At 58.5% G+C, this 50,248-nt stretch carries 44 protein-coding genes and 1 tRNA gene (1 of these 45 cut by a window edge); 30 read left to right on the top strand and 15 right to left on the bottom strand.

All coding sequences use genetic code 11. The features are described 5' to 3' along the window. Positions 1 to 334 (bottom strand): 1-deoxy-D-xylulose-5-phosphate synthase N-terminal domain-containing protein (locus KUA11_RS06220; protein ID WP_302480870.1); only part of this gene is annotated, 334 nt, incomplete at its 3' end. A gap of 487 nt (positions 335 to 821) precedes the next feature. Here KUA11_RS06220 and hpnH point away from each other — a divergent pair. Next, positions 822 to 2,024: an adenosyl-hopene transferase HpnH gene (gene hpnH, locus KUA11_RS06215; RefSeq protein ID WP_217409478.1), complete on the top strand. Its 1,203-nt coding sequence runs from the start codon at positions 822 to 824 to the stop codon at positions 2,022 to 2,024. A gap of 91 nt (positions 2,025 to 2,115) precedes the next feature. After that, positions 2,116 to 3,405, top strand: coding sequence for a hemolysin family protein (locus KUA11_RS06210; RefSeq protein WP_217409477.1), 1,290 nt, complete (start codon positions 2,116 to 2,118; stop codon positions 3,403 to 3,405). A gap of 8 nt (positions 3,406 to 3,413) precedes the next feature. Here the strand turns inward: KUA11_RS06210 and ccmB are convergent, their stop codons facing one another. Together ccmB and ccmA are read right to left on the bottom strand one after the other, a co-directional pair. Next, positions 3,414 to 4,088, bottom strand: coding sequence for a heme exporter protein CcmB (ccmB, locus tag KUA11_RS06205; RefSeq protein WP_217409476.1), 675 nt, complete (start codon positions 4,086 to 4,088; stop codon positions 3,414 to 3,416). Then, entirely contained in the window at positions 4,085 to 4,810 is a 726-nt protein-coding gene (ccmA, locus tag KUA11_RS06200; protein ID WP_475638915.1) for a heme ABC exporter ATP-binding protein CcmA, read from the bottom strand. The genes ccmB and ccmA overlap by 4 nt, the downstream gene beginning before the upstream one ends. Positions 4,811 to 4,968: 158 nt before the next feature. On the opposite strand from ccmA, the gene acnA reads away from it, so the two are divergent. From acnA to KUA11_RS06180, 4 genes are all read left to right on the top strand, one after another. Further along, the gene (acnA, locus tag KUA11_RS06195; RefSeq protein ID WP_166316142.1) at positions 4,969 to 7,665 is read left to right on the top strand and encodes an aconitate hydratase AcnA; all 2,697 of its coding nucleotides are present in this window, start codon (positions 4,969 to 4,971) and stop codon (positions 7,663 to 7,665) included. Positions 7,666 to 7,738: 73 nt separating this feature from the next. Further along, positions 7,739 to 8,485 carry an amino acid ABC transporter ATP-binding protein gene (locus KUA11_RS06190; protein WP_217409475.1) on the top strand — a complete coding sequence of 249 codons (747 nt, stop codon included), beginning with the start codon at positions 7,739 to 7,741 and terminating at the stop codon, positions 8,483 to 8,485. Next, a complete protein-coding gene (locus tag KUA11_RS06185; RefSeq protein WP_217409474.1) occupies positions 8,482 to 10,053 on the top strand; it encodes an ABC transporter substrate-binding protein/permease in 1,572 nt (523 codons plus the stop codon). Before KUA11_RS06190 ends, KUA11_RS06185 begins: the two co-directional genes overlap by 4 nt. Before the next feature lie 122 nt (positions 10,054 to 10,175). Then, positions 10,176 to 11,075 carry a LysR family transcriptional regulator gene (locus KUA11_RS06180; protein ID WP_217409473.1) on the top strand — a complete coding sequence of 300 codons (900 nt, stop codon included), beginning with the start codon at positions 10,176 to 10,178 and terminating at the stop codon, positions 11,073 to 11,075. Positions 11,076 to 11,084: 9 nt separating this feature from the next. Here KUA11_RS06180 and KUA11_RS06175 read toward each other — a convergent pair whose 3' ends face one another. Genes KUA11_RS06175 through KUA11_RS06165 form a run of 3 tightly spaced genes read right to left on the bottom strand, consistent with a single transcriptional unit; the run spans position 11,085 to position 14,028 of the window. After that, on the bottom strand, positions 11,085 to 12,044 hold the full coding sequence (locus KUA11_RS06175) for a hypothetical protein (protein WP_217409472.1): 960 nt from the start codon (positions 12,042 to 12,044) through the stop codon (positions 11,085 to 11,087). A 9-nt stretch (positions 12,045 to 12,053) separates the two neighbouring features. Further along, positions 12,054 to 13,325 (bottom strand): AAA family ATPase, encoded by a 1,272-nt coding sequence (locus KUA11_RS06170; protein WP_217409471.1) that lies wholly within the window; start codon positions 13,323 to 13,325, stop codon positions 12,054 to 12,056. Between the two features lie 34 nt (positions 13,326 to 13,359). Next, the gene (locus tag KUA11_RS06165) at positions 13,360 to 14,028 is read right to left on the bottom strand and encodes a hypothetical protein (protein WP_254454710.1); all 669 of its coding nucleotides are present in this window, start codon (positions 14,026 to 14,028) and stop codon (positions 13,360 to 13,362) included. A gap of 104 nt (positions 14,029 to 14,132) precedes the next feature. Between KUA11_RS06165 and rimP the strand changes: the two genes are divergently transcribed. The 5 genes from rimP to rbfA all read left to right on the top strand — a co-directional run bounded on the left by rimP (position 14,133) and on the right by rbfA (position 20,261). After that, on the top strand, positions 14,133 to 14,762 hold the full coding sequence (rimP, locus tag KUA11_RS06160; protein WP_217409470.1) for a ribosome maturation factor RimP: 630 nt from the start codon (positions 14,133 to 14,135) through the stop codon (positions 14,760 to 14,762). Positions 14,763 to 14,907: 145 nt separating this feature from the next. Beyond that, the gene (gene nusA, locus KUA11_RS06155) at positions 14,908 to 16,467 is read left to right on the top strand and encodes a transcription termination factor NusA (protein WP_217409510.1); all 1,560 of its coding nucleotides are present in this window, start codon (positions 14,908 to 14,910) and stop codon (positions 16,465 to 16,467) included. Beyond that, positions 16,454 to 17,167 (top strand): RNA-binding protein, encoded by a 714-nt coding sequence (locus KUA11_RS06150; protein ID WP_217409469.1) that lies wholly within the window; start codon positions 16,454 to 16,456, stop codon positions 17,165 to 17,167. The genes nusA and KUA11_RS06150 overlap by 14 nt, the downstream gene beginning before the upstream one ends. Then, positions 17,164 to 19,818 (top strand): translation initiation factor IF-2, encoded by a 2,655-nt coding sequence (gene infB, locus KUA11_RS06145; protein ID WP_217409468.1) that lies wholly within the window; start codon positions 17,164 to 17,166, stop codon positions 19,816 to 19,818. The genes KUA11_RS06150 and infB overlap by 4 nt, the downstream gene beginning before the upstream one ends. Then, the gene (rbfA, locus tag KUA11_RS06140; protein ID WP_166316174.1) at positions 19,815 to 20,261 is read left to right on the top strand and encodes a 30S ribosome-binding factor RbfA; all 447 of its coding nucleotides are present in this window, start codon (positions 19,815 to 19,817) and stop codon (positions 20,259 to 20,261) included. The genes infB and rbfA overlap by 4 nt, the downstream gene beginning before the upstream one ends. Before the next feature lie 98 nt (positions 20,262 to 20,359). Here rbfA and glyS read toward each other — a convergent pair whose 3' ends face one another. Together glyS and KUA11_RS06130 are read right to left on the bottom strand one after the other, a co-directional pair. Continuing rightward, a complete protein-coding gene (gene glyS / locus KUA11_RS06135; protein ID WP_217409467.1) occupies positions 20,360 to 22,447 on the bottom strand; it encodes a glycine--tRNA ligase subunit beta in 2,088 nt (695 codons plus the stop codon). A gap of 3 nt (positions 22,448 to 22,450) precedes the next feature. Beyond that, positions 22,451 to 23,353, bottom strand: coding sequence for a glycine--tRNA ligase subunit alpha (locus KUA11_RS06130; protein WP_217409466.1), 903 nt, complete (start codon positions 23,351 to 23,353; stop codon positions 22,451 to 22,453). 190 nt (positions 23,354 to 23,543) lie between these two features. On the opposite strand from KUA11_RS06130, the gene KUA11_RS06125 reads away from it, so the two are divergent. Beyond that, positions 23,544 to 25,187: a dihydroxyacetone kinase subunit DhaK gene (locus KUA11_RS06125; RefSeq protein WP_217409465.1), complete on the top strand. Its 1,644-nt coding sequence runs from the start codon at positions 23,544 to 23,546 to the stop codon at positions 25,185 to 25,187. 13 nt (positions 25,188 to 25,200) lie between these two features. Continuing rightward, positions 25,201 to 25,662 carry a YbaK/EbsC family protein gene (locus KUA11_RS06120; RefSeq protein ID WP_217409464.1) on the top strand — a complete coding sequence of 154 codons (462 nt, stop codon included), beginning with the start codon at positions 25,201 to 25,203 and terminating at the stop codon, positions 25,660 to 25,662. Positions 25,663 to 25,667: 5 nt separating this feature from the next. Here the strand turns inward: KUA11_RS06120 and msrA are convergent, their stop codons facing one another. The 5 genes from msrA to KUA11_RS06095 all read right to left on the bottom strand — a co-directional run bounded on the left by msrA (position 25,668) and on the right by KUA11_RS06095 (position 32,464). Next, positions 25,668 to 26,207: a peptide-methionine (S)-S-oxide reductase MsrA gene (gene msrA, locus KUA11_RS06115; RefSeq protein WP_217409463.1), complete on the bottom strand. Its 540-nt coding sequence runs from the start codon at positions 26,205 to 26,207 to the stop codon at positions 25,668 to 25,670. Positions 26,208 to 26,301: 94 nt separating this feature from the next. Continuing rightward, a complete protein-coding gene (locus tag KUA11_RS06110; RefSeq protein ID WP_217409462.1) occupies positions 26,302 to 28,995 on the bottom strand; it encodes a valine--tRNA ligase in 2,694 nt (897 codons plus the stop codon). Between the two features lie 142 nt (positions 28,996 to 29,137). Further along, the gene (locus KUA11_RS17455; protein WP_254454708.1) at positions 29,138 to 30,160 is read right to left on the bottom strand and encodes a DUF2497 domain-containing protein; all 1,023 of its coding nucleotides are present in this window, start codon (positions 30,158 to 30,160) and stop codon (positions 29,138 to 29,140) included. A 36-nt stretch (positions 30,161 to 30,196) separates the two neighbouring features. After that, complete coding sequence (locus KUA11_RS06100) at positions 30,197 to 31,645, bottom strand: TolC family outer membrane protein (RefSeq protein ID WP_217409461.1); 1,449 nt, start codon at positions 31,643 to 31,645, stop codon at positions 30,197 to 30,199. 129 nt (positions 31,646 to 31,774) lie between these two features. Continuing rightward, the gene (locus KUA11_RS06095) at positions 31,775 to 32,464 is read right to left on the bottom strand and encodes a protein-L-isoaspartate O-methyltransferase family protein (protein WP_217409460.1); all 690 of its coding nucleotides are present in this window, start codon (positions 32,462 to 32,464) and stop codon (positions 31,775 to 31,777) included. A gap of 171 nt (positions 32,465 to 32,635) precedes the next feature. On the opposite strand from KUA11_RS06095, the gene KUA11_RS06090 reads away from it, so the two are divergent. Then, a tRNA-Cys gene (locus KUA11_RS06090) sits at positions 32,636 to 32,709 on the top strand. A gap of 30 nt (positions 32,710 to 32,739) precedes the next feature. Here KUA11_RS06090 and KUA11_RS06085 read toward each other — a convergent pair. Next, positions 32,740 to 33,720 carry a glucokinase gene (locus KUA11_RS06085; RefSeq protein ID WP_217409459.1) on the bottom strand — a complete coding sequence of 327 codons (981 nt, stop codon included), beginning with the start codon at positions 33,718 to 33,720 and terminating at the stop codon, positions 32,740 to 32,742. 25 nt (positions 33,721 to 33,745) lie between these two features. Then, entirely contained in the window at positions 33,746 to 34,507 is a 762-nt protein-coding gene (locus KUA11_RS06080) for an SDR family NAD(P)-dependent oxidoreductase (protein WP_217409458.1), read from the bottom strand. A gap of 162 nt (positions 34,508 to 34,669) precedes the next feature. Here KUA11_RS06080 and KUA11_RS06075 point away from each other — a divergent pair, with 162 nt between their 5' ends. The 16 genes from KUA11_RS06075 to KUA11_RS06000 form a co-directional block, all read left to right on the top strand. Continuing rightward, positions 34,670 to 35,836 (top strand): hypothetical protein, encoded by a 1,167-nt coding sequence (locus tag KUA11_RS06075; RefSeq protein ID WP_217409457.1) that lies wholly within the window; start codon positions 34,670 to 34,672, stop codon positions 35,834 to 35,836. 267 nt (positions 35,837 to 36,103) lie between these two features. Next, complete coding sequence (locus KUA11_RS06070) at positions 36,104 to 38,098, top strand: FUSC family protein (RefSeq protein ID WP_217409508.1); 1,995 nt, start codon at positions 36,104 to 36,106, stop codon at positions 38,096 to 38,098. Beyond that, positions 38,095 to 38,301: a DUF1656 domain-containing protein gene (locus KUA11_RS06065; protein WP_166316206.1), complete on the top strand. Its 207-nt coding sequence runs from the start codon at positions 38,095 to 38,097 to the stop codon at positions 38,299 to 38,301. Before KUA11_RS06070 ends, KUA11_RS06065 begins: the two co-directional genes overlap by 4 nt. A gap of 133 nt (positions 38,302 to 38,434) precedes the next feature. Next, positions 38,435 to 39,394 carry an HlyD family secretion protein gene (locus tag KUA11_RS06060; RefSeq protein ID WP_217409456.1) on the top strand — a complete coding sequence of 320 codons (960 nt, stop codon included), beginning with the start codon at positions 38,435 to 38,437 and terminating at the stop codon, positions 39,392 to 39,394. Positions 39,395 to 39,498: 104 nt separating this feature from the next. Continuing rightward, positions 39,499 to 39,867 (top strand): hypothetical protein, encoded by a 369-nt coding sequence (locus tag KUA11_RS06055; protein WP_217409455.1) that lies wholly within the window; start codon positions 39,499 to 39,501, stop codon positions 39,865 to 39,867. 74 nt (positions 39,868 to 39,941) lie between these two features. Continuing rightward, the gene (locus KUA11_RS06050) at positions 39,942 to 41,807 is read left to right on the top strand and encodes a copper resistance system multicopper oxidase (protein ID WP_217409454.1); all 1,866 of its coding nucleotides are present in this window, start codon (positions 39,942 to 39,944) and stop codon (positions 41,805 to 41,807) included. Further along, positions 41,804 to 42,568, top strand: coding sequence for a copper resistance protein B (locus KUA11_RS06045; RefSeq protein ID WP_217409453.1), 765 nt, complete (start codon positions 41,804 to 41,806; stop codon positions 42,566 to 42,568). Before KUA11_RS06050 ends, KUA11_RS06045 begins: the two co-directional genes overlap by 4 nt. A 121-nt stretch (positions 42,569 to 42,689) precedes the next feature. After that, on the top strand, positions 42,690 to 42,911 hold the full coding sequence (locus tag KUA11_RS06040; RefSeq protein ID WP_217409452.1) for a Flp family type IVb pilin: 222 nt from the start codon (positions 42,690 to 42,692) through the stop codon (positions 42,909 to 42,911). A gap of 30 nt (positions 42,912 to 42,941) precedes the next feature. Continuing rightward, on the top strand, positions 42,942 to 43,385 hold the full coding sequence (locus tag KUA11_RS06035) for a prepilin peptidase (RefSeq protein ID WP_217409451.1): 444 nt from the start codon (positions 42,942 to 42,944) through the stop codon (positions 43,383 to 43,385). A 15-nt stretch (positions 43,386 to 43,400) separates the two neighbouring features. Next, positions 43,401 to 44,261 carry a Flp pilus assembly protein CpaB gene (cpaB, locus tag KUA11_RS06030; RefSeq protein WP_217409450.1) on the top strand — a complete coding sequence of 287 codons (861 nt, stop codon included), beginning with the start codon at positions 43,401 to 43,403 and terminating at the stop codon, positions 44,259 to 44,261. Beyond that, positions 44,251 to 45,666 carry a type II and III secretion system protein family protein gene (locus KUA11_RS06025; RefSeq protein WP_217409449.1) on the top strand — a complete coding sequence of 472 codons (1,416 nt, stop codon included), beginning with the start codon at positions 44,251 to 44,253 and terminating at the stop codon, positions 45,664 to 45,666. The genes cpaB and KUA11_RS06025 overlap by 11 nt, the downstream gene beginning before the upstream one ends. Before the next feature lie 13 nt (positions 45,667 to 45,679). Continuing rightward, a complete protein-coding gene (locus KUA11_RS06020; protein WP_217409448.1) occupies positions 45,680 to 45,973 on the top strand; it encodes a hypothetical protein in 294 nt (97 codons plus the stop codon). After that, on the top strand, positions 45,970 to 47,226 hold the full coding sequence (locus tag KUA11_RS06015) for a CpaE/TadZ family protein (protein WP_217409447.1): 1,257 nt from the start codon (positions 45,970 to 45,972) through the stop codon (positions 47,224 to 47,226). Before KUA11_RS06020 ends, KUA11_RS06015 begins: the two co-directional genes overlap by 4 nt. Then, the gene (locus KUA11_RS06010) at positions 47,223 to 48,566 is read left to right on the top strand and encodes a TadA family conjugal transfer-associated ATPase (protein ID WP_254454707.1); all 1,344 of its coding nucleotides are present in this window, start codon (positions 47,223 to 47,225) and stop codon (positions 48,564 to 48,566) included. Before KUA11_RS06015 ends, KUA11_RS06010 begins: the two co-directional genes overlap by 4 nt. Then, positions 48,559 to 49,536 carry a type II secretion system F family protein gene (locus tag KUA11_RS06005; protein WP_217409446.1) on the top strand — a complete coding sequence of 326 codons (978 nt, stop codon included), beginning with the start codon at positions 48,559 to 48,561 and terminating at the stop codon, positions 49,534 to 49,536. The genes KUA11_RS06010 and KUA11_RS06005 overlap by 8 nt, the downstream gene beginning before the upstream one ends. Next, positions 49,533 to 50,248 carry the 5' portion of a type II secretion system F family protein gene (locus KUA11_RS06000; protein ID WP_217409445.1) on the top strand. 199 nt of this gene lie beyond the right edge of the window, so 716 of the gene's 915 nt are visible here — the first part of the coding sequence; it begins with the start codon at positions 49,533 to 49,535; its stop codon lies off the right edge, out of view. Before KUA11_RS06005 ends, KUA11_RS06000 begins: the two co-directional genes overlap by 4 nt.

Below are 50,248 nucleotides of genomic sequence, written 5' to 3'. Positions count from 1 at the left end.
GGTCGCGGCGACCGGTGAGAATCTTGTGCGGGTAGGCCTGATGGCCCACGTCCCAGATCAGCTTGTCGTCAGGGGTGTCGAACACCGCGTGGATGGCGACCGTCAGTTCCACCACGCCCAGCGAGGCGCCCAGATGCCCACCCGTGGTCGAGACCGTATCCACCGTCTCCGACCGCAGCTCGTCCGCCACCTGCCTGAGCTGGTCAATCGACAGATTTCTCAGATCAACAGGAAGGCCAACTCGGTCCAGCTCAGGAAAACGGCCGCGTGTGGGGGCGCCTTCTTTTCCATTTTGGAAAGAAGAAGATGCAGAATCGGTCGGGGTGTGGGCCATCATGTCACTTCCGTCGTCTGGGGCCGTGACCGCCCATTGTCGCGCGGAGCGTCTGCCACACGCGAAAACGCGGAGCGGGTCACGTCAGTTGCCGGTCATCGAAATTCGTCCTGCCTTACGGCAACAGGTACGGAAGAACGAACATGAAAGGACAGTTCTCGCCGCAGCGGATAGAGCAGGGTCAATTCGAAAATGCTGGCCCTGCTTGATGATGTTTCGGTCCTTCTGACAAGCTTCGTTTTCCGAATGGCCGATCAGTGTGGTCTTATTGCAACAATTGTGCAATCAGCACTTGAGTGCCTGAAGCGGGTTATCCTATAGCCGACACATTCAGGAATCGTGGTGCCGTATATTCGCACGCGGGCCATGACTTGCCCGCAGGCCTGGGCCATAAGGTATTCCTATTTTCTCTCTCGGACATAACCCTATATGTGTCCGCAGAACTTGACGGGCGTCGGTCGCCCGACCGACTGAGGAGCAGATCGTAATGGCGGTACCCTTGATGCAGGCCGTCCGGGTCGGCGCGTATGTTGTCAAGCAACATGTCACCCGGCGGGCGCGTTATCCTCTTGTACTCATGCTGGAGCCGCTTTTCCGCTGCAACCTTGCCTGCGCCGGCTGCGGCAAGATCGATTATCCCGCGGCCATCCTCAACCAGCGCCTGACTCTTCAGGAGTGCTTGGATGCCGATGCGGAAGCGGGCGCACCTGTGATCGCGATTGCCGGTGGAGAGCCGCTTCTGCACAAGGAGATGCCCGACATCGTGCGCGGTCTGATTGCACGCAAGAAGTATGTCTATCTCTGCACGAATGGCCTTCTTCTGGAAAAGAAGATGGACGATTACGAGCCGAGTCCGTTCTTCTCGTGGGACGTGCATCTGGACGGCGACAAGACGATGCACGATTCGTCCGTCTGCCAGGAAGGTGTGTATGAGCGCGCTGTCGCAGCCATCAAAAAGGCCAAGGCGCGTGGTTTCCGTGTATCCATCAACTGCACTCTGTTCGATGGTGCCGATCCCAAGCGTGTCGCTGCCTTCTTCGATGAAGTGATGGCGATGGGCGTGGACGGCATCATGACCGCGCCGGGTTATGCGTACGAGCGCGCGCCGGATCAGGAGCACTTCCTCAACCGCCAGAAGACCAAGCGGCTTTTCCGCGAAATCTTCCGTCTGGGTAAGGGCCACAAGTGGCGCTTCACGCAGTCACCGCTGTTCCTCAACTTCCTCGCCGGTAACGAGACCTATCATTGCACGCCGTGGGGCAAGCCGCTCCGTAACGTGTTTGGCTGGCAGCGTCCGTGCTATCTGCTGGGTGAGGGATATGCGAAGTCGTTCGACGAACTGATGAGCGACACCAAGTGGGACGATTACGGCACCGGCAACTATGAAAAGTGCGCCGATTGCATGGTCCATTCGGGTTATGAATCCACGGCGGTCATGGATGCGGTACGTCGTCCCTGGCACATCGCCAAGGTGGCTCTCTTCGGTCCCGAAACCGAGAAGCCGATGGCTCCGGAAATCTCTCTCGTGAACCAGCGTCCTGCGCAGTACAACTATGCGGAGCAGGTTGACGAGCAGTTGAAGGACATCGCGGCCCGTAAGAAGCCCGCCAAGGCGCCTCGCGTGACTAAGGTTGTAGGTGGTACCGTGCAGGCGAAGGAAGAAGCGGTTCCGGTGGATGCTGCCGACTGATTTTCGCATCTTCCGGCCCACCGCCATACTGCATTAACAGAAAGGGCAGAACCTTCCGGGTTCTGCCCTTTCTCTGTTCTTTACGGATGTCATGATCGTTTCCATCTTCATTATCCTGTTGCTCATTGTGCTCAATGGCATTTTCGCAATGGGTGAACTTGCGCTGATTTCCGTAAAGAGACCGCGCCTTGTCATACTTGTGGGGCAGAAGGTGCGTGGTGCGGAGCGGGCGCTCAAGCTGGCGGATGACCCCAAGAGCTTTCTGCCGACCGTCCAGATCGGGATGACACTGGTCTCGATTCTCGAAGGCACGTTCGGTGGTGTGAAGATTGAGGCCGCTCTTACGCCGTGGCTTGAGCAGTTTCCGGCTATCCGCCCCATTGCCGAGCAGATGTCGATGGTGGTGGTGGTGGTGTGCATCACCGTTCTCATGCTTGTGCTGGGTGAACTCGTGCCCAAGCAGATGGCGCTCCAGCAGCCCGAGCAGATCGCCGCCCGTCTGGCTTTGCCGCTGGACCTTCTGGCCACCGTGACTCGGCCCATCGTGTGGGTTCTGCGTAAATCCTCGGCCATTGTGCTGCGTCTTCTGCGCGTGTCGGAAACCGATCGTCAGACCCTGACCGAAGAGGAACTCCGCGCAGTTCTGCTCGAAGGCGCGCAGACCGGCGTGCTGGAGCATGAAGAGCGCACCATGATCGAGCGGCTTCTGCGTCTGGCGGACCGTCCTGTGCGGGCGATCATGACCCCGCGCAACGAGATCTGCTGGGTCGAGCGGCACGCGCCCCGCGATGAACTGATCTCCACGCTGCGGACCACCACGTTCTCGCGTCTGGTTGTGTGCGAAGGGGGACTGGACAATCCGGTGGGGGTCATTCTCGCCAGCGATATGCTTGACCGCCTTCTCGACGGCATGCCGGTCTCGGTGGAGGCGGGGCTGCGGCAACCGGTGGTGGTGCCGGACACCATTTCGGCGCTGGATATGCTTGAGCGTATGCGGTCGATTCCGCTCGGCATTGCTCTGGTGGTGGATGAATACGGCTCGTTCGAAGGTATCGTGACCGCGTCCGATCTGTTCGACGCGATTGTGGGCGAGGTGCATGAGCATGGCCCCCACACGCTTCTGCCGGTGAAGGTGGGCGATGTCGTGATGCTGGAAGGCTCGGATTCCGCTGATGAGGTGCGTGATCGGCTGCATCTGGGTGCGCTACCCGCGGAAGGGAGCTATCACACGCTGGGTGGCCTGCTTCTGGCGCTGCTGCGTCGTGTTCCCGCTGTGGGAGACAAGGTGGTGTTCGACGGGTGGCTGTTCGAGGTTCTGGAGATGGAAGGTCGCCGTGTGACGCGCGTGCGGGCCAGCCGCCAGACATTGGCCGAGAACTGATCGCGCCTTTACTCGACGGCGGCGCGAAGTCCGGCTCCTGCCGCCAGAGGGCAGAGGGGAAGGGCGCCTGCGAGAAAGGCCAGAAGCAGCTCAAAATCGGCGGCAACCGGCAACCCGGTTCGCGCCGATTCCACTGCGGCCGCGCCGAAGATCAGCGCTGGCGTGACCAGAGGCAGCACCAGCAACGGCAGCAGTACTCCCCCACGACGCGCACCCAGCACGATAGAGGCCGCCATACCGCCCACCAGTGACAGGATGAGCGTGCCAGGCACCAGTCCTGCCATGAGCGCGGGCAGAGTGTGGCTGGACTGACCGAGCATCACGGCCATGGGGATGGCTGCGATCAGCAACGGGAGGCCGGTCGTAAGCCAGTGAGCCGTCATTTTCGCCAGCGCGATGAGAGAGGGTGGCAGACCCAGCAGGAGAAGCTGATCGAGAGATCCGTCTTCCAGTTCCGTGCCGAACAGCCGGTCCAGCGGCAGCAGAGCCGCCAGCAGGGCGCAGACCCACACCACGCCCGGGCCCATGCGGCTGAGGAGGGCGGGAGAGGGACCAAGCGCCAGAGGAAACAGGGCGGCGGCCAGAATGAAAAACAGCACAGCGCCCAGCGTGTCCGCGCCGTGTCGGATGGCCAGACGCAGATCCCGCATCACGATGGCGACGAAGAGACTGCGCGTGTTCATGTGTGGGCCAGTTCCACAAGCGTGTCGTCTTCGACGGGGGCACCCGGAAGAGCGAGGTTGCGTGGATTTTCCAACGGCAATGGAACGTGGGTGGTGGCGATCACCATGCCGCCTTGTTCACGATGGTGGCGCAGCACTGTCCCCAGCCGTTCCACCGACCGTGCATCCAGCCCCAGACTTGGCTCGTCCAGCAGCCAGAGCGATGCGTTGGCCAGAAGAACGCGGGCAAGGGCGGCGCGGCGCTTCTGTCCTGCGGAGAAGAGGCGGGCGGGCACATCGCGCAGATGGTCCAGATCGAAGGCGTCCAAGGCCGCGTCGATTGGGCGACCGCGTGCAAAGAGGGCGAGGTTTTCCTTGAGGGTCAGGCCGGGCTTGAGAGCGTCGTGATGGCCAAGATAGGCGATGTGTTCCGCATGCGTGGTGCGATCGGCGAGAATGTCCTCGCCTTTCCACAGCATTCGTCCCGAATCCATGCGTCCCAGTCCGGCGAGGATACGGAGCAGGGTGGATTTGCCCGCCCCGTTCGGGCCGGTGAGCAACAGGGCGTCGCCTGCATCCATCGTGAGATCGACGCCGTCGAGAACGAGTCGTTCACCCCGGAAGACGGAGAGGTCCTCCACCAGAAGGATGGGTGAGGCAGAAGAGGGGGGCAAGGCGGTCGATCCCTTATTTGTGACCTCGGCAAGGGCCGGTTTCCCGGTTGCTCGCGTTCTCGTGGTCACGGTGTGCCTTGTGCCCGGACCGCCTGCGGGTATGTTCTAGCGCCGATCAGAGATCAACCCGGCGGCCCGGGAAACCGGGCAGGGCAGCCATCACGAATGTGGTGGAAGTTGCCGGTTCGACAAACCAGCGGGATGCTGTTGTCGCGGAGGAATATTTTATGAAATCGGTTGGGCACGATTCCCTCAAGACCGGGCGTGAGCTCAAGGTCGACGGAAAAACCTACCACTACTTCTCGATCCCCGAGGCCGAGAAGACCATCGGCAAGGTGGACCGTCTGCCGGTAAGCCTCAAGGTGCTGCTCGAAAATGTACTGCGCTTCGAGGACGGTCGCTCCTATACGGCCGACGATGCGAAGGCGATTGCCGGCTGGCTCAAGGACGCACGCAGCACGAAGGAAGTGCCCTTCAAGCCGTCGCGCATCCTGATGCAGGACTTCACGGGCGTTCCGGGTGTGGTCGATCTGGCCGCGATGCGCGATGGTATCGTGCAGCTTAAGGGCAACCCCGAGAAGGTGAACCCGCTGGTGCCGGTCAATCTCGTCATCGATCACTCGGTGATGGTGGATGTCTACGGCACGCCGGACGCGCTGCAGAAGAACATCACCATCGAGTTCGACCGCAACGGCGAGCGGTATGCGTTCCTGCGCTGGGGCCAGGAAGCGTTCGAGAACTTCTCGGTCGTGCCGCCCGATACCGGCATCTGCCATCAGGTGAACCTGGAATACATCGCGCAGGTGGCCTGGACAGCGGCCGTGGACGGCAAGGAATACGTCTACCCCGACACGCTGTATGGTACCGACTCCCACACGACCATGGTCAATGGTCTGGGCGTTCTGGGCTGGGGCGTGGGCGGCATCGAGGCGGAAGCGGCTATGCTGGGCCAGCCGATCGCCATGCTGATCCCTGACGTCATCGGTTTCCGTCTGACAGGCAAGCTGCCTGAGGGGGCCACGGCCACCGATCTGGTGCTGACCGTCACGCAGATGCTCCGCAAGAAGGGCGTGGTCGGCAAGTTCGTCGAGTTCTTCGGCCCGGCCCTCGATCACCTGCCGGTGGCGGACCGCGCGACCATCGCCAACATGGCTCCGGAATATGGCGCGACCTGCGGGTTCTTCCCGGTCGACAAGCTGACACTGGACTATCTGCACGAGACGGGCCGCGATGCGCATCGCATCAAGCTGGTTGAGGAATACTACAAGGCGCAGGGCATGTTCCGCACAGCGGAGACCCCGGAGCCGGTGTTCACCGACACGCTGGAACTCGACCTCTCCACAGTCGTTCCCTCCATTTCCGGCCCGAAGCGTCCGCAGGACCGCGTCGTGCTAACCGACGCCACCTCGGCGTTCGAAAAGGAGCTGACCTCGAGCCTTGGCGTGCCCGCCAATGATGCGAACAAGAAGGTCAAGGTTGCCGGCACCAATTATGAGCTGGGCAACGGTGACGTGGTGATCGCTGCGATCACGTCGTGCACCAACACGTCCAACCCGGCTGTGCTGATCGCGGCTGGCCTCGTTGCCCGCAAGGCGCGTGCGCTGGGCCTGAAGCCCAAGCCATGGGTGAAGACCTCGTTGGCGCCGGGTTCGCAGGTGGTCACCGATTATCTCAACCGCGCCAATCTGAGCGAAGACCTCGACGCGCTGGGCTTCAACACGGTCGGTTATGGCTGCACGACCTGCATCGGCAACTCGGGACCGCTGGCTGACAACATCGTTGACGCCATTGAGAGCAACAAGCTGGTGGCGGTGTCGGTGCTTTCGGGCAACCGTAACTTCGAGGGACGTATCTCCCCGAACGTGCGCGCCAACTACCTCGCCAGCCCGCCGCTGGTGGTGGCGTATTCACTGCTTGGCACAATGCGCAAGGATATCACGAAGGAGCCGCTGGGCACGTCCAAGGACGGCAAGCCGGTCTACCTGAAAGATATCTGGCCTTCGAACCATGAAATCGCTGCGTTGATGGGGTCTTCCATCAATCGTGACGAGTTCATCAAGCGTTACGCCACGGTGTCGAAGGGCACGAAGGAGTGGCAGGATCTCAAGATCGCCACGGGTTCGGAGACCTACAAGTGGGATCCGAAGTCCACCTATGTGCAGGATCCGCCGTACTTCAAGGACATGCCGGTCGAGCCGTCGGCCACGACCAGCAACATCAAGGGTGCGCGTCTTCTGGCTCTGCTGGGCGACAACATCACGACCGACCACATCTCGCCGGCCGGCGCCATCAAGAAGGACTCGCCGGCTGGCAAGTATCTGATGGAGCACGGTGTCGAGCCGAAGGACTTCAACTCCTACGGTTCACGTCGCGGCAACGACCGGATCATGGTGCGCGGCACGTTCGCCAACATCCGCATCAAGAACGAGATGTGCCCCGGAACGGAAGGTGGCTTCTCCAAGCACTATCCGGACGGCAAGCAGGGCTTCATCTACGATGTGGCCATGGAGTACAAGAAGGAGCACACGCCCCTCGTCGTCATCGGCGGCAAGGAATACGGCATGGGGTCCTCGCGTGACTGGGCGGCCAAGGGCACCTTGCTTCTGGGCGTGAAGGCGGTGATCGCGGAGAGCTTCGAGCGCATCCACCGTTCCAACCTTGTGGGCATGGGCGTGCTGCCGCTGCTGTTCAAGGAAGGCACGACGCGCAAGACGCTGGATCTCAAGGGCGATGAGGTGTTCGACATCATCGGTCTTGAAAAGATCACGCCGCGTATGGACGTGACGCTGGTCATCACCCGTGCTGACGGGAAAAAGGAAGAGGTGCCGCTGCTCTGCCGCATCGATACGCTGGACGAGGTGGAATATTACCGTCATGGTGGCATTCTTCATTACGTTCTGCGTGGGATGCTGAAAGCTGCCTGACACTCCTTCGTCTCTTGACGACAGCAAATTGGCCGGTTCGGGGAATCCCGAGCCGGCTTTTTGCGTTGAAACGGTGCTTTGTGCCGAATCGATCAGCAAATCATTCGATTCGAACAAGGTACTTGACGATGTCTCGCTTACGGTCGAGCGGGGCGAACTCGTATCCATCATCGGGCCTTCGGGCTGTGGGAAGTCCACCTTCCTGCGCTGCCTGAATTTCCTGGAAATTCCCGATGAGGGGACCGTCACCATCGCCGATGACAGTATCCGGCGGGCAGGCGGTCTGTGGAAATCATCCGATGAGGCGCTGGCACACCGGCTGCGCGCACATGTCGGGATGGTGTTCCAGTCCTTCAACCTCTTTCCGCATCGTACCGTGCTGGACAACGTCATGCTGGCGCCACGCGTGGTGAAGCATGTCGCGCCCGCCGTGATCGAGGCGGAGGCGCGGGAGCTTCTCGCCAAGGTCGGGCTTGAAGCCGCTGCCCTGCGCTATCCCGCCACGTTGTCGGGCGGCCAGCAGCAGCGTGCGGCCATTGCGCGCGCGCTCGCGATGCGGCCCGACGTGATGCTTTATGACGAGCCGACCTCCGCCCTCGATCCGCGTGTGGCGGAAGAGGTACTCGAAGTGATGCGGGCGCTGGACCGTGAAGGTATGACGCAGATCGTCGTGACCCATGACCTGCGCTTCGCCCGTGCGGCGTCCGATCGCATCGTGTTCATGGATGGCGGGCAGATCATCGAGATCGGTGATCCGGACGAAATGTGTGACAATCCGCGCGATCCCCGGACGCGGCGTTTTCTTGGAGCCTCAGTATGAAGGCGCTTGTGTTGCGAGCCCTCGCGCTCGCGATGGTGGGGTTGTTCTTACAGGGTCCGGCCGCTCTCGCACAGGAACCGGAGTCGCCCCCGGTTCAGCCGGTGGCATCGCCTGCTTCCGCTACAGTCCTGAAATGGGGCGCGGACGGCACCTCGAATGTGCCTTACACATTCCATGATCCGTCGGACGAAAATCGCATGAGCGGTTTCGAATACGACATCATGGAGGAGATCGGCCGCAGGCTGGGCCGTGAATCGCAGTTCGTTCAGAACGATTGGGACGGGTTAATTCCCGGCCTTCAACGCAATTTCTACGAGATGGTCATCTGCGGCATCGAAATGACGCCCGAGCATATGGATGCCGTCGATTTCAGCCAGCCTTATTACATGACGTCCGAACGTATCGTTGTCCGGCGCGATCAGGCGGGGCTGGATTCCTATGAGCGTCTGGGTGGTCATGTCATCGGCACGGTGAAGGACACGCTGGCCGAGCGCATGATGGGTGAGCGGCACGACATCACCGTGCGCGGCTACGACGAAGAGTCCAACATGTTCGCGGACCTCCGCAACAAGCGGCTCGACGCGATCCTGATCGACGGTCCCATTGCCCTGTTTTATGGGGAAGCCGATCCCGACTTCCGTATCGTCGGACCGCCGGTTGGGCATCTGTCCTACGGTATCGCGTTTGCCAAAGGTGCAAATATCGAGCTGCGGCATCAGGTGGACGCGGCGCTGAAGGCGATGGTGGCGGACGGTACGCTGCACCGCATCCTCGCGCGCTGGAATCTCTGGACGCCGGAGATGGCGGCGTGGACGGGTGATTATTCCGAGCCGGGTGTCGCGCCGACAGAGTGGCAGCGCTACATCGCGGCGACCATGCCCACGCAGGGCTGGCGCGCCCGACTGAAGCGTTATGTCAGCTTCCTACCGTTGATCGGCAAGGGTGCCGTGATGACGCTGGCCGTTTCAGCCTGCGCGATGGTGCTGGCGGTGGCTCTCGGTCTGGTGCTGGCACTGGCGCGGCGCTACGGGCCGACATGGGTGGCCATGCTGGCAACGCTCTACATCGAGATCGTGCGCGGAACGCCGCTGCTGATCCAGATATTGTTCATTTTCTATGGTTTGCCGGGGCTGGGTATCCGGCTCTCGCCCTTCGTGGCGGGTGTGATCGGACTGGGCCTGAACTACGCGGCTTATGAAGCCGAAAACTACCGTGCGGGTCTGCAATCCGTGGCCCGTGGCCAGATGGAAGCGGCGACGGCGCTCAACATGACGCACACGCAGGCTCTGCGTTACGTCGTGGTGCCGCAGGCCTTCCGTGTGGTCGTGCCGGTGATGACGAACGACTTCATTTCGCTGCTCAAGGATTCGTCACTGGTCAGCATCATCACTCTGACGGAGCTCAGCCAGACCTATGTCCGGCTGTCCTCGACCTATTTCGACTATTTCGGGACTGGTCTGATGGTCGGCGGTGCTTATTTGCTGCTCGGTCTGCCCTTCGTGCGGCTGGCCCGTATGGCCGAGCGCCGTCTTGCGGTGAGTGAACGCCGGAGTGGCGCGCACCACTGAGGTGCAGAGGGAGCTCTGCCGATCAATGACATTTCGGTATGGCTCCCTCCGTTTTCACCCGATTGTGCATAAATCTTCCCTCGGTCATCATCGCGTGAGTTTCCTCCTGCGCGATTGACCTGATGGACCTCCTTGCTGCTTTGCACAGTTTCGTTCGCGTGGCCGCGACCGGCTCCTTTTCCGCCGTGTCACGTGAAACCGGGACTAGTCAGCCCACCATCTCCCGCCACATCGCGCTGCTTGAGGCGCATTACGGTACCACGCTGTTTGCGCGCACGACCCGCAGCCTGATGATGACGGAAGACGGGCGAAGCCTGCTTCCCCATGCCTATGAGGTTCTGGAAATCCTTGAGACCGCGGAGACCGTCCTGGGGCGCCGACGCGCATCTGTGTCCGGCCTTGTGCGGCTGGGCGTCACCACGGCGTTCGGGTTGCAACTTACGTCCCGGATCAATGAACTGCTGGGCCAGCATCCCGATCTGTCGGTCGAAGTCATCATGCGGGATGGGTTTGGTGATCTTGTCGAGGAAGGTCTGGATCTGGCCATCCGCGTGGGCGAGATTGCGGAAGGCTCATTGATCGCCCGCAAGCTGGGCGCTGTGCAGCGCACTCTTGTGATGTCTCCAAAGCACTTCACACCGAAAAGTCGTCTCGAACATCCACGGGAACTGACGGAAGAGCCTTGCGTGGTGTTCGCTTATGGCGGCGGCCGTCAGGACTGGCATTTTTTCAATAAAGAGGGTGAGGAAAGCGTGGTGGCGCCGGGGGCGGTCTTTCGCGCCAACAGCAGCGAGGCCGCTCTGCACGCCATTCAGGCAGGAGTGGGCATAGGGCTTTTGCCGGGCTTTCAGGTGCGCGACCTGCTGGCTTCGGGTGAATTGAGCGAGGTGCTGCCAGCGTGGAAGGTGCCTCCCATGCCGCTCTATGCCGTGCACACGGGACCACGGACCCTGCCGCTGCGTACACGCACTGTGCTGGATTTTCTGGTGGAAATCTCGACCGAACTTGTCGGCGCGGACTGAGCTGCGCCTTTACGGGATGCGCCCGGCTGAGCCGTGCCAGGCTGGATCGACGGCTCCCGGACGCAGTTGACCGTTAGCCATGGGTTGCAGACGACCTTCATGGCCTGCCAGCAGCACGGGCGCCCAGCTCAGAATCCAGTTGTTCACACTGTTTATGAAGCGCCCGGCGAAGGGTGACTGTCCGATTCCCTGAGGGGTCCAATCAGCAGGTGTGGTGTTGAGCTTTGCGCTACCGGGCTCGGCGGGGCTGAGGGCAATGGACACAGCCTCGAAATTGATGCCGCCATCTGTTGCGCGAACCATGTGAACCCACAGCGCCTGCGCCAGCACGAAAGGCATGGGAAAGCCCAGCACCTTGAGGCGGCGGAACGCCCAGTTGACGTCGGAAGCGGCGCTGACCTCATCATGATCGACGTACACCACGTCTGTCGCCACGCATTGCGCGCTGCCCGGTGGCGCTGCGAGCTGGCGGCGGAAGGTGTAGCGGTCATCGTGACAGGGAGCCGCGATGTTGTCCGCTTCGGTCGCGGAGATGCTGGCATTGGTCGAGCGGGCAATGATGACGCCTGTCACCACACCGCGATCGGTGCGCACCAGCACATTGCTGTTGATCTCTCCATGCGGACCGGCCTGATCGGTGAGGACCGGGTGCCATACACCAGCGGGAAGCGGCAGTTGATGGCCAGCGAAAGGGAGAATGTCCGTCAGTGTGGCGTCGATGGGAGGGGCTGCGGCCTGCACCGAATCGCCGCCAGTGGGGGCTCCTTTGCCGGTGTCGCCTGAAGTGGGCCCAGTGGTTTCGTCTGCGGGCGGAGCCGCGACATGATGCGCCAGCTTGTCCAGCGGAGGATAGAGTTTGAGCAGCCAGTGCGGTGGATACAGCACCGTCAGGCCAGAGAAGGCAATCATGCCGAAGAAGGAAAGACGCCAGAGCGGCGCGCGGTGCCAGAGACGCGAGAAAGCGGACATGATGTGGAATCAGGGCGTCATGTGAGGGCGGGTGGGCGAGAGCGGTTCGTTCACGACTTCGGCGCCAATTCCGTCTTCGCCATGCGTAATCCGCACCATTTTGGCGCCCTGCTGACGTGCCGTGATGAGCGATTCGCTGATCATGTCCTCGATCGAACGGGCAAGGTCACGTGCGGAGGCACCGTCTCCGAGACGGTTCTGACGGCGCATGACGTCCATAAGGATGGTGGGATCGATCCCGCCCGGTTCGATGGTCAACCCGTAGCTTTCGATCATGGACTCGATTTCCAGCGCCGAAACGCGAGCGATATCGAGGCCACGTAGCGGACGGAACACGAAGATCCGGTCGAGACGGTTGAGCACCTCGGGCGCGAAACCTGCCTGACGCAATGCCTCGACCGATTCGGCGCGCATACGGTCGGGATCATTGGCCAGCCGGTCGGCGATGTCGGTCAGCGCTTCCGTGGCGATGTTGGAGGTCAGGATAAAGATTGCCTGCGTGGTGGAGACATGCGCGCCTGTGGACGCTTCGGTCACATAACCGTCGTTCCACGCAATCAGGAACTGTTTGAAGACGTCAGGGTGCGCTTTCTCGATCTCATCGAGCAGAACCACGGCGTCGGGCTTTTCCTTCAACCCGCCGGTCAACTTGCCGTAGGTATCCGACCCGACATAGCCCTTGGGGGAGCCGAAAAGCTGGGTCGCGGCGTGTGGGCTGCTCATCTGCGTCATATCGAAATGCAGCAGCGGGCGTTCGAGCTGCCGGGCAAGCTGCTTGGCCAGATAGGTCTTGCCGGTGCCCGGAGGGCCGGCAAGCAGGAAGATACCGACGGGTTTGCCGCGCACGTGCAGAGCGAGACGACGACGGAGCTGAGCCGATATGTCCTCACACACCTGATCCTGCCCGATGACGCGCGCACGCAGGTTCGCCGCGAGTTCCTCGGCGTCGATGGCGGCATCACGCTGCTCGCGGGCGAGCATTTCTTCCAGCGCCTGCCGGTTCGTGAGTCGCGCCAGCACGTCCATCATCCATCCCCTTCTGCGCAGCAGTCCCTTGCGGGCAAGTCGTTCGGCACGGGTCTCGAACAGGAGCCCTGCCAATGTAAAAAACGCACCGACTCCGGCCAGAACCGGCCACAGCGGAGCACACCATTCCATGAACTGATCCACGCTCGCGAGTGAAAGATGCAAGCTGGCAGCCGCCTGAATGCTCGCGAGGATCAGAAAGATCACCATCATCACCGGCATGAGCCGGTTGAGCGTGGGAATCAGGCCCTTCATGTGATGGACGAGAGGTGAAGAGAAAAAGCACGCATCACTGGGCGATCACCGTGACAGTAAGAGATTCGTCCTGATGAATGACGGGAAACGCTTCCGGCCCCGACACCATGATCCCTCCAACCTGAATACCGCGGACGCCGGGGTTGGAAAGAGGAGTAAACGTGACATCCCCGCTCACGACGATTGGCAGGACAATCTCCTGCGGTTCGGGAGTGAGAGTGACGACACGTGTAATAGGGCCGGACTGGACGCTGACTGTCCCACCTGCGCCACTGGCGTCAAAAATGGGCATGACCACCAGTCGGTAATCCCTGCGATTGATCCCTGCGAGTATTTTCGCCTGCTCATCCGTGGAGTATCCCGCCTTTCGCAAGGCGCGGGCGGCATTGTCGGGAGAAATCAGGGTGAACTGCCCTGCCGCCGAGGCTTGGCTGCCGCCGGTCATGGGCTGCTGCGAAGCTGAATGTGTGACAGGAGAGGCCTCGGGGGAAGCGCGATGGTTGGCGAGCCACGACGCCCCACCGCCGAGCACAAGCAGCCCAGCCATAGCGATCATGGCGAGACGCGGCCCAGAGCCACCGGGGCCGGGTTCGGGCTGCTGCTGCAAATCGGGGCGATACGCTGTCATCTTCTGTCCATCAGACATAGGCGCGTCGCGTGTGGCAAGAGGGATACGCCGACTGTGAGGATCGGTTTCCTGCATGTGAATATCTGTTACAAAAAGCAGGTCTTTTTTCAGGCTTGCGGTTGGTGTGACGATGCCGTAGAAAAACACTAATTCCTTTCATCTTCCGCTTGTTTTGGGGGGTGGCCATAGCGGCCGCCTTTTTTGTTTTGGACGAAGATTTCTCAAGTGCTTCAGGCCTTGAAGCCCGGATCGCCGCGATGATTTCTCCCACGTTGGAGGATCTCGGGTTCGAACTGGTGCGTCTGGCCGTTCTCGGGCGCGAGGTGCCGACGGTGCAGATCATGGCTGATCGTGCCGACGGTTCTCTTATCACTGTTGAGGATTGTGAGCGTATCAGCCACGCAGTCGGTGCGGTGCTGGATGTGGAAGATCCCATTCCCGGAAACTGGACGCTTGAAGTGTCTTCCGCCGGAATCGATCGTCCGCTCACCCGTCCCAAGGACTGGGAGCGTTTTGCCGGGCATCTGGCGAAAGCGGAAGTGATGGTGCCGGTGAACGGACGACGTCGCTTTTCGGGCATCGTTCTTGGGGCTACGGAAGAGGGCGGGCGTCTTCGGCTGGACGATGGTTCGGAGGTGGTTCTGCCCTTCCGTGAACTGCGCAAAGCGCGTCTGATCCTCACTGACGAACTGATCGCAGCCACGCGGGCGCTTATGGTGCCTGAGGCTGAGGCGGTCGAGGGTGAGGACGGCGAGTTGGCGAGCAAGCCGGCTGGAAAGGGTCGCAAGACCCCTTCGCGGCGTCATTGATCGGGAGCGGGGTGGCGTAAGCTCTCCCTTGCCCCCATATTCTTGTCCAGATCGTGTATGGGCGTGAATTGCGCTCAATGCCGGTCTGTCGGGTCTGGCTGATGCACGATATCAGCGTGTGGTCTGTCGTGGAGTTCTGATGAGTATGGATACGTCTGTTGCACGTCCCGAGCTGCTTTTGGTGGCGGACGCCGTAGCGCGGGAAAAGATGATCGACCGGGATGAAGTCCTGGAAGCGATGGAACAGGCCATCCAGAAGGCTGGTCGCGCCAAATATGGTCATGAGAAAGATATCCGCGCGACCATCGATCGGCGTACGGGTGAGGTTCGGCTGTCTCGCTGGACCGAGGCCGTGGAAACGGTTGAGAACGAGGACACGCAGATCCCGCTGCACATCGCGCGCAAGTTCAAGCCCGATATTCAGCTTGGCGAACATCTGATCGATCCGCTGCCACCCATCGATTTTGGGCGCATCGCGGCGCAGACGGCCAAGCAGGTGATTGTGCAGCGCGTGCGGGAATATGAGCGCAAGCGCCAGTATGACGAGTTCAAAGACCGCGTGGGCGAGATCGTCAACGGTACGGTTAAGCGCACGGAATACGGCAACCTCATGGTTGAGATCGGTTCTGCCGAGGCGCTGCTGCGTCGGGACGAACTGATTCCCCGCGAGACGTTCCGCAATTCCGATCGTGTGCGTGCCTACATCTATGATGTGCGCGACGAGCCACGTGGGCCGCAGATTTTCCTCTCCCGTACGCATCCGGCGTTTCTCGCCAAGCTGTTCGCGCAGGAAGTGCCGGAAATCTATGACGGTATCATTGAGATTAAGGCTGTGGCCCGCGATCCCGGCTCACGCGCCAAGATGGCCGTGATTTCTAAGGATGCGTCCATCGACCCGGTTGGTGCCTGTGTGGGTATGCGTGGTTCTCGCGTGCAGGCCGTCGTGGCTGAATTGCAGGGCGAGAAGATCGACATCATCCCGTGGAGTCCGCAGGCGGCGACCTTCGTGGTCAACGCGCTGGCGCCGGCCGAGGTGTCCAAGGTCGTCATGGACGAGGACGCTGGGCGCGTGGAAGTCGTTGTGCCGGACGAACAGTTGAGTCTCGCCATTGGACGTCGTGGCCAGAATGTGCGGCTGGCCAGCCAGCTGACACGCTGGGATATCGATATTCTGACGGAAGCCGAGGAATCGGAGCGCCGTCAGGAAGAATTCCGTCGTCGTACAGCGTTGTTTGTCGAAGCACTGGATGTCGATGATGTGATCGCGGGGCTTCTGGTGACGGAAGGCTTCGATACGATTGAAGAGTTGGCCTACGCCGAGCCGGATGAACTGGTGGGCATCGAAGGTTTTGACGAGTCGGTCGTGGAAGAACTTCAGCGTCGTGCCGAGGGCTTCCTTGTGCGTCGTGAGGAAGAGCTTGATGCCAAGCGTAAAGAGCTTGGGGTCACAGATGAAATCGTGGCGCTGGAGGCTTTCACCAACCAGATGCTGGTGACGCTGGGTGAGAAGGGCGTCAAAACGCTCGACGATCTGGCCGATCTGGCGGGTGACGAACTGGTTGAGATTCTCGGTGAAGAAGCCATCGACGAGGAAACGGCCAACGAAATCATCATGGCGGCCCGTGCGCATTGGTTCGAGGGTGAGGACGAGCAGTCCGCGCCAGCTGAAACCGAGGAGGTAACTCCTGAGCATGACGCCGGATGAGCACCTGACATCATCCCTGTCCGGCGAAGGTGAGGTTGGAAAGGCCTTGCCCGATGTTGGAGAAGCGGAGGAGGCGGACGAGAAGGGGCCGTTGCGGCGTTGCGTGGTGACGCGCGAGCACGATCGGCCGGAAAGGATGCTGCGTTTTGTCGTGGCGCCAGACCGGCAGGTCGTCCCTGATCTGGATGCGCGTCTGCCCGGACGGGGAATATGGTTGAGTGCGCGGCGAGATGTGCTAGAAACCGCTCGGACACGTGGGGCCTTTGCACGGGCTGCCCGTGGACAGGTGGTCATCCCTCCAGATCTGGCACATCTGATTGAAACCGGACTTCTGCGTCGTGTGCGGGAGACTCTGGGGCTTGCGCGTCGCGCCGGACAGGTTGTGTGTGGGTATGCCAAGGTGCGTGAGTGGATCGTGGCTGGGAAAGCCGGTCTGGTCGTGCAGGCGTCGGATGGAAGCGCGGACGAGTGTCGGCGTCTCCTGTCCGGCGCAAGGGACATCCCGGTGGTCTCCCCGCTGATGGCGGAGGCGCTGGGCGAAGTATTCGGTCGCGAGCGATGTGTGCATGCGGCGTTGCGGTCCGGGGCTTTGGCCTCGCGGCTGTGGCATGAAAGTAAACGTTTTGCGGGGATGACCGACGTGTCTGCCCTGCGGACGCCGGGGTTTTCCGGTGATCGGGTTGAACAGGCGGATAGATGAGCGAAGGCAACGATCAGGATCAGGGTAAGGGGCGGCTGTCCCTGCGGCCAGCAGGCCGTTCGGAGGTAGGACACACGGTCGATGCTGGCTCCGTGCGTCAGAGCTTCAGCCATGGTCGTTCGAAGGTGGTCCAGGTCGAGGTCCGCAAGAATCGACGGCCGGGTCCGAGTGCACCCAAGGCTGGCGTGCCAGGTGGAGCGCGCGGCCCGCGTGGTGCCAAGCGTGGATTGACGGATGCGGAAATCGCGGTTCGTCAGCGCGTTCTGGAGCAGCAGCGGCAGGAAGCTGCCCTGCGTGAAGCGCAGCGCATTGAGCAGGAAAATATCCGTATTCTTTCGGCGGCTGAAGAAGCCCGTCGCAAGGAAGAGGAAGAGCGTCGTGCCGCCGAGGAAGCTGAGCGCGCCGAGGCGGAAGCCCGTGCCCGCAAGGCCGAGGAGCAGCCTCCGCTGAAGCCGGCCGCTCCCAAGGTGGAAGAGCGTGGGCCGGTTGTGTCCGATAAGCCGATTCCCGGCACGGTCACGCTTGCGCCACCTCCGGGTCGTCTGCGTCCGTTGGCTGAACGTGCGATCATGCCCACGAAGCCGCTGGTGCAGACGCGTCCGGCACCGGCTGCCGCAGCCACACCTGCGGCGGGGGAAACCCTTCGTCTGCGCGGTGGCCGTGAAGGCGGTGAGGAAGAGCGTCGCCCGCCACGTCGTGGTGCGCCGGCGCAGCCGCGTCGTACACCGGGTGGTGTGAAGAAGGATCAGAACCGTCGTTCCGGTCGCATTGACGTGCAGGCCGCGATTGAGGGGGATGACGACAAGACGCGTTCTCTCGCGTCGGTGCGCCGTCAGCGTGAACGTGAGCGTCGTCAGGCCGAGCTTGAGCGTCTGCGGACCGATCAGGTGCGTGTCGTGCGCGATGTCGTGCTGCCTGAGAGCATCACCGTTCAGGAACTGGCCAATCGTATGGCGGCCCGTCAGGGAGAGGTCATCAAGGCGCTCATGAAAATGGGTGTGATGGCGACCGTAACCCAGACGATCGACGCTGATACGGCGGAACTGGTGGTCGAGGAGTTCGGTCACCGCGTACGCCGCGTTGCGGAAAGCGACGTGGAAATCGGCATCGAAGGTGTCGAGGACAAGGAAGAAGATCTGCGTCCGCGTCCGCCGGTCGTGACCGTCATGGGTCACGTCGATCATGGCAAGACCTCGTTGCTTGATGCTCTGCGTACCACGGATGTGGCGACGGGCGAGGCTGGTGGCATCACCCAGCATATCGGCGCCTATCAGGTGACGCTGGCATCCGGTGCGAAGATCACTTTCATCGATACACCGGGTCATGAAGCCTTTACGGCCATGCGTGCCCGTGGCGCGTCCATGACCGATGTGGTGGTGTTGGTCGTTGCGGCCGATGACGGCGTGATGCCGCAGACGGCTGAAGCCATCAAACACGCCAAGGCGGCCAATGCGCCGATCATTGTGGCGATCAACAAGATCGACAAGCCGGGAGCAAATCCGGATCGTGTGCGTCAGGATCTTCTGAGTCATGAAATCGTGGTCGAGTCGATGGGCGGCGATGTTCAGGATGTGGAAGTGTCCGCCCTGAAGAAGACGAATCTCGACAAGTTGGAAGAAGCTATTCTTCTTCAGGCCGAGATTCTGGATCTCAAGGCGAATCCTGATCGTCCAGCGGAAGGCGCTGTTATTGAGGGCCGACTGGATCGTGGCCGTGGCGCTGTGTCCACGGTGCTGGTCCAGAAGGGCACGCTTCGTAAAGGCGACATCGTTGTCGCCGGTGCCGAGTGGGGCCGCGTCCGCGCATTGGTCGATGATCGCAATCGTCAGCTTTCGGAGGCGCTGCCATCCACTCCGGTCGAGGTGCTCGGTATCGGTGGAGTGCCGGAGGCGGGTTCGTCCTTCGTGGTGGTGGAGAACGAGAATCGCGCTCGCGAAATCTCGGAATTCCGTCAGCGCAAGATCAAGGAGCACACGGCGGCCGGTCAGACAGCCGCGCGTGGCACGCTTGACCAGATGCTGGCCCGTATTCAGGCGGGTGAGCAGAAGCAGGTTGCGGTCCTTATCAAGGCGGACGTGCAGGGATCGGCCGAGGCGATCAAGGCGACAGTCGAGAAGCTCTCCCATGAGGAAGTGGCGGTTCGGGTGCTCAACGCTTCAGTGGGTCAGATCACGGAAAGTGATGTGCAGCTTGCCAAGGCGTCCGACGGGCTCATCATTGCCTTCAATGTCCGCGCCACGGCGCAGGCCCGGGCGATGGCGCAGCGTGACGGTGTCGAGATCCGCTACTACTCGATCATCTACCAGGTGGCGGATGATGTGGAGCAGTTGGTCAAGGGCAAGATCGCGCCGAAGCATCGCGAGAAGTTCCTCGGTTACGCCGAAATCCGGCAGGTCTTCAACATCACGAAGGTCGGCAAGGTCGCGGGTTGTTACGTCACCGAAGGCGTGGTCAAGCGTGGCTGTGGCGTGCGTCTGCTGCGTGATGGCGTGGTCATTCATGAGGGCGAACTCAGCCAGCTCAAGCGCTTCAAGGACGATGTCAAGGAAGTGGCGCGCGGCTATGAGTGCGGTCTCTCCTTCGCAGGCTACAACGATCTGCGAGAGGGTGACGTAGTCGAGTGCTTCGAGATGGAAGTCATCCCGGCATGAGTCGCGGCTCACACCGAAAAGATGGAAAGGGGCCGGCGGGGCGACTCGCCGGCCTTTCCACAGGCGGACCGTCACAACGTCAGTTGCGCGTAGCGGAAGAAGTGCGGCGTGTTCTGGCGGAAGTGTTCGCGCGTGCGGACTTTCGTGATCCGGAACTGGCGGGCGTATCTATCACCGTGACGGAAGTGCGCATCTCTCCCGATCTCAAGCACGCGACGGCCTTTGTCGCCTGTTTGGGGCGGACGGATGTGGAAAGCCTGCTTCCCGCGCTCAAGCGGGTGGCGCCATGGCTGCGCACCCAACTGGCGCATACTTTGCGTCTTCGGGTGGCCCCAGAGCTGCATTTCCAGCCCGATACGGCGCTGGATTACGCGATGGAAGTGGATGCGCTGCTTAAGCGTCCGGAAGTCCAGCGTGATCTGGACGACCACGAAGACGAATAGAAACCAAAAAGGCCCGGCTCTTTTACGAGACCGGGCCTTTTTTCTGGTGGGTTTGGAAAAGAGGCGCTTGCGGTCGGGCAAGCGCCTCTTTTTATGGATCAGCCGTCGATCTGGCTGAAGTCGGCAATCAGGCGTGTCATACGCACCAGTTCGGATAACAGCTTCAGGCGGTTGGCGCGCACGGCGCTGTCGTCTGCGTTTACCGTCACTTTCTCAAAGAACGTATCCAGCACGGAGCGGAGGCTGGCGGCTTCTTTCATGGCATCGACAAAGCGTTCGTCAGCAAACGCGGCCTCAACCTGCGGGATGACGCGGTTCAGGGCTTCCGCCAGAGCCACTTCTTCCGGCTGCGTGTAGAGTGCCGGATCGGGCGTGCCTTCGTGCGGACCGTCTTTCTTGTCCTCGATCCGCAGTATGTTGGCAGCGCGTTTCGTGGCGGCGAGAAGGTTCTTGCCGTCCTCGGTCGCCAGCATCTCGGCCAAGGCATCCGTGCGGGCCAGAAGGCGGACAATGTCGCTGTCGGTGTTGCCAACGGATACGGCGGCGAGCACGTCATGACGTGCGCCTTCGTTGCGAAGCTGCACGCGCAGACGTTCAGCGATGAAGGCGGGCAGAAGGTCGAGATCCGGCGCATTACGCAGAGACTCGGGCAATGCTTCGGATGCCTTGACGAACAGAGCCACCAGATCCAGCCGCAATCCGTTTTTGCGGATGATGTTGATGATGCCCAGAGCCGCGCGGCGCAGGCCATAAGGATCGCCGGACCCGCTTGGTTTTGCGCCGATGGCGAAGAACGCCGTCAGCATGTCGAAGCGATCCGCCAGAGCCAGTGCCACGGAGGTGGGGGCCGTCGGCACCGTGTCGGAGGGACCTTTGGGCTGATACTGCTCCGCGATAGCGGTGCTGACGTCCTCGGCTTCCCGGTCGTGACGGGCGTAATAGCCGCCCATGACGCCCTGAAGCTCAGGGAACTCTCCCACCATGCCAGTGGAGAGATCGGCCTTTGCCAGAAGAGCCGCGCGTGCGGCGTGCGTCGGATCAGCGCCGACCATCGGTGCAAGAATTTCGGCCATGCGCACGATGCGGCGCACACGCTCGCCCTGCGTGCCGAGATCGGCGTGGAAAATCACGCGGTCGAGATCGGCTACGCGGGATTCCAGTGTGCGCTTGCGGTCGAGATCCCAGAAGTGGCGGGCATCCTCGAAGCGGGCGCGGAGCACGCGCTCATTGCCCGCGATCACCTGAACACCACCATCGGTGGGGTCGATGTTGGCCACGAAGGCGAAACGCGGTGCTGCGGTTCCGTCGCTGTTGCGCAGCGCGAAGTAGCGCTGGTTCACGCGCATGGACACCTGCATCACTTCTGCAGGCAGTTCCATGAACCGCTCATCAATGCGACCCAGCATGGGAACGGGCCATTCCACGAGGCCTGCGACTTCCTCCACCAGCCCCGGGTCGGTGACGATGCTCAGCCCTTCCTCGCGGGCCATGCTATCGATGCCGTGCACGATGGTCTGGCGGCGCTCAGCGGCGTCGATCATCACGCGGCGTTCTCGCAAGCCATCCCGCCAGGTATCGAAGTCCTTCACGGCAAACGGCTCGGCGCAGGTGTTGCCGGCGGGGAAGAAGCGGTGTCCCTCGGTCAGGTTGCCACTTGCCAGCCCGTGTCCATTGTCCGGCACGCCGCCTTCTTCGATGGCGAGGGAGAAGGGCACCACGCTGCCGTCAAGCAGGCAAAGAATACGGCGCAGCGGGCGCACCCACGTGAAGGCGCTGCCCACGCCCCAGCGCATGGATTTCGGCCACGGAAAACCACGCAGCAAAGCGGGCATGATTTCGGCAATGCGCACGGTCGCCGAGATGGCAGGCGTTTCGCGTTCCAGAACCCAGAAGCCGTTCTTGAGCGTCAGTTCGTCGCGTGCGGCACCATGTTTGCGCATGAAACCTTCGAGAGCTTTTTCCGGCGCGTTTTCACGTGGACCGCGTTCCTCAATGGTGGCGGCCGGGACTTCATCATTGACGCCACAGGTCAGGGCGATGCGGCGGGGACCGGTGAAGGTTTTCACATCGCGCGGATCAAGCGGCGCAAGCGCCTTGAGGAGCAGGCGGGCAAGGTCTTCCCCCGCGGCTTCCTGCATCCGGGCCGGGATTTCTTCGGACAAGAGTTCGATCAGCAGGTCGGCCATGGATCAGCCCTTCGCCTTCTTCGCGGTAGTTTCGCCAGCCAGCCATGTTTCGCAGCACAGCTTGGCCAGTGTGCGGACGCGGCCGATATAGGAGGCGCGCTCGCTCACGCTGATGACGCCACGCGCATCCAGCAGATTGAAGAGATGGCTGGCCTTTAGGCACTGGTCATATGCCGGCTGCGCCACGCCGGCTTCGGCCAGAGCCACGGACTCACGCTCGGCATCCGTGAAGTGACGGAGCAGCATGTCGGTGTTGGCCAGCTCGAAATTGTGCCGTGAATAGTCCTGCTCGGCACGCAGGAACACGTCGCCATAGGTCAGGCCGGCGTTATTGAAGGCGAGGTCATAGACGTTCTCGACGCCCTGCACATACATCGCCAGCCGCTCAAGACCGTAGGTCAGTTCAGTGGAAGGCATGGAGACAGGGATGCCGCCGACCTGCTGGAAGTAGGTGAACTGCGTCACTTCCATGCCGTCACACCAGACTTCCCAGCCAAGACCCCATGCGCCGATGGTGGGGTTTTCCCAGTCATCTTCCACGAAACGGATGTCGTGCAGATCGGGGTCGATGCCGATTGCACGGTAGCTCTCCAGAAGGAGTTGCTGGCTTTCTTCCGGCGTTGGCTTCAGCAGCACCTGGTACTGGTAATAGTGCTGCAGGCGATTGGGGTTTTCGCCATAGCGGCCATCGGCGGGGCGGCGGGACGGCTGCACATAGGCGGCCTTCCACGGCGTGTCGCCCAGTGCGCGCAGGGTGGTGTGCGGAGAGAGCGTGCCCGCGCCGATTTCCAGATCGTAGGGCTGGAGGATGGCGCACCCTTGGGCCGACCAGAAGCGATGAAGGGTCAGGATCAGATCCTGAAACGAAAGAGGTTTGCCGTCAGGGCGAGGGGCCGCCGGGTCCATGGGATGAACAGTCTCCGCTGAGATGCAGGGGCGGGCACCATACAGCGCCCCTTTCCTGACGGAAAGGAACAAGCCTGGTCTCGCGCGGCATGGCAGGTTGCCCGCGAAAACTTGTGCAGCGCATGACTTGCGCGGGAGAGTGTTGCAGCCCACGAAACGGTGAACCGATGATGGACAGGGAACAGGCGATTTGAAACGTTTCTTCAACACGCGCGAGACCGTGGTCACAGACTCCCTTAATGGATTGTTGCGTTCGTCCATGGGGCGTCACCTGTGCCGTCTGGACGGCTATCCCGAGATCAAGGTGGTTCTGCGACGTGAGCGCGATCCGTCCCGGGTGGCCGTGGTGTCGGGTGGTGGGTGCGGGCATGAACCGGCTCATGCGGGATTCGTGGGCGAGGGCATGCTGGACGCTGCAGTCTGTGGGTCGATCTTTGCCTCTCCGGGCGTGGATGCGATTCTGGCCGGTATCCTTTCTGTCACAGGGGAGGCGGGCTGCCTGCTTGTCATCAAGAGCTACACTGGAGACCGGCTGAACTTCGCGTTGGCGGCCGAGCAGGCGCGGGGCATGGGGCTGGCGGTCGAGACGGTTGTGGTGGGCGATGACACGGCGCTGCCGGACGCGCGTTATCCGCGTGGGCTGGCGGGAACGGTTCTTGTCCAGAAGGTCGCAGGTCATGCGGCCCGCAGCGGCGCGTCTCTGGCTGAGGTGGCGCGGCAGGCACGGGATGCGGCAAAGCAGTTGGCCTCCATCGGTCTCTCACTGACGGATTGCTGTGCCTACGACCCGCACGGGACCACGCGGCTGGCCGATGACGAAGGCGAACTGGGGCTGGGCATTCATGGCGAGCCGGGCGCGCGTCGGATCGATGTGGCGGGTGCGGATGTGCTGATGCAGCAGGCGGCGGACACGCTGGAAACCGCGCTGCCCATCAGTGGTGGCGCGCGATATGCCCTGCTTCTGAACATGTTGGGTGCGGTGCCTCCCATTGAGCAGACGCTGCTGCTTGAATCATTTTCTCGTACGACACTGGCGCAGAAAGTCGATCTGGTGATCGGTCCGGCTCCGATGATGACGGCGCTGGATATGAACGGTTTCTCGCTCACGCTTCTGGCACTCACAAACGAGTTGCGGATTGCGCTGGAATCGCCTGTGGAGCCGTGGGCCTGGCCGGGCACAGCACGCTTTGGCGAGCCAGATGTCCGTCCGCTGCCCGTCATGCCGGAGACATTTCCCTATCCCCCGTCCTCACAACCGCAGCTTGAAGCGCTGATCCGTGTGGGCGCCGAGACGCTGATCGCCAATGCCGATAGCCTGAACAAGCTGGACGCGCAGATTGGCGACGGTGACGCGGGTTCGACCTTTGCCGAAGCCGCGCGGGAGATCCTCGCGGCTCTGCCGCGCTTGCCGTTGGCAGTGCCGAAAGAACTCTGCACCACTTTGGGAGCGGTGCTGGCGCGTCATGCGGGTGGCTCCAGTGGCGTGCTGCTGTCCATCATGCTGTCGGCGGCTGGGCGTAGCGACAAGCCGTGGGGGCAGGCCTTGGTGGAGGGTCTGGACGCCATGCGACGGCACGGGGGCGCCAATCCGGGGGATCGGACAATGGTGGACGCGCTGGTTCCGGCTCTTGAGACGTTCGCAAAGGGTGGTTCGTTGGGAGATGCGGCAGTGGCGGCCCGTAAAGGAGCCGATGCCACACGCAGCATGGGCGAAGCCCGGGCGGGACGTGCGTCCTACGTGCCGGGCGAGCGTCTGGCGGATGTGCCGGACCCCGGAGCGGAGGCGATTGCCCGGATGCTGGAGGCCATGGCGCGCTCGATTTCGCACACATAAGGAGAAAAGAAAGATGAGCCGCGAGTCAGTCGAGGCGTGGTTGCGCGAAAATGCGCCGGACGTGGCGATCATCGAGCAGGGAGCGAGCACGGCCACTGTGGTGGAGGCTGCCGAAACACTTGGCGTGCAGGAGGGGCAGATTGCGAAGACGCTCGCCATCCGTGTTGGGGATGAGCGCGTGCTGGTGGTGATGGCTGGCGATGCGCGGCTCGATAACCGCAAGACGAAGGAAGCGTTTGGCGCACGTCCCCGCATGCTCTCGGCAGAAGATGCTTTAGAATTGACGAGTCACCCCGTTGGGGGCGTTTGTCCGTTCGGGCTGCCCGGGCCTGTGCCGGTTTATTGTGACGTGTCACTCAGGCAGTTCGAAGACGTATGGCCCGCTGCGGGTTCTCGCACGACATCCGTGAAATTGCCGCCTGCGCGTCTGGCCGAACTGGTCGGCGCGACATGGGTGGATGTCGCGCAAGGCTGAAAGCGTCAGGATTTCTGGAGGTCGGCAAACAGTTTGCGCATCTTGGCGACTTTCGGACCGACCACGGCCTGACAGTATCCTGTGTCGGGATTGCGGGCGTAATAGTCCTCATGTTTGGCTTCGGCAGGCCAGAAGACCGGCAGCGGTTCGATCTGTGTCACCAGTGGTGCGCCCCAGACATCGGCCTGCGTGAACTCGTCGCGTACGGCCTCAGCGATACTTTCCTGTTCGGGCGATGTCGTGAAGATGACCGAGCGATATTGTGTACCCACATCGTTGCCCTGCTGGTTCAGCGTGGTGGGATCGTGCAGCGTGAAGAACACCTGAAGGATCTGGCGACAGGTTATGACAGCCGGGTCGAAGACGACTTCCACGACCTCCGCATGACCGGTCAGGCCGGAGCAGACCTGTTCATAGGTGGGATGGGCTGTGGTGCCGCCCGCGTAACCTGAATGGACGGACAGCACGCCGCGCAGGCTGCGATAGACGGCTTCGATGCACCAGAAGCAGCCGCCGCCCAGCACAATGGTTTCGGATGAGGTCATGAGTGGGGCCTTCCCTGATGAAGTGTGTTCAGGACGTGAACGCATCATGGGAAGGCCGGTGCGGGAAGACAACTGCCTTCCCGCGCAGTGTTGATCAGGACAGGCGGGCGAGCGCGGCCTGAAGACGGTCGCGCTCACCCTGTTGTGTCACAAGGCGCTCGCGCGTTTCTTCCACCACGTCCGGCTTGCCTCGGGCGATGAAATCCGGATTGCCGAGTTTGCGCTCGGTTTTCGTGATTTCACCTTCGGCCTTGGCCAGTTCTTTCGTTAGACGCGCACGTTCCACATCGAGGTCGATCAGATCGGCCAATGGCAGCACCAGCGTGGCTTCATCCACAACGGTCTGCGCCGATCCACGCGGCACTTCACCGGTCAAAGCATCGATTTCGGACACACGCGCCATGCGACCGATCGTCTCCTGCCAGTTCTTGGCGCGTTCCACTGTGACGGGAGACGCATCCTTGAGCAGCACGGGCGAGAGACGGGAGGGCGGCACGTTCATTTCCGAGCGCACGGTGCGGATTTCGGAGATGAAGCGCGTCAGCCAGTCGATCTCGCTGATGGCGGCCTCCGCTCCGGGCACGGAGACGGGTTTCGGCCATGTGGCGTTGATCAGTGTGCCTTCCGCACCGAAGCCGAACTCGTGCCACAGCGTGTCGGTGACGAAAGGCATGACGGGCTGAAGCAGGCGCAGGATAGTCTCCAGCACCCATGCTGTGACACCGCGCATCTCAGCGGCAGCGGCTGCGTCTTCACCCGAGAAGACGGGTTTGACCAGTTCGAGATACCAGTCGCAGAAGCGGTTCCACACAAAGCGGTAGCAGGCCCCCGCATACTCATCGAAGCGGAAGTTCTCCAGCGCCTGAGTGGCTTCGTCGATGGCTTTCGATGTCTCGAAGATGATCCAGCGCCCGAGAGGGGAGGTCACTTTCGAAGGATCGAAGTCGGGTGCGGCCTTCACGCCGTTCATTTCGCAGAAGCGTGCAGCGTTCCACAGTTTGGTGACGAAGGCGCGGTAGTCTTCCACGCGTTTGGCCCCGAACTTGAGATCGCGGCCCACGCCAGTCAGGGCGCAGATGGTGAAGCGGGCAGCGTCCGCGCCATATTTGTCGAGTAGGTCGAGCGGGTCGATGCCATTGCCCTTGCTCTTGGACATCTTCTGGCCGCGCTCATCACGGACGAGACCGTGGATGAAGACGGTGCGGAAAGGCACCTCTTTCATGAAGTGCAGGCCCATCATCATCATCCGGGCAACCCAGAAGAAGATGATGTCGAAGCCTGTCACCAGAACGTCAGTTGGATAGTAGCGGGCGAGTTCAGGCGTCTTGTCCGGCCAGCCGAGGGTGGAGAACGGCCACAATGCGGAGGAGAACCACGTGTCGAGCACGTCCTCGTCCTGTGTCAGCTCCACGGCCTTGCCGTAATGCGCGGTGGCCTGCGCGGTGACGTCATTCTCGTCCTTGCCGACGAAGACGGTGCCGTCCGGGCTATACCATGCCGGGATACGGTGCCCCCACCACAGCTGACGCGAGATGCACCACGGCTGGATGTTGCGCATCCATGCGAAGAAGGTGTTCTCCCACTGCTTGGGAACGAAGGTGACGTCACCTTTTTCGACGGCTTCTATAGCCGGTCCGGCCAGCGTGGCGGCGTCGCAATACCACTGGGTGGTCAGGCGCGGCTCGACCACAGCGCCACCGCGCTCGGCATGCGGCACCTGTAGTGTATGCGGCTCGACCTTTTCGAGGATTTCGAGGCGTTCCAGCTCGGTCACGATGGCCTTGCGGGCGTCTTCGCGCGACAGACCTTCGAGGGAACGGACGAAGGCTGGATCGGCCAGACCCTCGACGGTGTGCAGATCGTCTGCGATCTCTTCGAGCGTGACGGCGGCGGCTTCATCCAGAATGGAGAGCATGGGCAGGTTGTGCCGCTTGCCGACCTCAAAGTCGTTGAAATCATGGGCAGGTGTGATCTTGACCGCGCCTGTGCCCTTTTCGGGGTCGGAATAGGTATCGGCTACGATGGGAATGCGGCGCCCGGTCAGGGGCAGGATGATGTTGCGTCCCACAAGCGTTTTGTAACGCTCATCGTCGGGATGCACGGCGACGGCCGTGTCGCCCAGCATGGTCTCCGGCCGGGTCGTGGCGACAGTCAGTGTGAGGTTGCCTTCGCCTTCTACCGGATAGCGGATGTGCCACATGTGGCCGCGCGTTTCCTTGTTCTCCACCTCAAGATCCGAGATGGCGGTACGGAAATGCGGGTCCCAGTTTACGAGACGTCGATCACGATAGATCAGCTTTTCACGATAGAGCGTGACGAAAACTTCGCGGACGGCTTTGGACAGGCCATCATCCATCGTGAAGCGTTCGCGTGACCAGTCGAGGGACGCGCCGAGGCGGCGGAGCTGGCGGGTAATGCCGTTGCCGGACTCGGCCTTCCATTTCCACACGCGCTCAAGAAAAGCCTCGCGCCCCAGTTCCTTGCGGCTGGTGTTCTCGCCGGCAAGCTGACGTTCCACCACGAGCTGGGTCGCGATGCCGGCATGATCGGTGCCCGGTTGCCACAGCGTGTCACGCCCTTGCATCCGCCGCCAGCGGATCAGGGTGTCCTGCAACGTCATGGTGAGCGCGTGCCCCATATGGAGCGTTCCCGTGACGTTGGGGGGCGGAATCATGATGGTGAAGGGTGTGCCGCCGGACTGCGGATCGGCAGCGAAGCGACCTTCATTTTCCCATGTTTCGTAAAGCTGGGTCTCGACCTCTTGGGGCTGAAACGTCTTGCTGAGCATGGTCTCTTCACCGAATGATTCTGCGTGGGGGACAAACGAAAGACGCAGCGCGGGTTTGCGCTGCGTCTTCCTGAAGGCTCTGGTCTGGGAACGGGGTAGCCTGTTCCACCATGCGAAACGATGGAAAAGTCCCCTTATGACCTTAGCGGTCGCTCAGACGCTCAATTTCCTTCTGGACTGCCTGCTGGACAATGCCGGACAGGTGCTGATCAAGCCATTCCTTGAGGAATGCCCGGACTTCGTCACGAACAATATCCTCGATCGTCAGGTTTCCACCGCGCGTGATAGCCACTCGTCTCTCCCTGTGTTCAACAGCGTGTTTACGGCGCAGGATCTGCTGGAGTGCGCCAAAAGAATGTTCCGTAGCGCCCACGGTTTGTTTGTCCAGAGGAATCTGAACAGGCTCGGGGGCTTCGGTCGTTGTGTCCGGCAGATTGCTGTCTTCGCTCATCATCAGTTCCGATCGCGTGGTCGTTGCGTGTTGTGGCTGTTCTGCCGGAGATGCAAGGGGGTGTGCAACCGCTTCTTCGGAAGAAATGGGCTGCTCGACCTTGACCGGAAGAGACGCTTCCTCATGCGATTCGATGGGGTGAGCTTCTTCAGGTGCTGGTGCTGGTGCTGGTGCTGGTGCCGGGACTGGCTCTGGTTCCGGTTCCACAGGAGCGGGCTCAGAAGAGGATTCTGCAACAGGTTCCACATGCTCCGGCTCTGGGACGGAAGCCGGTTCGACGGAAGGTGACTCCATGGCGGGTGCCGGCTCTTCATGAGTCTCTTCTGCGGGAGCCTGTTCCGGCTCGGAGTGTGCTTCGGCTGCTGGTGATGGGGTTTCCTCAACCGCCACGGGCCCGGTCGATTCGGCTGGCGCAGGCGTTTCAACAGGCGCTGGCTCAGTCGGAGCCTGGCTGTGAGACGGTTCTTCCTGTGGTGTCGGCGTATGCGCGTCTGGCACATGATGAGGAGCGGAATCGTCAGCCAGCATGGACGAGTCGAGAACCAGAACGCTGTCGTCCTCTTCCTCGTGCGCCGATGAGAGTTCAGGATGCGCTTCGGCGGCCGCTTCTTCGGTCGGCTGGGCGTCTTTACCTTCCTGCAGGATGCGACGGATGGACGAGAGGACCGATTCGACCGATCCGTTTTCCCCTGTCTCGCCGTGGCTTTCTGTCATGCAACACCCCTTTGTCTTGTCACGTATGCCATGCCTTTAGCGGCCGGGCTGATCGAGTGCATAATCGTTGAGGCCCCACAGCCTGTCCTTGACGGCTTCGTAATAGGCCTTCTCATTGTACAGCGGCACATTGAGATGAAGATCGAGTGCCGTGAGGCGACCGATGGCCGACGCCACGTTATAGGAAGCGGTCACCATGTTGCTCAGGCTCTGCACAAGCGCCACCTGCGCCTGAAGCAGGGTGCTCTGTTGCTGCAGAACTTCCAGCGTGGTGCTTGTGCCCACGATGGCCTGTCGCTCCACACCGTCAAGAGCGACCATGCCCGCCTGAATGGCGGCGCGGTTACTGGCAATAGCGGCGCGATAGGACACCAGCCGCTGCCAGTTCGAGGCAGCGGCCTGCGCTGCGGTGCGGCGCTGAACATCGACGGCGCGTCGTGCGGCCATGGCCTGCTGTTTTGCCTGCCGGACGCCAGAATATTCGGAGCCACCCTGATAGATGGGCACGCTCAGATTCAGCGTGGCGTATTTGTTGACGTCCTGCTGATCGTTCAGCTGCTGGTTGATGGCGCGGGAATAGGCCGCGGTCGCGGACAGGGTCGGCATGAGTGCTGCCATGGCGACGGCAACGGCATCTTTTTGCGCGGCTTCAGTGAAAAGCGCATTGATGACGTCAGGATTGTTTTTTACGGCCAGAGCGACGGCTTCCGTCTGGGATTTGACCGGAAGCACCAGGGGTTGCGGCGGCACCAGATTGGGAGGAGGCGCCATGCCGACAATCTGCATATAGGTGGCCTGCGCCGTCTGAAGCGTTCCTTCTGACTGCTGACGCGTGGCCTTGGCGCTGGCATAGGCTGCTTCGGCCTGTGCTACGTCCGTGCGCGTGATTTCACCTACATGGAAGCGCTCGTTGGTGGCTTTGAGCTGCTGCTCAAGCACATGCTCGTTGTTGATGTTGAGCTGGAGAAGCTGTTCGTCTTCAATCACCCCGACATAGGCATTCACGACATCCATGAACACCTGCTGCTCCGTCGAGACCAGCTTGGCGCGTTCGGCCATCACCTGATTGACGGCCTGATGAGTCTTGGCCGTTGTCTTGCCGCCGCTGTAGATCGGCTGGGTGATGGAGACCATCGCGTCGTAACCGAAGGTGCTGTATTTGCGATCATATCCGACTTTCTTGCCGCTGGTCGGATCGGTCTCGCCTTCGTAGTTGTTGTAGCCCTTATAATAACTGGGATCGAACTGGCCCTGAATGGTCGGATGCCAGCCCGCCAGTGCGGTCGGCACGGTCTCATCCGTTGCACGGAGAGTGGCGCGTTCCTGTTGGAGCGTGGGGTTTGTGAGATAGGCAGCGGAGAGGGCTTCCTGCAACGTGTGAGGAATGAAACTCGGTTCGCCGCTACCGTCATATTTCTGGGCCAGCGCTGTCGAGCTATACAGCGCGGCTGCAAGCCCCAGCCCTAGACCACAGGAATATTTCATGGAAATTCTCTCAGTCGCTGCTCGGCTCCGCAGGACACGGAACACAGTCGGTAGGGCTTATGCCATGCGTTTTGTGGTTTTTCCACCATTCACATTAATGGAAGGTTTCAAACCTCTCATGTGCCGGTCTTAAAAAACAAAGGCGGGAGCCGGAGCAAAAGCGGGCAGAACCGGGGCTGTCGCATCAAAAAAGCGACGTATTGCCCATCCATCTTTCTTGTCATGATGGGCAAGAAAAGCGGACGATGTGCCATCTTCGGGCTGTAATACGCCTGCTATGCGGCCTTGTGGCGCAAGTTGCGCAGCGCAGAAGGCGGGAATGTCAGGGACGGCGCCTTCAAAGAAAATAAGATCGAACGGAGCCTCGCTGGAGGCTCCCTCTGTAAGCGCGCCCTGACGCCACGCTACGGCTGGAGCGGCGTGGGCGGTGTAGAGTTGGCCGGCCGCAGCGAGTAGCGGGTCGGATTCCAGAGCAGTGACCTGTGCATCCAGCGCCGCCACAAGAGAGGCGAGATAGCCCATGCCCGCGCCCACAATCAGCACACGTTCTCCCGGTTCGATATGAGCCATCTGCGTCAGTCGAGCGAGAACCATGGGCTGAAGGAGAAAACGGCCATTTCCCAGTGGCAGTGAAAGATCGGCATAGGCAAAGCGGCGTTGGTCTTCCGGCACCGCGAGTTCGCGTGGCAGTTCACGCATGGCGGCGACAATGCGCGGGTCATTCACTTCGACGGGGCGGATCTGGTCATCGACCATGATCTGCCGGGCCTTCGCGAAATCGGCGGAGGTGGGAGCGGAGAGGGAATTGGTCTGGGGCATCGTCTGGGTCCGCATAGCTGGTGAAGCCGCATCGCCGGAAGGGACGCGAGAGGTTCGGCGGACAGGATCGCAGCTTGAGGAAAAGCGTCAACCTGTGGATCGATAAGAGTTGCGCGAGCGGTGGCTTGACCTGAAAGAAAAGGCAGGCGATATGACGCCCACTCCGGATGAGGTCCGGTGGCAGAATGGTGATGCAGCGGACTGCAAATCCGCGTACGTGGGTTCGATTCCCGCCCGGACCTCCAATCCGGCCTTTGCAGGCCGGAAATTTCCGATCAGTTTTCCTGTGACAACCTGACCGCAAGTGCCGATGCCGCGCCGAACAGGCCCGGCTCCGGATGGTCGATCATGCGCACAGGTATGCGGCGCATCATGGATTCGAAGCGACCTTTCGCGACGAAGCGTGACCCGAAATCGGAGGTTGGCAGGATACCTGTCAGGCGTTTTCCCAAGCCGCCGGCGACGACCAGTCCTGTTGCGCCATGCGCCAGAGCCATGTCGCCTGCGAATGAGCCCAGCGCCTGACAGAAACGCTCCATCCCATGAACGGCGATCCGGTCATGACCTTCCAGCGCCATGGTCCATATCTGCTTGTCCGAGAGGCTGCGTGGGGTTTCTCCCATGTCGTCGGAAATCTGCGCGCAGATGGGGATGATTCCCGGCCCCGAGATCACCCGCTCTGCGGAGACGCGGCCATGAACAGCGCGCAGACGCTCTAGAAGCCGGTCTTCAAACGTGTCGCAGGGCGCAAAACCGATATGTCCTCCCTCCGCTCCGCAGATCAGGACCGGACCGTTTTCCTGCCGCACGATTGCGGCCGTGCCCAGACCGGTGCCCGGTCCGATGACAAGAACGGTCCCTGCTATGGGGAGAGGGCGATCGGGACCGCAAAGAGGTGGCAAATGATCGGTATCGAGACCGGCTACGGCGTGGGCGACGGCTTCGAAATCGTTCAGTAGGAGCGGAGGTTCGATGTCAAGCTGGCCCGGAAGTTCGGCCCGCACGAGACTCCACGGATTGTTGGCCATGATGAGCACTTCGCCCCGCGCCGGGCAGGCCAGCGCGATCGAGGCCCGGCGCGGCAGGGGGGCCCCGATGTGACGGGCGAAGGCCGTCCAGGCGTCCTGCAACGTCTCATGATCCGCCACAGCGACGGTGAAGGGGGCATCGAGTTGATGCACGCAGCCATTCCCGACACGGGCAAGGGTGAATCGGGCATGGGTTCCGCCGATATCTGCGGCGATGATCTCCTGCATGGGTCCTGTTCTCCGATTGTCCGTGTCAGGCGGTCGGTTTCTGGTCGGCGTCGATCCGCGCCATGATGCGGTCCCGCAGGGGGCGTGGTGTCAGGCGGTCGATAAGGCGCAGAACGCGGAACGGCCATGGGAAGACACATTCCCCCTGATTGCGCGCAATGGCGGCCATGATGTGGCGTGCGGCGCGGGCTGGGGAGACCAGAAAAGGACGCGGTCCGATGATTCGCTGGCTCATGGGGGTGTCCACGAAGCCGGGCGCGACAAGGGTGACGCGCACATCGAGCGGGGCAAGGGCGATGCGTGCTGAACTGGCGAACCGCGCCAGACCAGCTTTCGAGCCGCCATAGCCTGCGGCGAAGGGAAGGTCATGAAAGGCCGCAACCGAGCCGATAAGACAGATCGCACCGCCGTTCCGTGCCTGCATCCGCTCGGCGGCGGCCATGGTGAGGGCGGCGGGTGTCGCGTAATTGACCAGCGCGAGACGCAGCACGTCTTCGGCTCTCTCTGTGCGATCGGCCTGACGTTTCATGTCCGACAGACCGGCACAAAGAATAACTGTGTCAAAAGGTGTCGAAGTGTCGTCCTCTCGGAAAGCGGCAATCGCAGCTTCTCCATCGGAAAGATCGAGGGTGCGCAGATGCGTGCGTGCTCCTCGTGCTTCGCAGGCCGCAGCCGTTGCCTGAAGCCGACTCTTGTCACGTCCCCAGAGCGTCAGAGTACAGCCGGGACGGGCATAGCGCACGGCCAGTTCGTGTCCGATTCCCCCCGATGCTCCCGTGATGAGCATGCAAGCCGGAGTAACGTCGGCTGCATGACGGGGAGGGGGCGGAGGTCGGGATACGTTCCTGTTCACGTTGGCAGCGGTGTCGTTCAACGGTATGTCCATTCCGGACCGCCGGGAGCGGTCAATGTTTCGCGTGCGCGGCCGCGCGTTGTTAAGGGAGTGTTCATGACCCAGCCAGCGCGCCTTGTCATTACCCCGGTGAACGGGTTTCGTCAGCTTTCGGACTTCATCCGGCTGCCGCGTCGCCTTTATGCGGGGATGACGGGTTATATGCCGCCTCTCGACATGGAACAGCGCGCGCTGCTCGATCCGAAGCATTCCGGATTCTACAGTCATGGCGAGGGACAGTATTTTCTGGCGATGCGCGATGGCCAACTGGTGGGGCGTGTCTCGGCGCAGGTGGACAGGCTGATCGAGACAACCTCTCCCGCGACGGGGCTGACGCCGACCACCGGCTTTTTCGGTGCGCTCGATGCGGTCGATCCATCGGTGGTGAAGCCCCTGCTCGACACGGCGGCGGCGTGGCTGAAAAGCCGGGGTATGACGAAAATGCTGGGGCCATGGACCCTCAACAGCAATGGGGAATACGGCATCATGATCGAGGGGCAGCAGGCGCTGCCCATGGTGATGATGCCGTGGCATCCGTCCTATCTCGGGGCGGCTGTGGAGGCGGCCGGTCTGGAAAAGACCATGGACGTTCTTTCCTACCAGATGGAGATGGGGCCGGAGGCGGAAGCTGCGCATATCGTTCCGCGCACGTTGCAGGTGGGGGAAGGTCGGCTGGGGTCGCTGTCGGTCCGTAAACTCGATCCGCGCAATGTCGGACGGGATGGGGAGATTCTGCGGTCTCTCTATAACGGGACGTGGCAGGACACATGGGGATTCATTCCCTATACGCATGAGGAAATGGCGGGCATGATCCGTGAGATTCGCCCCATTCTGAAAGCCGAACATTTCGTGCTGGTCGAGCAGGAAGGCGCGCCTGCTGGTGTGGCGCTTGTGGTGCCCAATGTCTTCGATGTGGCAGGTGACCTCGGTGGTGCGCCGTCGCTTCTTGGCTGGGGAAAGCTGGGCGTGCGGCTCTTGCGCCACGAGTTTCACTCGGCCCGCGTGATCCTGCTGGGTGTGAGCCGCAAACTGGCGGGCACGGCTCTTGGGGCGTTGCTGCCGGCGTTACTGATCCGCGAGTTGATGAACCGGGGGCATGTGCTGCCCTATCGCCAGATCGAACTGGGGTGGGTTCTGGAGACCAACCTGCCGATGCGCCGTCTGATTGAGCGTATCGTGCCGGAACCCTGCAAGCGCCACCGGGTCTATTCACGCGAACTCTGAGGTCCGATTCGTCGAGAGAACACGTTTTCATGACGTGTCCGCAGGGCATGTCTCATGTCGTTTCCCTGCATACTTCGCCACGCTTTGTTATTTGAAATCCGGGGCTTTTCGGCCGATTGGATATGACTGCAGCGGCGTTGCGAACAATCAGGATCGGGCAGCGGAGTGGGAGCGGGCGACAGCACATCGGCACAGGCAGGGTGGTCGTTTCGCAAACTGATCTGGATGCCTCGTTTCAAAGGCGGTTTTTTCCCGCCGGGCTGGTTCATGTTCTGCATGCGGACATGGATGGCGGTGGTCATTGCTCTGTTCGCGGCCTTCTGGCTCCAGATTTCCTCGCCTGGTTCGGCTGCGGTGACGGTCATGATCCTCGCCCAGCCTCTGCGCGGGCAGATGCTCTCCAAGGCGCTTTATCGACTGGCCGGAACATTTGTCGGCGCTTTTGTGGCGCTCTTTCTTGTGTCCTGCTTCAGTCAGGACCGGGCAATGCTGCTGGGCGGCGTCGCGCTGTGGCTGTCTCTGTGCTGCATCATGGGCACGCTCGAGCGCGATTTCCGCGCCTATGCCGCGATGCTGGCGGGCTACACGGTCGCCCTGATCGCCATCGGCTGTATCGACGCTCCGCAGACAGCTTATGATGTCACTGTTAACCGTGTCTCGGCCATTATCATCGGCATTGCGGCCACAGCGGCGGTGAATGATGTGTTCGGCTCTCCCACAGCATGGGCGCGTTTGTGCGCGGGGCTCGACACGGTTTCGGAAATGGTGGCGCGGATTGCGCGCGATGCGGTGGCGGGACATTCGGTTCCGGATGCGGCGGCCTGTGCGGGTATTGCCGGGCAGATCATGGCGCTGACATCACAGGTGTCGTTTGCACGAACGGAGATTGCGGACGGCCATCTCCGCATGACGGGCGTGCGCTCGGCCATGGTGGCCATGTTGGAAATGCTCAATTGCAGCCGCGCCATTGCCATGGCGCTGGAACGCGGTCTCATTTCCGATGAAGTGGTGCAGCGCGCCCGCAAGGCGTTCGGTGCCGGTACGGCCGATACGCCGAAAGAGGCGGTCGAGGATCTGGAGCAGCTTGCCCGTGAGACACACAAGGACGCGGCGGGCAATGACACGCGCCTTACGTTGGAAGAGGCGTGGTTTGTAGAGCGCACCATGGCGTTGCTGTCCTACTGGCGCTGGACGCAGGACGGCCTCGACTGCGTTCACAATGGGGGCCATGCGCGCACGCAGGCACCCGAGATGCGCATCGTGGCCCATCAGGACATCATTCTCGCTCTGCTGAACGGGTTGCGCGTGCTGATCGGTTTTTCAATGACGGCGGGTCTGTGCATCCTTTCGGGGCTGCCCCAGAGCTTTTCCGCTCTTTCGCAGACGGCCATCGTGCTGACACTGGCGGCCACGACCTACAATGTGCGGGCCTTCGGAATGGGAGCGCTGATCGGTCTGCCGCTGGCTATCATCACGGCCGCGATCCTGAATTTCGGCATTCTGCCGCACGGCTCGGACATGGTGTTTTATTCCGTGATGGTGCTGCCGGTGATCTTCGGCGGCTGCCTGCTGCTGCTTAACCCCAAGACGGCGGCCGTAGGCTTCAACGCGGGTGTGTTCTTTTTCGTCATTCTGGGTGTGGCGAACGAGCAGAGCTACGATCCGGTCGTCTTCATCAACCGTGATGAGCAGTATCTCTTCGCTGGGATACTGATCTTCATCTCGCTCACGCTGCTCATGCCGCCTTCCGCCCGCACGCGACGCTTTCGCGTGGCGATGGCCATTGGCCACGATCTGCGCCGCCAGTTCGAGGGGCACGGAGAGCAGGCGGGCTCCGCACTTATTAGCCGTCACTATGATCGTCTGACCAAGGTACGTCTGTGGAACAGCTATCTTGCCGCCAACAAGGCGCGGGATCGGGTGTTTGCGCGGTTGGCCAGTCTGGACGATATGGGGGCGGCGCTCGCGCGTGCCCGGCGGCATCTGGAACGTGCGGCGACCATTCCTGAAGTGAGGGCGGAGGCGGAGGCAGCGCTCCGGGCGTCCATCGTCTACAATGTCAATTCCGCCGTCAGCCGCATGTCGCTGCATGGACGCCGCCTACTGGAACTGTCCATCAACCTGCCGCATGGCGAGATGGCGACGGTGCTGGGCGCCGTTTCCGGCATGGCGGGTGCGATCCGGCTTTTGGAGCAGAACCGCTCCGCCATTGAGCTTTATGACCTGTTGCCCGTCCCGAAGATGCAGTGGAGAGCGCTGTGAGGTTCGAGCTTCTTCCGGTCATCAATGTCGGCGGCCTGCTGATGTCGTCGTTTCTGGTTCATGTGGGGCTGGCGCTCATCACCATGCTTTTCGTCAAGCCTTTCCTGACGTGGTCGCGGTTGGACCGGTTCCTGTGGGACGTGCCGCTGGCCGAATTCGGGATGCTCATCATTTTCACCGGGGTCTACACGATCCTGCTCTGACACGCGGACCGCGCGGGGCCTGATGCCTGAGCGGGGAGAAAGGAACCGAGGTTCATGAAACGACACGCACCCTTTGCCGGACGTCAGGCAGACGCCATTCCGGTTGGACGTGTCATGAACGGGAGGACAGCACGTGTTTGAAAAGGCGCGGCGCGTTCTCCAGTTCACCACGACGGGCGTCATTCTCATCATCGCCGCGATCGTCGCGTTTGTGCTGTGGGATTATTACACGGCGGCCCCGTGGACCCGGAACGGGCAGGTCCGTGTGCAGACCGTCAACATCGCGCCGCGTGTGACGGGGCAGATTCTCGCTTTGCATGTGCATGACAACCAGTTCGTACATGCGGGTGATGTGCTTTATGACATCGATCCCTTCGATTTCCGGGTTGCGGTGGCTGTGGCGCAGGCTGTGGCGGACCAACGGCGAGCGGACATGGAACTCAAGGCCGCTCAGCAGGGACGGCGCGACCGTCTGACGGATGCTGCGGCCTCTCGTGAAGAAAAGCAGGTCTATGAGGCGACGGCGGCTGTCTCGCGCGCGCAATACGCGCAGGCGTTGGCTAATCTGTCGCAGGCCAAAATCAATCTTGAGCGTACGCATGTGCGCAGCACCGTGACCGGGCCGGTCAACAACCTCATCATGCGGGTGGGCGATTTTGCCACGGCAGGCAAGACCAACATCACGGTGATCGACCAGAGTTCGTACTGGGTGGATGGTTATTTCGAGGAAACCAAGATCGGCTCCGTCAACATTGGCGACCCGGTGCGCATCGATCTGATGGGTTTTCACGAGCCGCTGTCAGGTCATGTGGTCAGCATTACACGGGGTATCGCGACCCCCAATGCCAACACGGGTGTACAGGGACTGCCCACGGTGGATCCGGTCTATACGTGGGTCCGTCTTGCCCAGCGTATTCCAGTGCGGGTGCAGATCGATCATGTGCCGGACAGTGTGACGATGGCGGCGGGCATGACGGCGACGGTCACGGTCGTGGGCAGCAAGGGTCACCGCGCGCACGACTCATTGCAGGATGCGTTTGAGCGTCTGCATGACACGATGTTCGGAATTGGAGCGGGAACACGGCGGCAATAAAGCAGATGAGAGTGGCGATCCTGTCTCTCTCCGTTTAAGGTTGTAGACAAAGACTTCGGGAGAAGAGCGGCGTGCAGTGCAGGCGCTGGAGACATGGAGGATGGATGCTGGCGTGCCTGCTTGTGCAGGTGGCTCTGGTTCTGTCCGTTTTTGCTCCGGTGCGCGCTCTGGCGATGCATGATGTCCTGCAGGCTACACCGATGCATCATGCTCATCATGACATGGTCATGACGGAGTGCGGGAAGACGCAGACGGCCTGTGCCGTCCCGAAGATACAGACCCTGCATCATTCTGCGACGGAGGCCTGTTGTCTGACGGGGACATGTGTCCTGTCGCCCTTACCGGAAAGAATCGGTCCTAAATGGGTTGCGCCGCGTCTGGCGGCTCTCGCACGGTATGGTGTTTTTCATACGGTGCCGCGGGATGGGCGCACACCTGCGCCGGATTCTCCTCCTCCCAGATTCCTGGTGTGACGTCGGGGACAAAGTCCCTCTAGCGACAGACGTGTGAGCGTCTGTGCCGTACACATTTTCCAGGATGATCTGTCATGTCATCGCTTCATGAGCGCCAAACGGCGTCGTTGACCCGTCGTCGCTTCGTCAAGGGCGCGGGGCTGCTGGGGGCGGCGCTTGCCTGCCCTCGCAATTTGGGGGCGGTTGAGCCGCCCCGGCCCGCAACGGGTCTTATTCCTTCGGTCGCATCGGTTTTCGATCTTTCCGTAGAGCGTGTTCCGGCCCCTCTGGGGGGAATGTCGGTCATGGCAACCGGCATCAACGGCGCGACCCCCATGCCGATCCTTCACTGGCGGCAGGGGGACGAGGTTCGGATTCATGTCACCAATCGGCTGCGTGAGGACACATCCTTGCATTGGCATGGCATCCGCCTGCCGGCCGATATGGATGGGGTTCCGGGACTGAGCTTCGGCGGCATCAAGCCGGGTGAGACATTCACCTATCGCTTTCCCGTCCGTCAGAGCGGGACCTACTGGTATCACAGCCATTCCGGCGGTCAGGAACAGATGGGGATGGTGGGGGCGTTGGTCATCGATCCGGTGGAGGCGCCACGCCATTGGGTGGACAGGGACTATGTGGTGCTCCTGTCGGATTGGACCGATGCCGATCCGATGGACATCGTGTCCAATCTCAAATTCGACAGCGACTATTACAATTTCCGTCAGCGTACGGTGGGCACGTTTGTGCGGGATGCGCGCAGGGACGGACTTGGGGCGACCATTCGCGATCGTCTGACGTGGGGAGGCATGAATATGGCTCCCACCGATATCTCGGACGTGTCGGGGATCATCTACACCTATCTCATGAATGGTCAGCCCCCGGGGACGGGATGGACGGGGCTGTTTGCGCCCGGGGAGCGGATACGGCTGCGTTTCATCAATGCGGCTTCGATGACGTTGTTCGATGTGCGTATTCCGGGGCTGACCATGCAGGTGGTCGGTGCGGACGGAAACGATGTGGAGCCGGTGAATGTGGACGAGTTCCGCATTTCACCCGCCGAGACATACGATGTGATTGTCCACCCAAGGGAGGAGGGGCCGTACACTGTCTTCGTGCAGTCGGAGGATCGCACGGGATTTGCGCGTGGCACGCTGGCGGTGAGGGACGGCGTGTTGGGGCCTGTTCCACCGATGGATCCGCGCCCTTTGCGTACCATGACGGATATGGGCATGGCTGGAGACGGGCACGGAGGCATGGCGGGTATGGATATGCCGTCCGGCGGTCATGCGTCCTCAGAGGTGGGGGAGATGTCCGGCATGAAGATGCCGGAACGTGAAAGTCCGCACGAAAAACCGGCTCCCATGAACATGTCGGATGACGACATGGGCGACATGGATATGAGTGAGGAGAAGTCCGCATCCGTCGCAGCGGCGCCATTGAAAAAGGAGCCTCCTGTTCCTCTTCATCCCGGTGTGGAAGTGCAGAGCATTGCCATGACGTCGATCAATCGATTGGCGGAGCCGGGAGCGGGACTGGAGAACAACGGGCGGCGAGTGCTGACCTATGCCGATTTGCGTTCTGTGAAGCTGGGTGAAGATCGCCGTCCGCCCTCACGTGAGATGACGCTCCATCTGACCGGCAATATGGAGCGTTTTATCTGGGGGTTTGACGGCAAGAAATTTTCCGAAGCCGAGCCGATACGGATGATGCTGGGAGAGAGGCTCCGGCTGGTTCTCATCAACGACACGATGATGGAACATCCCATTCATCTGCATGGATTATGGAGTGAACTGGAAAACGGTCAGGGAGAGTATCGTCCTTACAAGCATACCATCACGGTCAAGCCGGGCGAGCGCCTGAGCTATCTGGTGTCGGCCGATACTCCGGGCCTGTGGGCGTTTCACTGTCATCTGCTTTATCACATGGACACGGGCATGTTCCGCACTGTGGTGGTGTCATGAGATACCCAATCGGAATTGCGGTCGTGCTGTTGCAGGGTGTTGTGGCTGCGCATGGGCAGCAGGTCAGCACTGTTTCGACGGTTCCTGTAACGCCGGTGCGGTATGTGAATGGCATCATGCCTACGATGGATCGCAGGCTTTATCTCCATGCCATTCTTGAACAGTTTGAAGCTCGTTATAGCGGCCGCGGCGGAGAGTTTCGCTATGATGGACAGGCTTGGTACGGGACGGATTACGACAAGCTGTGGATCAAATCCGAAGGCACGGTGAGCACTCGGGGCCAATTTGGTGGAGGAGACCATGAGGCCCTCTATGATCGCGCCATTTCGCGGTATTTCGATTTTCAGACAGGCGTGCGTCTGGACATTGACCATGGACCGACGCGCGCGTGGGGCGCGGTGGGTGTGCAGGGGCTGGCTCTTTATTTCTTCGAGTTGTCGGCCACGGCCTATTTCAGTGATCGTGGGGCTGCCGGACGTGTTGAGGGGTCTTACGATATTCTTCTGACGAATCGATTGATTCTTCAGCCGCAGGTCGAATTGAATCTCTATTCGAATGCGGACCGAGCACGTGGAGTAGGACGTGGCGCATCGGACATCGATGCTGGTTTACGCCTGCGTTATGAATGGTACCGTAAGCTCGCGCCCTATATTGCCGTGACATACGCAGGAACTTTTGGTCAGGCAGCGGATATGGCGCGGAGAGATCAACAGGTGGTGCATGATCTGAATGTGACGTTCGGCGTGCGGACGTGGTTTTGAAATGTCGGCGTTAATCTCTGTTTAAGTAATTTGAGAGAAACGTAATCCAAGCCGTGCGTGCGAACATTTTCTTCAATCGTTCCGGCAGGACTGGTTTCAACGTCATGACAGGACGATGCACATGACAAATCTTCTTCTCAACAAGGCCATGAATTCGCGCATGGTGATGCGTATGCGTTCATTGTTTGCTGATCGCGAAGGCGTGACGGCCATTGAATATGCGCTGCTCGCCGGTGTTCTGGCGGTTATTGTTTTGGCCGCCGCGAAGGGCCTGGGAAGCAGCCTGAGCACGGTATATGGAAGCATCAGCACCATTGTCGGAAGTGCGCCCGGAAATACATAATCTGTATTGTAGCATATAGTGGAGGAAGGGGTGCTGTACAATTTGTTTATTGTGCTAGCATCCCTTTCTCTTTTTTATGCGGCGGGTACAGATATCTACCGAAGGTCCATTTATAATTGGACTGTTCTGGTTGTGTTTTTTATGTCGCTGGGTGTGGCTGTCATAAGGGGAGATGCTCTGTGCAGCCTTCTGGTCACAGTCTCTCTGGCCCCTTTTCTTTATATCCTGTGGCGTTGTCACCTTTTTGGTGGGGGTGACGTGAAGCTTATGATCGGGTTGATCCCGATCGTCCCGATTTCCGGGTTGCTCTCATTATTTCTCTCCATCGCTGTTGCCGGAAGCGTCGTTGCGGGTATGTGTCTGGCATGGCATTGGATAAAGTTTGTGACAGGATGGGGTAGTATCGGAGATCAGACCGTTCCCTATGGAGTGGCGATCGCCGCCGGAACATTCATAAATCTCTATCATTTCTAAGGCAGACTCGCCGGCATGTACAGAAACTGGCCTTATATCTGCATCATGATTCTGAGTTGTCTGTGTGGCTACCTTATGTACCAGCAGACACAGCGGAAGGAAGTTCCGCATCCTGTCGTCCAATTGGCCAAACCTGAACCTCGTGTGGCCATTCTTACGGCCAAGCAGGATCTGCACGCGGGCGAAGTGCTGAGTGCCGAAGAGATGGGAGAAACTTCAGTTCCCAAAGCCTTCATGTCTCCTGGGGCGATGCCAGCGTCGGCTGCCGTCCGTCAGAGAATGGTCGGGGCTCTGTTGCGGGTATCGGTGCCGAAAGGGGGGCCAATCCGAACAGACGATGTTGTGCATTCTGGGGATGGAAGTTTTCTTGCGGCCCTTCTGATGCCTGGGCAGCGAGGAATCGCGATCTCGATTGATCCCGGAAATGCTGTGGGAGGGCTTATCTGGCCAGGTGATCATGTCGATGTGCTTTTGGTGCCAACAATAAATACTGCGAACAGTACGTCAGGTGACCATTCTCAGGCAGCGGAAACCATCCTGCGTAATGTCAGAGTCGTAGCTATCGATCAGCGGTTGATACGCGGCGTCAGCCCGAATCCCGCTAATCAGAGTAATGCAAGAACTGCCGTTCTTGAGTTGTCACCGGCCGATGCCCAGAAGCTGGCTCTTGCGCAAAAAATGGGACGAATAATCCTTACCCTACGCTCTCTCATGCGGCTTCCGTCTGATCCGGATGCTGCGGGAACGGTCTGGAATGAAGATGTTTTCCAGCCCGAATTCAGGGAAAAAAAAGAAGTTGAGCCTACTGTTCCTATGACCTCGACATCGCTTCGAGTGTTTAACGGTCTGGCGGAAGTTTCAAGTAATGCGCATTGATTTAATTGCAATGATAGGGCGTTTATGCCTTTCGACAGCCTTTGTAGCTGTCGCAGCAGGTAACGTTCCGTCATTAGCGCAAGCTGCGCCAGTCTCCTCGGCCATTACGCTTGAGGTTGGCACCGGTAAATTAATTGAATTGAAAACTGGAGCTGCCAGCGCATTTGCCGCAAATCCGAAGGTGGCGGAGGTTAGGCCGGCAAGTTCCACGACGTTATTTGTTTTTGGTACAGGGCCGGGTCGCACCACCATTTCGGCGGCGGATCAGGAAGGGCATCCTGTCGGACAATATGACATTGTTGTCCTTCCACAGCAGTATGCTGCTTCGCGCACCGCACGGTTAAGCGAGCAGGAAGCGTCAACCAAAGTGCGTTCTCGTTTTGGTGAGAAGGGCATGACCTTGGAAGGAATGGCGGCTACTCCTGAGCGTGCTGAACGAGTGGAAGAAGCTGCTCGTGATGAAGCCGGTGATAGTCCGGTTTATAATCATTTGAGAATGAAAGAATCGGCGCAGGTTAATTTACAGGTGCGGATTGTTGAAATGTCTCGGCAGTTGGTTCGAGAAATTGGTGTGGAATGGGAGAGCATGAATGCACTGGGGACAAGCGCAGTTATTGGAGTAGCCACCAAAAATCCATTGGCGGCAATGGCCACGAGCCAAAGCAGCTTTTCGTTTTTGTCCCGATTCCGTGTTGCGGGTCATCCGACTACTCTCGAAACGATCATTGATGTCTTGGCCCAAGATCAACTGGTTCACACGTTGGCGGAACCTAATTTGACAACTTTGAGTGGTGAGCCAGCAAGTTTCCTTGTTGGTGGCGAGTTCCCGATACCGATTTCGTCTTATGGCAACACTGTTTCGGTTCAATTTAAGCAGTATGGTGTGGCTCTTTCATTTGTTCCGACTGTTTTGACATCTGGTCGTATTAGTCTGCATGTGCGCCCTGAGGTAAGTCAGTTAACGAGTACGGGTGCTGTTTCGTTTGGTGAAGGCAATAACAGCATTAGTATTCCGGCTCTTACGGTGAGTCGTGCCGATACAACAGTAGAGTTGGGAAGCGGTCAGAGCTTTGCTATAGCAGGGTTGTTTCAGGATAGCGCAACCGTGGCAGGCTTGGGTTTGCCCGGATTGGGAGATATTCCAATTCTAGGCGCATTGTTTCGATCCGATAGTTTTCAGCATAATCAAAGTGAGTTGGTTATTATAGTAACGCCATATATTGTTCGTCCTGTGCAAAATCCTGATCTTTTGTCTCGACCAGATGATAATTGGACGCCGCCTGACGATTATAACCGTGTGTTCCGGTTAAGGCAGAGTGGAGTGGCTTCTTCCCGAAAGGGGTCGGGAAAGCAAGGAGAGTCCTCACCAAAAGAACCATTAGATGTCGGATTTATGGTGGAATAGGATGATAAGTCTGATGTCTATGCGTGTGTTCTTGGTTGTCCCACTTTTATTCTTTGGAGGATGTGCGGAAATCGACCCTCCTTATATGCAGGGACGATGGAACTCTCCTAATTCCAATCAGCGTAATCTTGTTTTGCAGGTAGCGTCGCCTTCAGATATTTTTAATGGAAGGCACGATGCGGATTACGATGCTAAGCAGGTGACGGATGCCGTGCATCGTTTTCGTGATGGAAAAACGAAAACGATTGAGCGTTTGCAGGTTACGAACGTGGCTAATAGCCAGTCGAATGGAGGAACTGGACAATGAGCCAGTTCCGGATGCTTGATCTAGGGCAGAGTTTTGAAGGTGCCAAATCAAAATCCTCTCGACAGGTTGTCGTCCAAGCATTTGTTGCTGATGTCGCAAGTGAGAATATTTTGCGTGAAATTCTAGATGAATTTCAGCCGGGAAACTATTCAATCGCATGTCAATCGTGTTCGGTAGCCACATCAAAATTGAGGAAAGGGGCAACGCCTAAAATTCTCATCATTGATGTTTCTGGGGAGGATCAACCTCTCACCGTGCTGGGCGAACTTGCGAATGTTATTGAGCCAGATGTAAAAGTGCTGGTAATTGGTGATCGACAGGATGCTAATTTCTATAGACAACTTACACGTGGGTTGGGTGTAGCTGAATATTTATATAAACCGCTTAACCGTGCGATGGTAACGCGGTTTTTTGGTCCATTTCTGGCAGATGGTGATTTTGAGCTTCATGCTGCCCGAGGAGGAAGAGTAATAGGGTTTCTGGGGGTGAGGGGAGGCGTTGGAACAACAACGATTGCTTCTAATTTTGCGTGGTATTTGGGAGAGGTAGCTAGAAGACATACATTGATCATCGATGGAGATCTCTATACTGGGTCAGTATCTATTCTTCTTGGAACACGTGTGGATGGAGGATTAAAGACAGCTTTCGAAGCTCCGCAGCGTGTTGATGAATTATTTATTGAGCGTAGTGCCCAGCGTGTAGGTGCGCGATGTGATGTTCTGGGATCGCAGATTAATTTAACCGATACTTTGGTTGTAGATGAGAGAGCGCCTTTTCATCTTATTGATGTTGTCAAAAAAAAATATAATTATATAGCTATCGATATGCCTGGAATCGATGATGAGATTTCTAGGAAGATGCTGGAGTTGTGCGAACAAAATGTGCTGGTGATGGACCCAACATTATCAGCTTTACGAGATGCTCTACGGTTTGTCGCGAGCTTTAAGTCTCAGTCTAAAATGTCTAGGCCTCTTATTGTTCTCAATAAATTTGGCATACCAGGCTCTCTTTCACTTAAGGAAATATCAGATGGGTTTGGACGCCCTCCAGATGTGATTATTCCATTCGTACCCAAAATATTGAATGAATCTGAAATATCAGGGTGCCCAGCAGCAAGTTTAAAAGGTAATTTTAGATCTTCTATTGGAAACCTCTCCCAAGAAGCTGCTTCTGTTATGATGCCTGATGGTCTAGAAGAGAAGTCGTTTTTGAGATCGTGCGTAGATCAGATTGTTGCGAGGTTTCGGTCATGACTATTTCTCCGTCATTTGGGAAAAAGATGTCAAACAGACCTGATATACATTTTGATAGCGATGTCGTACATCCTGCACATAAAGAGATGATCGTGCAGTGGGCTGAGTTGCATGGTTTGTGTTTGGAGAGACTGGATCCGATCGCGGTTTCGAAACTTTCTTCTGAGAGGCTTATCCCTGAAATTGAGCGTGTTGTTAATGAAATAGCGAATGAAAAAAGAGTTCAGCTTAACGCGAGAGAGCAAAAGCTTTTAGCTAATGAGTTGGTTAATGATATTAATGGTTTGGGTCCAATTCAGCCCTTACTGGATGATGACAAAATTACCGATATTATGGTAAATGGTCCGTATAAAATTTTTATAGAAAAATACGGAAAATTAGCGGATTCTGGAATAAAATTTAGAGATAGACGCCATTTGATTGCCGTTAGTCAAAGGATAGCTTCGGGTGTTGGGCGCAGAGTTGATGAATCTAGTCCAACAGTTGATGCTAGATTAGAAGATGGTTCACGAGTTAATATCGTTTTTCCTCCTTTGGCATTAGATGGTCCTTATCTTTCAATTAGAAAATTTTCTAGAAGGAAGATAGATTTTAAACAGTTAGTTGAAAATGGAAGTTGTTCAGTAAAAGTTGCAAAATTACTTGAAATAGCTTCTAGAATACGACTAAATGTTATTATTTCTGGTGGTACAGGTTCTGGAAAAACGACGCTAATGAATGCTATGTCGCGTTTGATAGATCCAGGTGAGAGAATAATTACCGTAGAAGATGCTGCTGAGTTGCAATTCCAGCAGCCTCATGTCGTTAGATTGGAAACTCGCCCTCCTTCTATTGAGGGTACTGGTGAGATTACACAAAGAGATTTGGTAAGGAATGCTTTGCGGATGCGACCTGATAGAATTATTATTGGTGAGGTCCGTGGAGCTGAAGCATTTGATATGCTTCAAGCTATGAATACAGGGCATGATGGAAGTATGTCAACTATTCATGCTAATACGACGAGAGATGCTCTTACAAGAATAGAAAATATGGTACAAATGGGAAATTTTGGACTTTCTGCGGGGGCTATTAGGACTCAGATTGTAGGTGCAGTCGATTTGATTGTTCAGATAGAGCGTCAAAGAGATGGAGTAAGAAGAATAGTACAAATAACTGATGTTTCTGGTATTGAAGGCGATGTGGTAACATTGAATGATGTAATTAGCTTTAGTATGGATGGAGAAGGATATGATGGAAAAATACAGGGGCATTATAAAGTATCAAAATCAAGACCGAGTTTTTATGAGTCATTGGTTGGATATCAGTTAGATAAAGCATGGAATAATACGTTAAATGAGTAATTATTTGATTATGTATATCGGAATAATACTTTTTTTAATGTCTTTTTTTATAATTTCATTGTCAATTTTATTTAAAAACAATAACAAAAATATAAAAAAAATAAATAGAATTAAAGTAGTTGTTTATAATAATTTTAATGAATCTTCAAAAGAAGAAAGTAAAAGTTTAATAATTAGTAAAATTAATAGATATGATTTTGTTTATAATTTATTAGAAATTATTGTTGGAGTAAAGTTTAATGCATATGAATTTAGAGAGGGTTACATAAGGAAATTTTTTACAATTTCTTTTGCTGTATTTTTTGGTGTTATTGTTGTTGTGAGATTTGTGGCGGTATATATTTTTAAGTTAAAGTATTTTTTGTGTTTTTTGTTTATTTATTTAATTTTATTAAAAATTATTTTAATGAGGAAATATGGTATCTATAAAACTAAATTAATTGAGCAGTTGCCGGACGCAGTATTTATGATGTCTAGAAGTTTGAAAATTGGTATTTCATTGCCAAGAAGTCTAGAAATTGTCGCGCGTCAAGCTCCTCAGCCAACAAAAAATTTATTCGAGTCTGTCGTGGAGAGTATTTCTGTCGGTAAAGACTTGTCGGAGTCATTAGATGAAATGTCAATATCGTCTAATGTAAATGAATATAAGTTTTTTTCAATAATTGTTGGATTGCAGTCTCGTACTGGAGGTGGATTGTCTGAAGTACTTGATAGTTTTGCTGGAAATGTTAGAAAAAAATTAATGGCTAGAAAGAAGGCTATTGCGTTAGCATCTGAAGCTCGATTGAGTTGTTATGTTTTGATGGGTATGCCTATTTTTATGCTTTTTATGCTTTACTTTGTTGATAAATCGTATCTAAGTGTTTTTTTTGATACGAGCAGTGGATTGTTTATATTTATGATAGCAGGTATTTTGTTTTTCTTGGGGGTGGGTTCTATGTTTGCCATAATCAAGGTTTTACTAAGATGAGTATGTATATTTTTATTTCTGTATTTATTGGTTTAATGCTTTTTTCTGTTCACAATATTAGCTTAAATATTAAAAAGAGAAAAAATATAAAGAATAGAGTGTTGAGTTTTTGTCAGTATGATGTTGATGTTTTTGATTCTGATGTTGTAAGGAGTAGTATAATTGTAAGATCATTTTTATTTATCGGTGAATATATTATAAATTTTCATTTTTTTCCAAAAGATATTATTTATGGAATTAAAAAGAAGGACATTTATAAGTATGACGTGGATGTAAGAATTTTAGTTGGAAGTAAGTTCGGTTGTGCTATTTTGTTTTTTCTATTTAGTTTGTTATTTTTGCCTCATATGACAAGTAATTATCTTTTTGAGAAAATATTTACTGCAGTATTTTTGTGGTTTGGTTTTATAGTTCCGAATGTTTATTTGGATCAACGCTATGCTATTTACTTAAGGTCTGTGGAAATGGGAATGGGCGATGCGTTGGATATTTTTTTAGTCTGTGCAGAGTCTGGTTTGGCCATGGAACCCAGCATGGAACGCGTTTCTTCGGAAATGAAATCCTTAAATCCAAATGTGGCTAAAGAATTTCGTAAAACTGTAGATGAAATGAGAGTTAATTCCGATCAGATGCAGGCGATTGAAGCGTTGGGAAAACGAACTGGGATTCCGGCATTGGAACGACTAAGCGCCGCTCTCTCCCAAAGTCTGGA

The sequence above is a fragment of the Acetobacter estunensis genome (assembly GCF_019083805.1).
Taxonomy (GTDB): domain Bacteria; phylum Pseudomonadota; class Alphaproteobacteria; order Acetobacterales; family Acetobacteraceae; genus Acetobacter; species Acetobacter estunensis_A.
This window is presented reverse-complemented; position numbering and strand designations above follow the sequence as displayed.

Excerpts from the sequence above, each read along its gene's own strand:
- nusA (WP_217409510.1), top strand. The coding sequence starts at position 14,908 with ATGGATACGTCTGTTGCACGTCCCGAGCTGCTTTTGGTGGCGGACGCC.
- KUA11_RS06170 (WP_217409471.1), bottom strand. The coding sequence starts at position 13,325 with ATGAAGGGCCTGATTCCCACGCTCAACCGGCTCATGCCGGTGATGATG.
- KUA11_RS06070 (WP_217409508.1), top strand. The coding sequence starts at position 36,104 with ATGTTCTGCATGCGGACATGGATGGCGGTGGTCATTGCTCTGTTCGCG.
- KUA11_RS06075 (WP_217409457.1), top strand. The coding sequence starts at position 34,670 with ATGACCCAGCCAGCGCGCCTTGTCATTACCCCGGTGAACGGGTTTCGT.
- KUA11_RS06025 (WP_217409449.1), top strand. The coding sequence starts at position 44,251 with ATGCGCATTGATTTAATTGCAATGATAGGGCGTTTATGCCTTTCGACA.
- KUA11_RS06150 (WP_217409469.1), top strand. The coding sequence starts at position 16,454 with ATGACGCCGGATGAGCACCTGACATCATCCCTGTCCGGCGAAGGTGAG.
- KUA11_RS06180 (WP_217409473.1), top strand. The coding sequence starts at position 10,176 with ATGGACCTCCTTGCTGCTTTGCACAGTTTCGTTCGCGTGGCCGCGACC.
- KUA11_RS06095 (WP_217409460.1), bottom strand. The coding sequence starts at position 32,464 with ATGCCCCAGACCAATTCCCTCTCCGCTCCCACCTCCGCCGATTTCGCG.
- KUA11_RS06175 (WP_217409472.1), bottom strand. The coding sequence starts at position 12,044 with ATGTCCGCTTTCTCGCGTCTCTGGCACCGCGCGCCGCTCTGGCGTCTT.
- KUA11_RS17455 (WP_254454708.1), bottom strand. The coding sequence starts at position 30,160 with ATGACAGAAAGCCACGGCGAGACAGGGGAAAACGGATCGGTCGAATCG.
- KUA11_RS06005 (WP_217409446.1), top strand. The coding sequence starts at position 48,559 with ATGAGTAATTATTTGATTATGTATATCGGAATAATACTTTTTTTAATG.
- KUA11_RS06010 (WP_254454707.1), top strand. The coding sequence starts at position 47,223 with ATGACTATTTCTCCGTCATTTGGGAAAAAGATGTCAAACAGACCTGAT.
- KUA11_RS06100 (WP_217409461.1), bottom strand. The coding sequence starts at position 31,645 with ATGAAATATTCCTGTGGTCTAGGGCTGGGGCTTGCAGCCGCGCTGTAT.
- glyS (WP_217409467.1), bottom strand. The coding sequence starts at position 22,447 with ATGGCCGACCTGCTGATCGAACTCTTGTCCGAAGAAATCCCGGCCCGG.
- KUA11_RS06110 (WP_217409462.1), bottom strand. The coding sequence starts at position 28,995 with ATGCTCAGCAAGACGTTTCAGCCCCAAGAGGTCGAGACCCAGCTTTAC.
- ccmB (WP_217409476.1), bottom strand. The coding sequence starts at position 4,088 with ATGAACACGCGCAGTCTCTTCGTCGCCATCGTGATGCGGGATCTGCGT.
- acnA (WP_166316142.1), top strand. The coding sequence starts at position 4,969 with ATGAAATCGGTTGGGCACGATTCCCTCAAGACCGGGCGTGAGCTCAAG.
- KUA11_RS06130 (WP_217409466.1), bottom strand. The coding sequence starts at position 23,353 with ATGGACCCGGCGGCCCCTCGCCCTGACGGCAAACCTCTTTCGTTTCAG.
- KUA11_RS06050 (WP_217409454.1), top strand. The coding sequence starts at position 39,942 with ATGTCATCGCTTCATGAGCGCCAAACGGCGTCGTTGACCCGTCGTCGC.
- cpaB (WP_217409450.1), top strand. The coding sequence starts at position 43,401 with ATGTACAGAAACTGGCCTTATATCTGCATCATGATTCTGAGTTGTCTG.
- KUA11_RS06045 (WP_217409453.1), top strand. The coding sequence starts at position 41,804 with ATGAGATACCCAATCGGAATTGCGGTCGTGCTGTTGCAGGGTGTTGTG.
- KUA11_RS06055 (WP_217409455.1), top strand. The coding sequence starts at position 39,499 with ATGCTGGCGTGCCTGCTTGTGCAGGTGGCTCTGGTTCTGTCCGTTTTT.
- KUA11_RS06040 (WP_217409452.1), top strand. The coding sequence starts at position 42,690 with ATGACAAATCTTCTTCTCAACAAGGCCATGAATTCGCGCATGGTGATG.
- rbfA (WP_166316174.1), top strand. The coding sequence starts at position 19,815 with ATGAGTCGCGGCTCACACCGAAAAGATGGAAAGGGGCCGGCGGGGCGA.
- KUA11_RS06185 (WP_217409474.1), top strand. The coding sequence starts at position 8,482 with ATGAAGGCGCTTGTGTTGCGAGCCCTCGCGCTCGCGATGGTGGGGTTG.
- KUA11_RS06120 (WP_217409464.1), top strand. The coding sequence starts at position 25,201 with ATGAGCCGCGAGTCAGTCGAGGCGTGGTTGCGCGAAAATGCGCCGGAC.
- hpnH (WP_217409478.1), top strand. The coding sequence starts at position 822 with ATGGCGGTACCCTTGATGCAGGCCGTCCGGGTCGGCGCGTATGTTGTC.
- KUA11_RS06085 (WP_217409459.1), bottom strand. The coding sequence starts at position 33,720 with ATGCAGGAGATCATCGCCGCAGATATCGGCGGAACCCATGCCCGATTC.
- KUA11_RS06210 (WP_217409477.1), top strand. The coding sequence starts at position 2,116 with ATGATCGTTTCCATCTTCATTATCCTGTTGCTCATTGTGCTCAATGGC.
- infB (WP_217409468.1), top strand. The coding sequence starts at position 17,164 with ATGAGCGAAGGCAACGATCAGGATCAGGGTAAGGGGCGGCTGTCCCTG.
- KUA11_RS06165 (WP_254454710.1), bottom strand. The coding sequence starts at position 14,028 with ATGCAGGAAACCGATCCTCACAGTCGGCGTATCCCTCTTGCCACACGC.
- msrA (WP_217409463.1), bottom strand. The coding sequence starts at position 26,207 with ATGACCTCATCCGAAACCATTGTGCTGGGCGGCGGCTGCTTCTGGTGC.
- KUA11_RS06020 (WP_217409448.1), top strand. The coding sequence starts at position 45,680 with ATGTCTATGCGTGTGTTCTTGGTTGTCCCACTTTTATTCTTTGGAGGA.
- KUA11_RS06015 (WP_217409447.1), top strand. The coding sequence starts at position 45,970 with ATGAGCCAGTTCCGGATGCTTGATCTAGGGCAGAGTTTTGAAGGTGCC.
- KUA11_RS06080 (WP_217409458.1), bottom strand. The coding sequence starts at position 34,507 with ATGCTCATCACGGGAGCATCGGGGGGAATCGGACACGAACTGGCCGTG.